This window comes from Streptomyces sp. 3211.6 (genome assembly GCF_003634815.1).
GTDB classification, from domain to species: Bacteria; Actinomycetota; Actinomycetes; order Streptomycetales; family Streptomycetaceae; genus Streptomyces; species Streptomyces katrae_A.
In genome coordinates, this window is the sequence record NZ_RBXC01000001.1 from 835,185 (window position 1) to 892,855 (window position 57,671).

Below are 57,671 nucleotides of genomic sequence, written 5' to 3' on the forward strand. Positions count from 1 at the left end.
GGCCCTGCAGGTCCCGGTGGAGCGGACCCTGGCCGGGGCGGCCGGGGCCGCCCTGCGCACGGTCGGACCGGGGGCCGTACGCGGGGGCGGCGAGCGGGCGGTGCCGCTGACGGTGTGGCGGACGGGCGAGTTCCAGGCCTGGTACGCGGCCCGCCGGGAGGCTGGTGACCGGCTGCTGGACGCGCGTGTCGAGTGGTACGCCCCGGCGCCGGCGCCGGAGGGGGCCGCCGCCTGGCTGCTGACCGTCACGGTGGCGCCGGGCGACGGCCGGGGCCCCGTCGTCAGCCGTCTGCTGGCGGCTCAGGGGCAGGGCATGCTCATGTAGAGCGCGTGCTCGCCTTCGGACTCGGTGCCCTGGTACAGGGCGGTGTCCAGGCCGCAGAAGGAGAAGCCCATCCGCCGGTAGGCGTGGATGGCCGGGGCGTTGACGTTGGTCACCTCCAACCACAGGTGTCCGGCGCCGCGTTCGCGGGCGAAGTCCGCCGCGTGCCGCATCAGCGCACGGCCGATGCCCTTGCCGCGGTGTCCGGGGGCGACCTCGATGTCCTCGATGGTCAGCCGCCGGTTCCACGCCGAGTAGGACACGGCGGCGAAGCCGGCGAGATCGCCGCCGGCGCCGACGGCCACGAACGTACGGCTGTCGGCGTCCTCGCCCTCCGCGCCGTCCTCCCCGTCGCTTCCGCCGTCGTCGGGGAACACCTTCACCAGCGGCGGGTCCACCGGGACCTCACGCAGGGCGAACCCGTCTGCGGTGACGTCCACTTCGAAGACGGTACTGGTGGTGAAGGACCCGTCGAGCCCCTCGATGGCCTCGGCGTCCTCGGGCCGTGCGCTGCGGAATTCGTACGTGCTGCCATGGGTCGTGGTCATGACCCGAGGCTATGACCGACCTGCCCCGGTGAGGTCTGGTTTCAGCCGAATGCACCGCGGGACCCAAGGCCCCAGGAAACAGCAGGTCAACGCACCCTTCCCCGGGGCTTCAGGTGGGTCGGGGGCAGCTCGGGGGATGGAATCGGAGGGCCGTCGTAGCCCTTCACCTCGCCGAAGCGCGTGCCGGTCATCCAGTCCTCGCGGGCCTGGACGATCTCCCCGTGGGACCGGCCGACCCAGTTCCAGAACATCTCGGTGCAACATCGCGTTTCCGCAGGTCAACAGGGTCCCGGATCGCTGACGGTCAGCAAACTGTCAGCATCGGCATCCTAGGAGTCCGCAGCAATGGCGGCCAAGACGCTCGCGCGAGGAATGGGCAGCTACTTCAAGGAGTGCGAGCACTCCCCCTCCCGGTGGGCGAAGTGCCCCCACCCCTACAAGATCCGCTACAGGGACGGCGGCGGGAGGCAAGCCGAGGAGTCGGGGTTCGGCACGCAGGACGAGGCAATCAACCGTTTGACCACTGTCTACAAGGCCAGGAAGGCGACGCCGAGGCAAGACGCGAAGGCCGAGCGCATCGCGAAGTACGGGCCCATGCAGCTCCGGGAGTACACGCGGGAGTGGAAGGACGGCCAGCGACACCTGGCGCCGGCGTCCCTCAGCCACCTGGACTCGCTCCTGCAGCACCACATCTTCCCGGCCCTCGGAAGCCGCAGGATGAGCAGCTTCGACCACAAGGTCGTCGACGGGTTCATCCGCACCATGGAACGGAACGGCGTCGGCCTGGCAGCCCAGTCCAACGCCTACGACAAATTGAAGTCGATCCTCCTCGACGCGCATCGCCTGGGACTCTTTGACGACAACCCGCTCGCCGGAGTCAAGCCTCCCCAGTACGACCCCAAGCGGGCCGTGATCCCCTCCCCTGAGCAGCTCCAGGCCGTGCGCGTCGCAGGCGACGACACCCTCACGCTCGTGGTGGACCTGATGAGCGGCTGCGGCCTCCGCAACGGCGAGGCGGCGGCGGTCAATCTCAGGAACCTCGTGGCCGACGACGTGTACCGCGTGACGGAGCAGGTCAACCAGACCACGAAGGCATACGACCGCCTCAAACACCGGAAGGCCGGCGAGTACCGGGACGTCCCGCTTCCGGCACGGACGAGGCGCACCATCGAGTGGTACGCCGACACGTACGGCAACGTCGACGGCTACCTACTTCGCCACCCCCGTGACCCCACGCGGCCGTTTCAGCCCTACCTGCTGCAGAACCAATGGCAGCGGCTGAAACGACGGGGTGACCTCGACATACCCGACGGCATGGTCATCTACGGCATGCGCCACTTCTTCGCCTCGAACTGCCTGCGGCACAACATCCCGATCACGGACGTGGCCGAGTGGATGGGCCACAACAGCATCGAGATCACGTTCAAGATCTATCGTCACCTCATGCCCGGCTCGATCGGTACCGCGGCCAAGCTCCTGGACCTGGGGCTCACCGCCTGAGCCGAGGTTCGTATCGCCGAAGCCGAGCCGCTGCGGCCGCGCCCGTTCCTGCCCTCCGCTCAAGGCTCGAGATCAGACACGCAGGCTCCGCCCGTCGAGCGCAGGCATCCAGCGCACAGGACGCCCTCCCTATATAGCCGACGATCCCCGGTTTCCGAAACCGGGGATTCTGCGGACTATGGCACCACAAGGACGCCCTGTCCGCGACGAAGGGAGCGCCATGCCAGCGCAGTTCATGACGACCAAGGAACTGGCCGAACACCTGAATATGTCGATCCCGTGGGTATACCGGGAGGCGGCCCGCGCCGGTCTTGCAGCGTACAAATTCGGCACGGGCCGCAATGCCAAGATTCAGTTCCGCGTATCAGAGGTCCAGAGATGGATCGACCAGCAGAAGGTCTCACTCGACTGAGGGACGAATGGAGGTAATGGAGCGCACACAACGGAAGTCAGACAGAAAAGCCGTGACAACAAGATCCTTGGCCCGCGGTATGGGAACGTTCTTTAAAGTTTGCGACCATCCAAAGAATAGATGGTCAAAATGTTCCCATGATTACAAAATTCGATACCGCAACCCATCCGGGCGTCAAACGCAGGAGTCCGGATTCGCCACCCAAGATCTAGCCATAAGGAGGCTCACCGAGGTCTACAAAGCAAAGAAGGGAACACGAAGCCAGTCGAAGGCCGAACGCGCCACAAGATACGGACGGATGACGTTCCATGAATACGCTAACGAATGGCGTGCAGGTCAGCGACATCTAGCCGACTCCTCTGTTAGGCAACTCGACTCTCTCCTCGTCCACCACCTGCTACCATTCTTCGGCAGTCGGCGAATGGAAACGTTCGACCACAAAGTGGTGGATGAATTCGTACGACACATGGAAGCGCACGAGGTAGGAGCCGCAGCACAGTCAAACGCTTTTGACAAGCTAGCCACCATCCTCCTCGATGCCCACCGTCTGGGAATCTACGAAGAGAATCCGATAATAGAGGTCCAGCACCCCCAATATTCTCCCGGGCGCGCCGTGATCCCAACAGCTCCCCAGCTTGCTGCACTCCGCAGCCAGGGTGACGACTCTTTTCGCCTTCTCGTAGACCTCATGAGTGGCTGCGGTCTACGCAACGGCGAAGCTGCCGCGATCAACATCAATAACATCGTGGCCGACGACGTCTATCGAGTCTCCGAGCAGGTGAACCAGACCACAAAGACGTACAGCCCGCTCAAGAACAGAAAGAAGGGAGAATACCGCGACGTCCCACTGCCGGGCCGCATCAGAGAAACGATCGAGCGGTACGCCGAGAGGTACGGCACCACCGGCGGCTACCTACTGCGGCACCCCAAGGACAAAACCCAAGCATTCCTGCCGTATTTCTTTCCGAACCAATGGCAACGGCTCCGTAAGGCACAAGCTCTCGACGTCCCCGAGGGCATGGTCATCTACAGCCTTCGTCACTTCTTCGCGTCGAACTGTCTGAGCCATGGCATCGCGATCACGGATGTCGCGGAGTGGATGGGGCACAAAAGCATCGAGATCACGTTCAAGACCTACCGACACCTCATGCCTGGCACCCTGGGGCAAGCCGCTAAGCTGCTCGACCTTGGCCTGGCGGCTTGATTCCCCACGAGATTCGACCTCCGGAGCAAACTGGCGCGCCGACCACAGTAGGGCGCCGGCGAAACCGCCCGCTGCCGGGGCACGTGCGCTGCGGCGGCAGCCGGACCAGGGCGACCGGAGTGCCTCGACTCTCCATCTCTGGGGGCCTGGTGGAGTGGCCGCCCAGCATGGTGTTGATGGTCGCGATCTGGGTCGGACAGTCGTCCTCCTCGGGCATTTTCGGGTGACATCACCCTCGGGTTGTCTTCGCCACCCGTCTGACTAGGGACGGAAGGTTGCAGTCGTTTGGGCATCGCTGTCGTCTGCCGTGGGCGAATCAGGCACTAGCTGACTCGGCGCCTACAGAAGGGGGACGCGCCGGGGGCATGCCGAGCGCGACTCTCTCGGCTGCCTGCGAGCTAAAGGTCAACACCAGCATGTCTCGCTTGCGTGATCAGCACGGGTGTCGACCGACCCGCGCCTCGGTGGCCACCTCGGCGATGATGCCCAGCATGCCTGCAAGGGTGCCTGTGTACGCGTGCACGTGTTCTCGGACTCGCGCCTCCATGCCTTCGGGGGCGGCGAAGAAGCCGGGGGTCGTACCTTCCGGATGCTGCCGGCTTCGCGCCGCCTCGTACTGCGCCCAGTCGGCCCGGTGCACCCTGCGTGCTTCGAGGAGGTCCTCTTCGCGGACCTGCTCGGCGCGGAGCCGTGCCGTCAGTCGCTGAGCGGCCACCTTGAGCACGATGGAATCGGTCACCGTCAAGGGCATGTCCGGTCGGCCGATGCCGCGTTCCAGCAGGGGCACGCCGGCAGTACGCCATGGCGAGCACAGAGCCGTGAGCGCCGAGTGCAGCTTCTCCCAGTCCGGTTTACGGGTCCGCTCCCCCTCCTCGATGAGCAGCTGGACGGTGCGGCGCTGCTGGTACGTGGCGGAGGGGTGGGCGAACTGCTCCACGATGCGCCGGGCGTTCTCCTGCCGCCGGGCCCTGTTCGTCTTGCCGGTGGTTTGCGCGTACGTGCGAAGCGCCCTGCGCGCCTGCGCGACCGGGACGACGGTGTCAGTGGTGAGCCAGACGAACAGCACCACCGGAATCATGGTGTGGTGGGGGATCCGCTTGAGCGGGGACCGCTCGCGGGCTCGCAGCAGTTCGCCGAACAGCCGGCGCTGGACCGCGGGGAACACGCCGGGGTCTCGACCGTGCTGCGTGGATTTGTGGAACTCGGGTGCGGCGAGAAGGCCGACCTCCACCCAGTCGGTGATCATCCTGGCGGAGACCCGCTCGACTCCAAGGGCTTCCGCATCGCGCACGAGATCGTCCGCTGTGCCCGGCTCCCACTCCTTGACCTGGGTTTCTTCCACGTTCTGGAAGTTACACCGAGATGGGGTGCGGTTTCCGGGCCGGCTCTGCCTTTGCCCCGACAGGGTGATGGGCGTCAGACAGGAGCCCTTGCGCAGCCGGCCGGACGGTACCGAGCGCAACGGCAAGACCCCTTGGAGGAATCCATGACTCGACGCAAGCGGCACCGCGCACACCCCGGTCCGGCTCGGCACGCACGGCGGCAGCAAGGCAACCTGGTAGACAGGGTGCTCGGCGCGTTCGTGACCGGTGTGGTGGCAGTGATCGTCAAGGAAGTAGCCAGCCTTCTTCATCGCGGCTGAGGGAGCCAGCGGGGCTGGACGCCGCGCCGGCCAGCTGGTTGGCTGACGGGCTCACCCTTCTGCTTTGCTGGTCGAGCCGGCCGATGCCGCGCGGAGAAAAACCAGCGCGGCCAACAGGACCATCGCGGTCTGGTGGCGCGGGGGAAGCGACTCCCACAGATCGTGCGCGATGGTGTTCCGGACGTTCGGCCCCGCAGCCGGTTCGACGAGCAGCAGCAGGAAGCTCCTCGCCCATGCGCTTCCGGCCAGATCCGGTCTATCGGCCAGGGAGCGCAGGAGCCCCCCAAGCAGGCCGACGCCCCCGGTGGATTCGCCCTTGGCCAGGCGGATCACGGGAATGTGCTGCTCGAGGTAGCGGCGAAGAATGCCCTCGACCAGGGGGACAGCGACGAACACCGCGATCTCGTCGTACTCCCAGTACATCCGAAAGGCGCGGGCCAGCAGTCTGGCGCGCTCGGCAGGAAGAACGACCGGATCGTTGAGCGCCGTTGTCATCTCCCGGACACTCGGCTCGAAGCGCTCCCACAGGATATCCAGCTGGTAGCTGATCAAGACGCCGGTCAGTTCGAGGCCTATAACCCGCTGCTCCTGCCCTGGGACCTCCTGCTGTCCCACGTCGTGGACGAGCACAGGGCCGGTGGTGTTAATGCGGTTCGTGTCGAGGCGGAGGAATGAGGGCTGCAGCCCCTCTTCGCCGCCCTCGTCCGTCGATTCGGGCTGCGGAGGTACGACGATGCGCCGCAGCGCGTCCTCAAGGTCCTTGGCCTCGCCGATGTAGGCACTGGCGGCGTCGAAGAGTTCCTCCGGCATGCTGACGTCGAAGCGAATCTCCTGGAATTCCAGGTCCTCACGGGTTAGCGCCTGCTGCCTCATGCGGATGTCCGTGTGCAGGTCGCTGAGGCCCTTGTCACGGGCATGCACGGCGGCATCGGTGAGCATCATCAACTTGGCTACACCGGTCAGCCCTTCGGCCGCGTCGGTGTAGGTGGCGGCGATGGCTCTATTGATTCGCTCGACACGCCCGGGGTCGCTCTTGGTCACCGCCGCGAGGTTACGCAGGAAGGAGACCCGGACGTGTGGGTCGCGCCGGTAATGCTCGGCTGCCCGCTCCGCGACAGGCAGGGCGTGGGCATGCCACTTGGACCTCGCCACGAGCGGGTCGAGCAGGATCCCCACTACGCCTGGGCGCTCGTCGCCCTTGTCCATCTCCGCGTTGGCCCGGCAGACCATGGTCGCGACGATGTCTGCGGCGGGCAGGTTCACCGAGAGGGCGAGCTTGAACGCGCGCACGAGCGACTTCGCCGCGTACAGGTCGCCGCCCGACACCTGGGGCGCTGCCTCGAACCAGTCCGCCGACTCGACGTACGAATCCACTGCCGCGCGAAGATGCTTGATCTTGGGACGGCCGGCGCTGACGGCGTGCAGAAGGTCGTGAAGATGGCCACGAACGCCCGGGTGGTCTGCCTCTGCGGCGTACTCAGCCCAGATTTCCACCGCTCGCCCGCTGATCTCCGACAGATCACGGGGCCACGGCTGCGACCTGGCCCCTACATACGCCCCAACGAAGGTGTCGTCGGGGCTCAGGTAGAACAGGAACCCAGCCCGGAGCGTTTCGATGTGCTCCTCGTCGAGTTCGCCGCCGGTGCCCCTCGTCGCGGCACCCAGCCGGTCGGAGATGTCGGAGTAGAAAACGAAACCCTGGGACGCCGCGTTAAGAGCGTCCAGCGTGGCACTGTCGATCACGATCACGACTCCCTCTTCTCCGAGAGGCTCCTCAAACGCCGTTCGGACAGAGGCGGAAGCGGCGGACGCCCGCGTTGCGGTCCAACTGACACCGGGCACAGCGTAGTAGCCGAAGTCTCGGCACCTATTTGCATTTTCGTAGACAGCCCGCTATTTGACAGACTGCCAGAGACGTGCGGCCCTCCTGCTACGGGGAGACCCGCAGGGCGCTACAGCAGGTCACCCAACCTGGGCCGTAAGACCGCGGCCTGGCGCGAACGATGCCCAGCCGGGGAGAGACAATGGCTCAGCCGACAGCAGCGGTGGTCGCGGTATCCGAGATGGCGGTGGTCCGGGCATTGGAACTGGCAGGCAACCGCCTGATGGGCCGGAACGGCCGGGGCGACCGAGGCACCCTACAGCGCATGGCCCCCTGGGACCGGCACTCATTCTTCCGTGTGACCAGGGAGGAGGCGGACAAAGTGCTCGCCGGTGTCTGGGAGGCTCCCGCCGCGCGAGGGGTGCCGGAGGAGCTGCTGCGGGTACTGGACACCTACGTCCGGCTGCTCCTGGCTTCCGGTCACTCCCTGCACCGCTCCGACCTGGTGCAGACGCTGTCGCGGATGCACCAGCAGGTCCTCCTGCCCTGGGAGGCAGACGAGGCTTCCGCATCGCCTGTCACTCCGTGATCGGCCACGAACCGTCCGCTAGTGCGACGGTCCTTCCATCGGCCGTCCCTGCACAGATCCAAGGGGGCTCCAGTGGCACCTCGGGCAAGAGCCCAAGCAGGCGGGCCGCGCTCACGTGCACCATGTCGTCAGGAGGACGCCGTACCCCTGCCTCGCAGGTGGGCAAGGGCAGTTGCGACGGAGAGGTCGTAGCGGTCCTTGTCCTGCTTCCACCGAGCCAGAACGGCGACAGTGGCGTCCGCAATTTCCGTTGGCAGGTCAGCCGCTCGGAGGGTTTCGGCGATGTCCTCCATCTCCGGTGCCCACCGCCAGGCCCGTGCAGCGACGCTGGGCAGGTAGCCCGGATCCGACAGGATGTTCGAGGCCATGGTTTCCGCCTCGGCGGTCAGCTCGGCTCCCACCCCGTGCGTGGCGGCAAGAGCGTGGGCGACGCCGGCGAGGGTGCGAGCGGCCTTCTGGTAGCTGGCGAACGCCATCTTCAGTGCAGAAGCGGAGCCGATGTCCCCGCTCACTCGCCGCGGCTCGAGGTGGGTGTCCTTGAAGAGTCCTTCAACGACACCGACGGCCTGCTCGTCGCCGGCGAGGTAAAGGCGCGCCGTCCGCTGTCCGCCCGGCGGTGGGCCGAAGATCGCGCCGTCGAGGACGACCGAACCCGGGCAGACCACGCCCGCGATGTGCTTCATGCGCTGTGGATTGATCGCGTTGGCGTCCACGTACACCCCGGAGAAGTCGTGGCCGGCGACCTCGATAGCCACGTCCTCGGCCGCCTGGGGCGGGCACACGGAGAGGGCCACGGAGCTGCGGTCAAGCGCTACAGCCAGGCTGTCCACTGCGAGTGCTCCAGCCTTCGAAGCCCGCTCACGTGTCGCGCCGCTTCGCCCGTCGGGCACCCAGAGCACCTCGTGACCTGCTGCCACGGCTTGGGCGGCGACGGCAGCGCCCATGGAGCCTGGGTGCAAGACGGTCACGGTGGTCACGGGCTGCCTCCTGGTGGAAGTTCGGCAATAGGCCGTTCTCTGTGGGCAATGATCGACTCCCGAAGGCCGATCGCAACAGGGGCTCCGGCAGCAGGGTGTTCCGCCAGCTGACGGCTGAAGTGACCGATCCGTCGGTCCACGCTCTCCGTTCGACGGCGGGCGTTGGTCTCAAGGACCGTGTGAACCTGTTGCGCAGCGCCTTCGATGTCTCCCCGTCCGAGACGGGCCATGGCCAGGTCCATCCGGGCCAAGGACATCTCACCGAGCCGCTGTCGCGCGGGCGGGGCCGACTGGAAGATCGCCACGGCCTCGGCAGCACGAGACTCCGCGTCCGCCAGATTCCGGCGGCCGGACAGCCAGAGGTGGGTGCTGCTGGCGTAGAAGAGTTGCTTCTCCACCGGGAACGCCATCATGCCGCCGGGCAGATCCCCGTCGGCCGCGAGTCCTTCGCGAAGACGCTCCGCGCCGGCCAATGCGGCAAGCGCCTCCTCGGCTCGGCCCAACTGGCCGTAAGACCGCGCCTTGATGCTCTCCAGCCGGATCATCGCGGTACCGGAGTCTCGTGCGTACGCAGCCCCCAAGTCCGCCAGTCGGACAGCATCCGCCGGTCGGCCGTCCCAGTAGGAGATCAGGGCCTGGAGCCCCCGAACCCACACTCGAAGGCCGTTGTGGCCAGCCAGCTCGCCGAGGAGGAAGGCGGTGCGTGCCTGGGTGTCGGCGGCGTCGTAGCGGCCGAGGTCGAAGCTGGCGTTCGCGAGCACTCCGCACAGGATGCCGGCGCAGACGTAGAGGTCGCGGGTGTACCGGGGCGGCTGGCGGCCTTCCAGGAGTTCGAACGCTTGGTCGCGCAACGAGCGGACTTCTCGAAACAGGGGCCCAACGGGACGATTGGGGTATGTATCGACTATCCGGCGGATATCGGCTTCCAGCTGTTCCATCGTGTGTGGTCCCACATTGCTGCCCTCTGCGCGGGCCGCGAACCGTGCTGACTCGCTGGCGGCGGCGGTCACGACGTCTTCACAGCCGTTCTCGAACGCGTCCCCTGAAGTGCGCCCCTCCGCCCTGGGAGCGGGTGGCGAGACCAGGTCGGAGGACGCTGCTTCCAGGAGCCGCGATGCCGGGATACCCGGGAACATGAACTCCAGGACCCGGCGGGCGACCGTCTGAGGGGTGCGGACATTGCCCCTCACCCATCCGTGGAACTGTCTCTTCTCGACGGTGGCGGTCGCGATCGAGGGGTCGCCCTCGGCATCGGCAAGCTGCTTTGCCGCCTGCTCGTACCGCTTCTTGAAGACCTGGTACTCCTGCCAGCCCCGCTGATTGATGAGGGTCTGGAAGAGCGTCGGTCCTAACGGGCCCATGACCGCTCCCTCGCTTCGGCGCCTTTTCGACCACCACGCTAGATCTCAACGACCCCGGGCAGTGGATCACTTCGTCAGAAAGAGCAATGCAGAGGCGAACTGACACAGGTTGGGCGCGAAAAGACCGCGTTTGGCTCTGGTTAGGACCTCGCTCAGGCAGCCCCAAGACGGAACACTCCGACTTCGCCCGCCTCCCCGGGCAATAGATCTGCTCACCGCTCTCCGCCTTGCGGTCGGCATCAGCAGCGATGCCCGGAGGCTTCCTGACCGTCGACTCTCCGAGGCTGAGATTGCGCACGCGCCCGAGCGGTAACCGAGGCTGTCCGCCTGATGAGGCGGACGTGTCTCCGCCACCCAGGGGCGAGGTCTTACTCGGGTCGGTTGGCCGCGGGGTCCCAGTAGTTCGCCAGCATCGCCGCCGGCCAGGCCGGAGCGGTGACCAGGCCGCGGGGGCCCATCTGCTCGAAGTAGGGGGCCAGGTCGTAGATCGGAGTCCCGACCACGGCGTCGAGGTCGGTGACGTGAAGGTCCCGACCTTCCACCCTGAGCAGGCGCGGGAAGGACGTCGCCATGCGGTTAGGACGTCGGTGGTTTCGGTGCACGAAGGTGCCGGTGGGCTCCCACGTCGGGTCGTTCCGCGGGCTACGGGCTCCGAGGTGCAGGTCGGCGTCGGAACCCAGGTGGAAGCGCCAGGTCACGATCAGGTGGGAGAACTCGTCGAGGCCCCGCAGGGTGTCCAGTGGGAAGTCCGGGCGCATGCGGATGATCGATTCGACTCCGCCCTGGTAGTCGTCGGCCGGCGTCTGGTGGCCGCCGACGACATGGGCGATGGCCTCGATCGTGATCGGGTCGTGCACTCATTCCTCCCCTGGGACTACCGGACCGCCCGGGCTATTGGCTCGGGTCGGACCGGTGGTGTGACGGCGCGGTCAGCGTACCCGGCCGATCACGGCTCGGGCCCGGTCATCCAGGCGGGCCAGCGCAGTGCCGCCGCGGCCGCGGTACGGGGACAGGGCGCGGCGCATCTGGACGACGGTGTCCAGGGCGCGACCGGACTGGACTCCCTGCATGGCGTCGAGGGCCTGGGCCCAGGTCGCGCAGGCCACGTCGAGCGCGCCCCGCTGTACCTGGACTGCGCCCAGGAGGCCGAGGGTGACGGCGTGGGTGCGAGCGAAGGCCGTGGTCTTGCGGGTGCGGACGCTGCGCAGGAACTCCTTCTCGGCGCCTTGGAGATCGCCGAGGGCTTGCAGGGTGCGGGCTGTTTCGTGGGCGAGGGATGCCTCGGAGAAGAAGAAGACCCTGGCGGGCTCGTCATCTCTGGTCTGGGCGCTGCGCAGGTCGTCTTCGGCTCGCAGGAGGGCTGCGATGGCCTCCTGCTTGTGGCCGGCGGCGGCCAGGGTGCGGGCGTGGGCGACGCCGAGGAGGGAGCGTTCCCGGGGGCTGGCGTTGGTGTAGCGGCGCTGGGAGATGGAGGTCTCGGCCAGTTGGAGAGCCTGGGTGGGGTGGCCGAGGTCGAGGGTTTGGTGGGCCTGGGCACGGAGGATGTGTCCGGCCAGCGGGGCGTCGTCGGCCTCGGCGGACAGCTGCAGGGCCAGGCCGAGCCACTTTTGGGCCAGTACGTGCTCGGAGGCGTCGAACGCGGTCCAGCCTGCCAGGTAAGCCAGTTCGCCGGCGGCCGTGAACATCTCCTGCCGGATGCGCTCGTCAGGGAACCGGCTGTCGAGGTAGGCGGCCACGTCGGTGCGGAGGTAGGCCACGAGCGCGGACCGTCCGTCTCCTCCCCCACGCCGTTGCTCGCGCTGCGAGAGCAGCTGGGTCATCTCCCGTACGGCGGCCACGTCGTCCGGGCCGACCAGCCGGCCAGCTGGAGGCTGTCGGGTACGGGCGGCGGCCAGGGAGTCCTCCCACCACGCGGTGGACGGCAGGCTCATTCCTGCGAGCGAGAAGGCGGCGCGCTTGAGGGCGAGGCGGCGCTCCAGGTCCAAGTCGGTCCCCCCGAGATCCACGAGCTGTGCGATGGTGTCGCCGCCTTGAGGCCGCATCGAACCTGCCTGTTCATCGGGGTCGTTGAGCCCGATGTCGGCAGGTGTGACGATGCGGTTCAGGCCCTTGCCGAGCAGTCCTCGCGACAGCGTCTCGCACAAGATACGGGTCGCCGTCGGCCCCGGATGCGCTCCGCGAATCCACTGGTTGATGTGGGAGCGGGTGATGGACTGCAGCTCCGTGGCTGCGACCTCGGAGGCGACGCGCACCACGTGCGCGGCTGCAGCGGCCTGCGACCAGCCGATTTCCTGGAGTACGCCTTCCAGTCGCGTGTTCCGTTGGCGCGGCACGAAGCGCTCCTGTCCCCGAAACGATCTTTACCCGCGTTACCCGTCCCCGCCCGCGCCTCGGGATACCCACGCGGGGTGAAACGCGGTTCGCTGAGCGTAACGGTAGCCCCAAGGGCCACTCGCACGGCCGTAGTTCGGCCATCGACTGCACCGGCACACGAACTCCCCGGCGGGTCGGCGCGTCCGCGGAATGGAACGAGGTGAGGTGACCATGTCCCATCGGATCACGCGAAGCGACCTGCTTCGGGCGCTGGATTCCCCCGCCGCCGTCTCGGCGTGCGTGGCCCTGCCCAGCCGTCTGGAGTCCGTCAGGCAGGCCCGCCGCTTCGTCTCGGACCAACTGGGCAGGTGGGGCTGCGAGTCCCTGACCGACTCCACGGTGCGGATCTGCAGCGAGCTGGCCGCCAACGCCGTTTCCCATGCCGAGCCGGACGCGGCGGGACGGGGTGAGATCCTGGTTTCCCTGACGTTCGTCGCCGGCGAGGCGCTGATCGCCCAGGTCGCGGACTCCGACCCGAGCCCACCCGTGCCGAAGATCACCCGGCCCCGGGACCTCGCGGAGAGCGGGCGCGGTCTGTCCATCGTGACCACGCTCGCCGACTACTGGAGCGCCTCCCTCAGATCCGATGGTCAGGGCAAGACCGTCAGCGCCTACCTGCGCGACCACCAGCAGGTCCCTGCTCCCGGAGCGCCGTCGGCAGCCGACCGCGCCCTGCCGCCGCCGGCCTGGCCGGACGGTCTGCGTTCGGAGGATGCCGCTGGACTCGTGGCCGCCCCGGAGCCCAGCCGTGCCGAGCTGCCGAGGCTGGACTTCTCGACGCCGGCGGTGGCGCGGGTGTGCGACTACGTCACCGGCGCCACGGACAACTACCCGGCGGACCGGGCTCTGGGACGTCTGCTGCTCGCGGTGGCGCCGTGGCTGGACCGGGCAGCTGCCGTCGCCCGCGCCCATGGACAGCACATCGTCCGGCATCTCGCTTCGCAGGGGATCGTGCAATTCCTTGACCTCGGGTGCGGGCTGCCCCGCCGCCGCGGAGCCAACGTTCACGATGCGGCGCAGGACGTCCAGCGCGAGGCCGGCTTCGTCTACGTGGACCACGACCCGATGGTGCAGGCCCATGTCCGGACCGTATTCGAAGAGACGCCCCGGGAGATGGGCCTGCACGCCGACATCACCCTCACCAAGGACATGCTCGCCCAGCCGGCCATCGCCCGCCTCGACCGGGGCAAGCCGATGGCGGTCCTCCTTCACGAGGTCCTGCCGTGGATCGATGACGACAAGGCCAGGCACCTGCTGGACACGCTCCGGTCCTGGCTCCCCGACGACAGCGTCCTGTCCGTCGTCCACTCGGCAGCCGACAGCCACCCCGAGTCGACCCCCGACCTCGTCGCGCTGTACCAGGAGGCCGGCATCCTCTACCGGCCGCGAACCCTGGAACAGCTGCTCGCCCTCACCCTCGGCTGGGTCGTAGACGGCCCAGGCATCACGGCTCTTCCGCTGGAAGGGCTCCGCGCCGTCGACGGCCGCGAGCCGCTGTACGGCTCGTACGCGTTCACCGCCTGCGCGCCCAGGTCGGCGGGCAGGCGGCCTGGCCCGGGCGCTCCGGCACACACGCAGGACGTCGCAGGCGGCGCGTACCGGGAGGCAGCCCGGTGACCGTCCCCTACAGGGTGCGGGCCCTCGCCCGTACCGACTACCCCCAAGCGGGCAGCCTGCTGTCCCGGCGCTGGGCCCGCGAGGCCGAGTGCGGACGGCCGCTCGACCAGAAGCGCGACTTCGCGTTGATTCAGCCGCTGCGGACCGGCGACCACAACGACGAGCTCCACGGCCTGTTCGAGGACGGGCAACTCGTCGCGATGTGGGAGCTGGACCCCACCGGTCCCGGCCCCGGCTGGAGCACATCCGAGCGCGCCGAGAACAGTGTCGGCCTGCTGCTGCTCTACACCGACCCTGTTCACCGGAACGCAGGGCGCCTGGTATCGCTCTGGCTCGCCGATCAGCTCGCACGCCACCCGCGCCCGCCGGAATGGCTGCGCTACAGCGTGACCGATGACCGGCTCGCAGACCACATCACCCGCGCGTGGGGCTGGAAGAAGGTCCGCTACGACAACCGCCGTCACTTTCTCCAGCTTCCCTGCGAGGTGAAACCGGCGCTCAGGGTGCTGATCACAGGACCCGTCTCTGAGCAGGCGCCCAGCTGTCCATCCCCGGCCCCGCCCGCAAGGAGCGAACACCCGTGACGTACACCACCTTCGACGACGACCCCTACTGGACCGGGCTCGAGGACTACGCGCCGGAACCAGTGCACGACCGCCTGGCCACCCGAACCGTGCGCGGCGCACCGCCCGGAGACGTCCGGGACGCCTCTCCCCGGGAGATCCAGGTCGGCGACTGGCTAGTCATCGACGGCACCGCATACGAGATCACCAACATGTTCTCCCCGGGCTACGACAGCTCCGTGAAGACCGTGATCCTCCGCGGCAACGCCCCCCGGGTGATCAAGGTCCGGCACGAGATCGTTCGCCCCTACGAGGCCTCACAGCGTGCCCCGCGCCGCCCTTGGTAGCCGGCGGGCTCACCCGCCCGGGCGCCAACACCCGACATCCACTTCCCTGTCCAAGGAGCTCTCCGTGGGTCCGTCGCTCCCGATCCCCACACCACAGGCCTGCTTATCCTCTCCGCCTTCATGGCTGGGAGCCGGCATACCCGCCGCTGGCCCTCGTACGGCGCCGGAGGCGGAGCCGGTGGCCTGGCGTCTGCTGCGCGCCCTCGCGATCTCGCGCCACGAGGACATCACCAACGAGGACAGCGGACTCTGGGACGCCCTCAACCGTGTCCTCGACGATGCGGTGGACTCGCGCGAGGTCCGTCCGCTGACCGCCAGCCTGGCTGTGGACCTCGGCTCGCTAACGGACCGGGCCTCCCGCCACATCGAGACCGGGCTCACCGAAGAGACGCGAGCGCGGGCGTGCATCCTCCTGCGTGAGGTCCGCGACCGGCTGCGCCACGACTCCCAGGACATCGGCCTCCTGCGCCGACTGGCCTGGATGACGGAGGAGGTCGCGGGCGAGGTCCTGGACCCGGCCCCGCCCGCCGCAACTTCGGCACCGCCCGCAGCGCATGCGTCCGCGCACTCGCCCGTCCCCACGGGGTGGGACGAGGAGCGGTCCAGAAGGACTGCCCCTGCCACGTACGCGGCGGCCTCGGCATGACCGCCGACGACTCCGCTGCCACGAGGCCCGAGAGCATGCGGATCCTGGACCGGGCCTGCGTCATCGTGCATCAGCACGTCACCACTGCGTACCCGCCGGGTGCCTCTCTGCCGAGCACCAAGCAGCTGGCCTTGGCACTCGGGCTGCCGGAGAAGCACGTGCACCAGGGGCTGCTGCGCCTGGACAGCCTGGGCGAGGTCGCACTGCACACCGGAAGCCTGCCGATCCGCCTGCGCCCGCGGGAACCGCACCCCCGCGACCGGGCCCTGCACGGTGCTGTCCGCGATCGGATCCGCGCCGGCCACTACCGGCCAGGGCAGGCCCTGCCCACCGGTCTCCTGGGCGAGGAGTTCGGGCTGCTCCCGCACCACGTACAGCGAGCGTTGCGTTTCCTAACCGCCGAGGGAACCCTCCGATACGACGAACACGGGGCTTTCGGTCCGGGCCACTACGTCCCGGTGGCCCTCGCGGGGGCGGTCTCGTGAACGGCACAGGTTCAGCGGGTTTCCCGGACCTGGCTCTGCTTTCGGCTGAGGCCGGGGAGTGGCTGAGGCGGCCGAGCGCTGCCCGTGTCTCGACGGTGTGGCAGGACGGTGGCCGCAACGCCTACCCCGCCGACCTGGATCTGGCGGAGCGGCTGCTGGAGGTGTTTCCGCGGCAGGCGGATGCCGCGGCCATCAACCGTGAGCACGCACAGCTGACTGCGCGGGAGCTGGTGGACCGGGGGATCACGCAGTTCCTTGATCTCGGATGCGGATATCCGCTGCTCGGGCACCTGTGCGAGCCCCGGCTGCGGACGGAGCTCGACGAGATCGTGTACGAGGCAAGTCCCCATGCCAGGGTGGTGCACGTTGACGTCGACCGCACAGCGGTCGCGCACAGCCGAGCCATGCGTAGAGCCACCGCTGACTCACACGGCCCGGTTGTGCTGCACGGGGACATCCTCGAGATGGCTCACCTTCTGGACGCCGTCCAAGCGCTCCGGTACCTGTCGTTGAACCGCCCCGTCGGCGTGTTCCTCCACGACGTCCTGCCCTGGGCCGCCGACGACGAGCAGGTCCTGGCAGCCATGGCCTGTCTGCGTCGGTGGCTTCCGCTGGGCAGCGTGCTGTCCATCACGCACGCCAGCCCCGACCTGGCGGGAGGGTGGCTGACCGGGGCCGAGCGTGTCCTACGACAAGCAGGCATCCCCTACCGGCCGCGGTCGCGTTCCTCGATCGCCGGCCTGTTCGGTGACTGGCCTGACTTCGACGGCGGTCCGCTGCGGCTGGTGCCGACCGCTCAGCACCACGACGAGCACCGTCGCCGGAAGGCATCGCCGGCCACCTCCGCGGCGTACGCCGGCGTTGCCGTCAAGCCGCTGTCCCCCGACTCGCGGATCCCGCGGTGAGGGCGGCACAGCACCGCAGGCTGCAGCGCCTCCTACGGCTGGCCGCCATCCCGGTCGCGGGGCCGATCGCCAGCCTGCTGGCCCGTGCCTACGGCAGGCGCCTGGTCCGACAGATGCTCTCGCGGGCACTGCTGCGGGACGACCGCCTGGGTGTCGGGGTCTCACACCGCGGCGCCGCGCAACCCCGACATCGGGATTGACCGATGTCGTTGCTGATCAAGAGAGAGGACCGAGAGGCTGTGACCTCCACGAAGACGGCCAACCCTGGGGAGAGCACGATGCTGGTACCGCAGTGGCGCGTCACGGTGAACTCCCGCTGCCAGCGGGCCTGCGGCTACTGCCGGCCGTCCGGCGAAGCCGTATCCACGCCGAAGGACGTCGCCCTGAATCCCGACGATCTCCTGCGGGTCGCCCACGCGGTGCGGGCCCGCGGACTCACGAGCGTGAAGCTGACCGGCGGCGACCCCGCCCTGTACGAGCCGCTCGTGGAGACGGTCCGCCGCCTCCGGGACGAGGCGGGGTTCACGGAGATCGAGGTGATCTCCCGGCACCCGCGTATCGGCGAGCTCGCCGAGGACCTGGCGAAGTCGGGGGTGACGCTCTTCAACGTCTCCCTGGACACGCTCGACCCCGTCCTGCACCACGAGATCTGCAACGTGGACGACCACGGCCAGGTCGTGGACGCGATCAAGCGGTGCGTGGCCACGGGGATCCCGGTCAAGGTGAACGTGGTGGTCCTGGCCGGGATCAACGACTGCGAGGTCAACGATCTGGTGCAGATGTGCGAGGACATCCGCGTGGACAGCGTCAAGCTCCTCGACGTCATCAAGGACCTCGACCAGGGCGCGGAGTCCTACAGCCGGCGTCTGCTGACCAAGCGCGGCATGACCCTGCCGGAGACCTACGTCCCTCTCGGCGAGATCACCGAAGTCCTTCGCTCCCGGGCGGTGCACGAGGAGACCGTTCAGCAGGGGGGTCTGGGCTACCCCATGACCGTGCTGACGCTCACCTCGGGCATGCGGGTGGTGGTGAAGGACTCCACCGCCGGCGCCTGGTACGGGTCGGTGTGCCGGGGCTGTCCGTTCTTCCCCTGTCACGACGCGCTCATGGCGTTGCGGCTGACCGCGGACATGAGGCTCCAGTTCTGTCTGCTGCGCGAGGACAACACGGTTGACCTGGCCGCTGCGGGAGCTGAGTCCGGTACGGCGCTGGAGCACGCGGTCGAGGCCGCCTTCGAGATGTACGCCGACGCCTACTTCCGCAGCAGCGCCCCGCAGCCGGAGGCTGTCCGATGACCGTCATGCTCGGCATGCCCGCCCTGGCCACCCCCGCATCTGCCATGCCATCCGGCCCGGCCGGCAGCCGCCCGCTGGTCATCCTGGCCTACCCGAAAATCGACCACGAGAAGAACTACGTCTATTGCTGGATGCCCTTCGCCCTCCTGACACTGGCCAAGGTGCTGAGGGATTCCGGCATGGTCGACGTCGCTCTCTTCGACGGCAACCAGCAGGACGCGTCCGCCTGGGAAAAGCTCCTGGATGAGGAGCTGGAACGTACGGTGTGCGTCGGGGTGAGCATCATGACCGGCGGCGGCCAAATCGGCCACGCCCTGGACATGGTGGCCTCCGCGAAGACACGCCCCCACTGCCCGCCTGTGGTCTTCGGCGGGCCCCACGTGACAGTGCTGCCCGAACAGACCGCCGAACACCCTCTGGTAGACGCCGTCCTGCAAGGCCCGGGTCAGAACTCCATCACCGCGTACGTCGCCTCCCTGCTGGGGCGCACCCGCCGCAAGGACGTTCCCGGCCTGGTCGCGCACCGGTGCGGCCAGACGCTGAAGGGGCCGGTCAACCCGCCGCGAACCGGCGCCATGGGTGCCTACCCCTGGGACCTCTTGGACATCCCCCGGTACATCCGTGACGACCCGACGGTCGCCGAGCGGACCCTGAACTACATCAGCAGCCAGGGCTGCGTCTACATCTGCGACTTCTGCTACGAGCTGGTCTACCAGCGCAAGTACTCCGCCATGCTGGCCGGCGACCTGCTGCGGGACATCGCTGACCTCAAGGCGCGGTACGGCATCAACGGGGTGAAGTTCTACGACGCCGACTTCTTCGTGCACCTCCAGCGCGCGATGGGCTTCTGTGAAGGGCTGATCGAGCAGGGCCTGGACCTGAAGTGGGCCGCGTCCATCAACCCCAACGACATCCTCAAGGCCCGAAAGAAGGGCATGCCGCTGCTGGAACGGATCGCGGCCAGCGGCTGCACGCGCCTGCTGATGGGCATGGAGTCCGGCAACGACCGGGTCCTGGACGAGGTCGTGAAAAAGCAGATCACCCGCGAGCGCCTGCTGGACGTCGCCCGGGAGATCGCGGACAACGGCATCCTCGGCTCATACACCTTCATCGTCGGATTCCCCGGCGAGAGCGAAGCGGAGATGGAGGACACCTACTCCCTCATCAACGAGCTCCGCAGCCTGTCCCCCACCCCGGAGACCCGGGTGCACCTGTTCGCCCCCTACCCCGGCACCGGCCTGTACGACACGGCCCTGGCCCACGGTTTCGTCCCTCCGAACTCGCTGGAAGGGTGGTCGAACTTCGACTACTACACCTCGCTCACCCCGTGGACGAGTCAGGCGACCGCGGACCGGGCCCGGGACGAGACGCGAATGCGACTGGCCCCGGCACAGTAACCCCCCTACCGTCACCCTGTGTGCCGGGGAGGCACCTCCCCCGTTACCTCCCCGGCACGAACCCGCCAAAGGAGCACCCCTGTTGAGCACCACACCGCTTCTCCCCGCGCCCGCCGTCAAGGGCGACCGGATCGGCATCGTCACCGTCTCCGCCCCCGAACCCGCCGCGAACCCGGACATCTTCGACCGCGGGGTGGAGGCCCTCGCCGCCCTCGGCTTCGAGCCCATCGTGGCCCCGAGCGCGACCGGGCAGACCGGGTACCGCGCCGGCGACAGCCGGGCCCTCCTGGTGGACTTCCACTCCCTGATCGCGGACGACACGGTCACCGCGGTGGTGTGCGCGGGTGGCGGCAAGAGCGCCAACCGGCTGCTGTCCGGCCTGGACTTCGACCTGATCCAGCGCCGGCCGAAGGCCATCGTCGGGGTCAGCGACCCGAGCCTGCTGCTGAACGCGATCACCGCCGAGACCGGCCTGGTCACCTTCCACGGGCCCTCGGTCATGTGGGACCTCGCCTCCGAGCAGGCCCCGGCCACCACGGCCGCGCACTTCACCGCGATGCTCGCGGGCCGCCCCTCGGCCGGCCGTATCCCCGCGCCCCTGACCTGGAGCCGCACGGGGGCCGCCGAGGGCCACCTGGTCGCCGGGTGCCTGTCCTCGTTGCGCTGCCTGCTCGGCACCCCCTGGGAGCCGCAGTGGGACGGCGCGGTCCTCGCTATCGAGGACGCGTTCAAGAGCGTCGAGGTGCTCGACCAGGCGCTGACGCACTTCCGGGACTGCGGCGTCCTGGAGCGGATCGCCGGCCTGATCGTCGGCGAGGCGGTGTCCTGCGAGCGCAGCGGCGGCGTGACGTTGGCCGACATGATCGAGGACCTGTGTGAGGGGTATGACTGGCCGATCGCCCACGGTCTGCCGTATGGGCACACCCCGCTGAAGTACACCCTCCCGATCGGCGCGACGGTCCGCCTGGACTCCGAAGGCCGGCAGGCCCTGACCTACGTCTCCCCGTGGACCGCCAGCCAGGAAGGGGAGACGGCATGACGGCCGTGACCGACCGCAGCGCCGGACGCCGCTTCTACGGCACCTTCCTCAAGGACAACCCCGCCGAACGCGACGTCGTGCTCCTCAAGGCCGACCTGCTGCGGGCCTTACGCAGCTGGCTCCACGACAGCGGCTACCGGGAATTCCCCACCCCGGTTCTGTGCCGGGTCCGGGAGAGCGCCCCGATCCCGCAGTTCTCCACCAAGCACCCTCTGACCGGTCAGGGCTTCCACCTCAAGCACTCCGCCGAGGAGCACCTGCGGCGGGTGGTGACCAGCGTCGAGCGAGTCTACGACCTGGGGCCGGCGATCCGGGCCGAACGCGAGGACGGCTCCCACGCGATCGAGTTCACCATGCTGCAGACCGCCGCCCGCGACCTCACCCTGGAACAGGGCATGACCGCGGTGACCGACCTCGTGCAGCACACGGTCCGGACCGTCTTCGCCGACCTGGCCACGGCCGGCGCGGACTTCACCAACATCAGGGTCCGACCTGTGACAAAGGCGATCGCCGAGGCCCTCGGCGTGACCACCGCGCCGGAAGGCGCCGAGCTGGTGGCCGCCGCCCGCGACTGGCTGATCGAGCATGGCCTGCCCAGCGATGGCGGTCCGTGGCAGGTGATGGAGAACTTCGTCAAGTACGCGGTCGAAGCCGCCGTCACCACCCCGACCCTGCTGCACTCCTTCCCGTACGAGCTGAGGCACAACAGCCGTATCGACGAGCGGACCGGGCTGGCGCAGCGGTTCTCGCTGATCGCCGACGGCGTCGAGCTCTGCGACGGCGGGCTCAAGCTGCGTACGGCCGCGGAATACCGGCCGATGGTCGAGGCGAACATGCGCCTGCGCGAGGAACTCCACGGAGTCGCCGCCGACGGCGGTCCGGTCGAGTTCTACGCCGACGTCGACCGCGACCCCGCGGACGTGGTCACGTTCGGCCTCGGTGTCGAGCGGCTGCTGGCCGCCTGCACCGGCCGCGACGTAGCCGGCGTTCTGGCCTTCCCCCACCACTGACCCGCCTTCCGAGAGGACCGAACCAGCGTGTCTTCCGCCGCGACGATGCGGGCCGTCATCATCACCGAGAGCCTGATCGACCGGACCCCGCCCACCGGGTTCCAGTACCTGGCCGTGCACCGGTACCCGCACGACCTCGACGGCCAGACCCCCATCGAGATCTGCGAAGTCACCGTCCCCGCCGCCCAGGCCCCCGAGCTGGCGCTGGCCCTGGCGAGGGCCCTGGAGCCACGCCTGTACTACGCGCACCTCATCGACGAGCAGCGCATGCTCATCGCCTTCCCGCACACCGTCGTTACGGTCGACCGCGACAACGAGGCCGCCATCGAGCACGCCCGCGACGTCGGTGCCCTGTTCGAGATCCCGGCCGACCAGATGCGGTTCGCCGAGATGTGGGACACCGACCACCCCGACGCCCCCAGCGCGCAGACGGGGTCGGCGTGAGGGACATCGGCAGGCTCGACGTCCCTCTCACCGTCACGCGGACCGTCCCCGTCGATCCGCTGGCGGCCGAGCGCGAGATCGAGGGGATGCCCCGCCGTCCGATGGCCGTGGTCACCGGTGCCAGCGGCGCCTTGGGGGCGGAGATCACCCGGCAGCTGATCGCGAAGGACTGGTTCGTCCTGGCCACCTACCGCACCCGCCGACCCGAGACAGCACAGCGAGGCAGCCTGTGGGAGCGGTTCGACACCTCCGAGGAGGCGACGTGGGACCGGCTCAGGCTGGTGGCCGAGGACCTGCCGCACCGGCTGGACGCCGTGTTCGCGTGCGCCGGAGCGCCGTCCAGCAAGAAGACGGTGACCGAGACACCGATGGCGGAGTTCGAGGAGGTCTACCGGGCCAACGTCACTTCACTGGCCGCGGCCTGGCAGGCCCTGGCGCCGCTCGCGCGTCGAACCCGGGCCTCACTGCTGGCTGTCGGGTCGGACGCCGGCCGGGCCGCCCGTCCAGGCAACGGCCCCTACAGCGCAGCGAAGGCCGCCCTCGAAGCCCTGGTGATCACGCTTGCCAAGGAGGAGGCCCAGCACGGCGTCCGGGTGAACCTGCTGGCCCCGTCCCTGATCGACTCCCCGCTCGCCGACCACGTGATGGCCCTCAAGGGCGTCACCGACAAGTGGTCCTACTTCGGGGGTCTGCCCTGGGGCCGACCCCTGAGCCTGGAAGAGGTCGCCACCGCCTGCATCGACTTGGCCACCGCTCCCCACTGGTCGTACGCCACCGGCCAGGTCTATCCGCTGCTGTCGGCGGTGTGATGGTCAACGCCACGCACACACGCCACCTGCGGATCATCCAGATGCTCCGCAGCCACGAGCACGTGCCCGCGCGTACGCTGGCCGAGCGCTTCGGCGTCGAAGTCCGTACCATCCAGCGGGACATCGCCCAGCTCGCGGCCCACGGAATCGAGATCGACTCACTGCCCGGAGCCAAGGGCGGCTACCGCCTCGCCGGCGAAGACCCGGTCCACCCTCTGACCCTCGACTCCGACCAGGCCCTACGCCTGTACGTGCTGGGCCTGCTGGAGAACGACGACACCGAGACCGACGAGCGGCTGCAGGCCGCGGGGATCACCCAGAACGTCCGCGAGGTGATGCGCCGGATCAACCAGCGCTTCCATTTCGACACCGCCGACTGGTACTGGACCGGGCAGGGCTCCGGCCACCTCGCCGTCCTTCGCACCGCCGTGCTGACCGACACTGCCCTCGAAATCGTGCAGCGCACCAAGGACGGCCGGCAGGAGACGGCCGTCCTCAAGCCGCTCGGCATGGTCTGGAAGGGCGGCGAGTGGCACATGGTGGCCGCCCCACCCAATGCGGCCCCGGCACGTTACCGGCTCAACCTGATCGACCGGATCCGCCCCACCGACCTCTCCTTCCGCTACCCGGAGGACTTCTCCGTCCGCGCCTGGTGGAACGAGGCCATGGAGGAATTCGGCAAAGGCGACACCCGCGTCGAACTCGCCGTCGCCGCCTCGGCCCGGGACGAACTCCTGCGGCTGAGCCTGAAGAAGAACTCCGAGGTCACCCACCACGACGACGGCAGCGCCACCCTCGTGCTGTACGTCGACCGGTGGGAGTGGCTGATACCCCTGGTCACCTCATACGGGCCCGACGTCACCGTCACCGGCCCGGACGAACTGCGCCGTGCGACCGCCGCCCACCTCGCGGCCGCGCTCGCCGCCTACGACACGCCCCGGGGGCCGGCACCCCACGTACCGGCCCCAGGCTCGGAGGACGACGCGCGCCTCCGCTCCACCCACGGACGACCCCCCAGGGAGCCCTACCAGTGACCACCATCCGCCACCTCGACCACGCCGACACCCTCCACCTGCCCGTCACCGGCGGCCCCTTCAACTTCCGGCACACCGTGTGGAAGCCCTCCCACTACGACACCGGCCTGGAGGCCCACACCACCGACCGCAGCTGGCGCACCTTCCGCATCGGCGACCTCGCCGTCGGCGTCCGCATCACGTACGAGGACCGCACCGTCATCGCCGACATCTACACCGACGGCGACTACAAGCCCGCCCACCGCGAACAGCTCCACACCCGCCTGACCACCTCGTACGGGCTGACCGAAGACCTCACCGCCTTCACAGCCCTGGCGGAGCAGGCCCCGGCCATGCGCGAGCCGCTGGCCGCACTCGGCGGCATGCGGCAGTCCTGCCCGGAGGACCACTTCGAGATCTCCGTGGTCGCCCTGCTCCTGCAGAACACCACAGTCAGCCGCACGACGGCGATGACCCGCAACCTCCTCGCCCACCACGGCCTCCTCGTCCACTTCGCCGGCATCACCCTCAGGGCCTGGTTCACGCCCGCCGAGATCGCCCACGTCACGGCCGAGACCTTCAAGGAGCAGGACCGCCTCGGATACCGGGCCAAGTCCCTGCCACACTTCGCCGACTTCTTCCGCGACCACACCGCCGAGGACCTCCAGGACACGAACCTCGTGGAGAGGTTCCAGGAGATCAAGGGCGTCGGGCCCTACACGGCCGCGGTCATGGCCTCCCACGCCTCCCGCGACCCGTCGGTCTTCGGCATCGACGTCTGGAACCGGAAGATCTTCGCGCGAAGCCTGCTCGGAGCCCCGGACGCCGACGCCGAAGTAATCACCCGCCGCATGAACGAGCTCTTCCCCGGTCACGCCGGCACCGCGGCCCTCTACCTCGTCGAGCACGAATACCTCGCCGAACCCGTCGCCCCGCTCCTCGACCCCGCGGGCATCAGCAGCTGGAACCAGGCCCTGGAAGCCAGCACCGCCTGAGCCTCCTCGCTCCACCAGGGCAGCGGCACACCCCGCCACTGCCCTCCCCGTCATGCCCGCAGGCGCCCGAACCTGGCGACCGCGCCGAGGCCCGCAATTCCCCGGCGGAGTGACAGGAACCTGTTCGAGCGAGTTTCAACGCCACCACGTCAGGCCCGCCAAGCCCACCAGCCCAGACCAGAACATTCGTTCATCATTCGCCCCCGATTCAGCCGTGACGCACCCAATCGGGAGCCGTTCTTAGAGCACCAGTACCAGTCATGCGCCCATCCGGAGGACCCTGTGCATCCCCTGCCGAACCGACTCGACACCGCCGCTGTAATCGAACATGCCCGACCTGCCACGTGTCCGCGACCGGCCCGCGGGCGCCGCATTGACGCCTCGCCCTCGCGTAGCCGCGACTCACGACCGGGTACCAGGAGGGCTGCGTGAGCAAGGACTCGGCGAGTGGATCCGGCGCCGCGGGGGTGTCGGATTCCGAGCGGCTCCTCTTCGGCGGCGAGCTGGCGTACGACATCGGGTGGGACCAGCACGAGGGCGCCTGGCTCAAGCTCGGGCTCTGGACGATGGCGCGCCAGCTCCCCCGGCTGGCGGGGACCGGCCTACGGCTTGCCCACCTCGCCGACGCACGGGCCCTGCGTGTGGTCCTGGCCTCGGAGGCCGGCCGGGGCGTCGCGCAGGCGGTCGGCCTGGTGGCGGTCAACAGCGTGCTCGGCCACGTCCTCGCGGCGGGCAGTACCAACGAGCGGCTGACTCAGGCGTTGCCCGCGCTCACGGTCGTGGCCGTCACGGCGTTCCTGGGGTCGCTCCTGCGATCGGCCTCGACGGCGGCCACCGGGGCTCTGGAGCCGAAGGTGCAGCGGGTGGCCACTGAGCAGTACCTCGGGTTGGTGCACCGCACGGAGCTGTCGGCGATCGAGGATGACGAGTTCCACCGGCTGCTGGACGCGGCCCGGTACGGCGCCGACTCGGCCCGGCGGATGATCCGGTACTGCACCAACACCCTGAACTCCGCGGTGTCGCTGATCGCGGCGGCCGGCGTGCTCACCGTCCTGCACCCGGTGCTGCTACCGCTCCTGGTCCTGATGACGCTGCCGAGCGCGTGGAGTTCGTTGATGATCTCCCGCCAGCGGTACATCTCCTTCCACGCCTTCGTCCAGCACGCCCGTGCCGGGCACCTGCTCGGCCAGCTGCTGACCCAGAAGGAAGCGGCTGCCGAGGTCCGTGTGCACGGCGTCGGGCCGTTCCTGCTGGGCCACTTCCGGACCATGGCCGAGACCAGTGAACGTGAGCAGACCCGGCTGGCCCGCCGGGCCGCCCGGATCGGGCTCGCCGCCGACGGTGCCGGCGGTCTCGCCACCCTCCTTACCTACGGCGCCCTGGGTGCCCTCCTCTGGGGTGGAGCGATGGAACTCGCCGTCGCCGGCACGGCGGTCCTGGCCATCCGCACCGGCGCTGCCAGCCTCGACAGCCTGGTGCTCCAGGTCACCGAACTGCACCAGGAGTCCCTGTTTGTCGCTGATTTCGAGCGGCTGTGCCGGGAGGCGAAGACCCGGGCCATCCCCGTGGGCGGAGACCCGCTGCCCGAGCGGCTGCGGGAAGTCCGGTTCGAGAAGGTCACCTTCACGTACCCCGGCAGCGGCCAGACCCAGCCCGAGCCCACGCTGCGCGAGGTGACCCTGGCGTTCCCGACGGGGAAGATCATCGCGCTGGTGGGCGAGAACGGCTCCGGCAAGTCCACCCTGGTCAAGCTCCTCGCCGGCCTCTACCTCCCGGACGAAGGCAGCGGCACGATCTGGTGGGACGACGTCGATGCCCGTACCGCCGACCGCGACCAGGTCTTCGGCCGCGTCGCGCTGATGTCACAGGACTTCTACCACTGGCCTTTCACGTTCCGAGTCAACGTCGGTATCGGGCAGCCCGGCCAGGCCATCGACGACCGGGCGGTCGAGGAGGCCTCCAGCTTCTCCGGCGCCGACGAGGTCCTCGACGGCCTGCCCCGCGGGCTCGGCACACTGCTGGCTCGCGGCTACCGCGGCGGACACCAGATCTCCGGCGGCCAGTGGCAGCGCATCGGCATCGCGCGGGCCAAGTACCGGCAGGCCGAGATCCTGATCGTGGACGAGCCCACCAGCGCCCTGGACGCGGTCGCGGAACAGCGGGTCTTCGACCAGATCAGGGCGCTGGCCGCGACCACCGGCCAGACGATCGTGCTCATCACCCACCGCCTGCACTCCGTGCGCCACGCGGACCTGATCCACGTCTTGAAGGACGGCCGGGTCGCCGAGTCGGGCACCTTCGAGGAACTGATGGACCCGGCCACGGGCACAGGGGACTTCCGCGACGCCTACCTCGTCCAAGCCTCAGCCTTCGATGCCACGATCCCCACCCAGTCGGCCGGCGACCTCGACACCCTGCGCGCCCAGGACCACGTATGACCGCCGCGGCGGCCCAAGAACAGGCCACCGGGGTGAACGTCCGCCCGGCGACGGGACGGGACGAGGCCCGACCGCAGACCAACTCGCAGGCCAAGTGCCGTCCACCTGTCCCGGTGCCCGGTGCCCTGCTCGCCGACCGGGCCACCCCCGAGCTGCTACCCGCAGGCGGGCTGCTGACAGAGGCCGGCCTGTGGTGACGTTGCCCCGCCCCCGGCCTTCCGTCCGCAAGAGGGCGCCGGAACTGGGGACGGGGTTCCGGTTGTACCTCGGCGGGGAGTCCGCCGGCCTGGTCGGGACGTCCGTGCACCTGGTGGCCCTGCCCACCCTGGCCGTCCTCGAACTGCATGCGACGGCCGGGCAAGCCGCTCTGCTCGCCTCCCTGGCCCACCTGCCCACCTTCCTCCTGGCACTCCCTGCCGGCGGCATCGTCGACCGGTACGCCAAGCGGGCTCTGCTGGTGGGGACGGACCTGGCGGGGGCCGTCGTCGCCACGGTGGTTCCCGTGGCGGCGCTGGCCGGGGTGCTGTCGATGTCCGTGCTGTACGCAGTCGCGCTGGTCCTGGGTGCGGTGACCGTGCTGCACCAGGCGGCGGCCATCGCGATCGTCCCGCAGCTCGTCGAACCCGCCCTGCTGCACCGGGCCAACGCCCGGGTGGGAGCCGCGTTCGGGGCCGCGGACACGGCCGGAACCTACCTCGGCACCGCGGTCGTCGCGGCCCTGGGCGCGGCCAAGGCCTTCTGGCTGGACGCCCTGTCGTACCTGGTGTCCGCCTGCTGCGCGGCCCGAATTCCGGAGCCCGGTCAGCCGGCTGCGGGCGAGGGGCGGCCCAGGCGCCGGTTGGCCGGGGAGATCTGGGAGGGCCTGGCCTACACCGCGCGGACTCCACTGGTCCGGGACCTCGTGTGCGCGCTGACCCTGACCGGGATGGGCGTCGGTGTGACGGGCGCGCTGTTCGCGTACTACCTGCTGACCGAGCTGGAGGCGGGACCTACCGGGCTGGGGATCGTGATGGGCGTCTCCGGCGCGGGCGCGCTCGCCGGCGCCCTGGCAGCGCCGCGGGTCGTAGCCCGGTTCGGCCCCGGCCCCACCCTGCTCGCCGGATTCGCGACCTGCCCAGTGGCGGGCGTGCCCCTGCTGTTCGCCCGGCCGGGGCCCGCCTGGCTCGCCGTCCTAGCCGCGGCGGGCGGGCTCCAGCTCGCCGCCGCGGCGGTGGCGGGTACCACCCAGCGGTCCGTGCGCCAGCAGATCTGCCCACCCGGACTGCAGGCGCGAGCGCAGCAGACCTCGACCTGGCTGGTCTCCGGGAGCAAGCCCTTCGCCGCCCTGGCCGGCGGCGCCGTAGCCACTGCATACGGGGCACGTACCGCTCTGGCCGTCGGGACGCTGGTGCTGCTGGTGCCGGTGATCGTGCTCTGGCGCTCACCGGTCAGCCGCCTGACCGCCATGCCCGTCCCCGCACCTCCCCCCGGCGACTCCGCCCTCGCCCGAGGTGCACGTCCGCCCGCTGATGCCGCAGGAGCGGACCCGCACCCGTGAGCGCCGCCCCCCTCCACTCCGCCCTTTCCCCGACCTGTGAGGCCCCTGTTGCCGCCCACCCGCTCACACATCCGCGATCTCGTCACCGCCTACCTGGAACGGCACCCGGATGAAGTGCCGCTGCTGGCACCTCTATTGCGGCTGCTGGACGAGGACGCCGAGCCCACGAGCCGCTCCACCATGCCGGGACACGTCACGTGCAGCGCGGTCGTCGTCGACCACAACCGCCGAGTGCTGCTCGTCCACCACAACGCCTTCGGGCTACTGCTGGCACCCGGCGGGCACGTCGAGGCCGGGGATCGCACCCTGCTGGAGACGGCGCTGCGCGAAGTCCACGAGGAGGCCGGCATCCCGCCCGGCGCCCTGTGCGCCACCGCCGCCTACGGGTACCTGCCCATCGACATCGACGTCTTCGACATCGACGCCAACCCGGTCAAGGGCGAAGGCGCGCACCAGCACTGGGACTTCCGCTTCGTCTTCCAGCTGGTGGACAAGGACGTCAAGGTCACGGTGCAACCGGAGGAGGTCTCGGCCCCGCAATGGGTCGCCTTCGACAAGGTCACGGCCCCGCAGCTGCGGGCGAAGCTCACCACGTCCGGGCTCGACGGCCGCATCGAGCCGGTCAACGCCTCGGCGCTGATCCACGACGGGCACGGCCGCTACCTGCTGCACCTACGCGATGATCTCCCCGGCATCTGGGAACCCGGGGCCTGGGCGCTGCTCGGCGGCGGCCGCGAGCCGGGCGACACCTCGCTCGAAGACACCGTCCGCCGTGAACTGCGGGAGGAAGCCGGGCTCGAGCCGGGCGTCGTGGAGCCGTTCGCCGTCGAGCTCGCCACCGGCACCGACGGCCTGACCGTGCCGGTGCAGGTGTTCACCGCCCAGTGGAACGGCGACCCCACCCGCCTGCCGCTCACCGAGGGCGTGATGCTGGCCTGGTTCCGCCCCGACGCCATGGAGCGTCTGAGGCTGAGCCCCTCGACCCTGGACCTCGTACGCCGACACGCCCACGACGCCGCCCGCAGCACGACAGCGCCCCAGGACGCCTCCCTCGCGCCGGACAGGCCGAAGGCGGGCAGCACCAGCGTCCCGCACATCGTCGGCGTCCACCTCTACCTAGAACGCGAAGGCCAGGTGCTGCTCGGCCTGCGCCACCCCGGCTCCGCGTACGCCGGCGGCACCCACCACTTCCTCGCCGGGCACTGCGAGCAGGAGTCCGCCGTGGCCTGCCTGGTCCGCGAGGCGCAGGAAGAGGCCGGGCTGCTCATCGACCCGGCCGACGTCGAGCTCGCCCACGTGGTGCACATGGTCGACAAGCCCGGGGACCAGCCCAGAATCGGGTTCGTCTTCCGCGCCCGGCAGTGGACGGGAACACCCGAGGTCCGGGAGCCGGACCGTTGCGTCTCCTGGGGCTGGTGGCCCGCCGACGCCCTCCCCGAGCCGATCGTCCCCTACACCCGAGCGGCGATCGAAGGCATCCGAGCCGGTCGCCCCTACACCGAGCTCGGATGGACCTGACCGCCCCGCGCTTCCCGCCCGCAGTCCCCGTCCCCCTGCCCAAGGAGTCGTACGTGCCCGATCCCCTCGTACCGCCCGCCCGGACCGAAACTTCCCCTGAGGATCGAGCGACGGTCGCGCGGGCGGAGATGGTCGCTGGCCTGGAAGCGGCTGGCCATCTCCGGGCGGGCCCGGTCCGGGACGCCTTCCTCGCGGTGCGGCGGGAGGTGCTGATGCCGCAGGCGTACGTACGGCGCAGCGGGCCGGACGAGACTCCGCCGCGCTGGGACCTGCTCGACTGGGCCGTGCCCGCGGACCGGGAGGAACTGCTCGGGCTGCTGTACGGAGGAGAGAGCGTCCTGATCCAGCACGACGGCGAGCCGATCCTGGGCCGGGTGCCGTCCCCGCGGTCGGGCGGGTCGATGACGGCGATGTCCAGCACGGCCGCGATGACCGTCGCGCTCCTGCAACGTCTCGACCTGCGGCCGGGCCAGCGGGTCCTGGACGTCGGGACCGGTGCGGGAGTGACCGCGGCCGTCGCGTGCCTGATCGCAGGTGATGCCGGGGTGGTCACCGTGGACCGGGACGAGCACGTCACCGCCGCCGCCCGCGAGCGGCTGGCGTTGCTCGGCCACCGGCCGACAGCCGTCACGGGGGACGGGCAGAACGGCTGGCCTGCCGGCGCCTACTACGACCGGATCTTCGTGTCGTACGCGGTCACCCGGGTACCGGAGGCCTGGCCACAGCAGCTGGCCGCCGGCGGGCTGGCGCTGGCGACCTTGTCGACCTCCTCGCCGTCCTGGCCGGGCCTGGCGGTCCTCACCAGGACCGGCAGCGGGCGCGTCCGGGCCCGTCTGGAAGCAGTGCGGCTCGGGCACCGGGCGGGCCACGGCTGGAGCCAGCTCTACCTGAAACCCGGTCTGCGGGGCCGGATCGAGGCCGCGGACGGGGGCAGCACCCGCACCACGCACACGGGCCCGCCGCCGGATGATGCGCGGGGGCTGTGGCTGGCCCTGGACCACCTGCACCCCGGGCTCGTACGGAACTGGGCCGCCGACCACCTGGTCATCGGGGCCCCCGACTGCGGGTCCTGGGTCACTGCCCGGCCGGACGACTCCGGGACGTGGACGGTCACGGTCTGCGGGCCCCGCGACATCTGGGCGGAGATCAGGACACCGCCACCCGATGGCAGGCGGCCGGAGCACCGTCCTCCTACCGACTGCACCTCGAACCGGACGGAACCCAGTGGGTCAGCGCCGGCAGCGGGCCGAACGAGTTGTTGTCCTGGCCACTGCCCGCCGCCCTCCAGCCGTCAGCGAACGTCCCGCCGCAAGCCCCCGAACCCACCCTGGTGCCGAAGGAGTTCACCTCATGACCTCACCCGCCCCCACTTCCACCGCTGCCCGGTCCGGCGGCTGCCTGTGCAGGAAGGTCCAGTTCACGGTCACCGGAGAGCCCGATTACCCCCACGTGTGCTTCCCTGATGATTGAGTGAGTTCAAGGGACTCACAGGGGTGGAAGTTGGACGAGTGGTGGTTGGTGTTCGTGCCGGATCCGGAGCGGTGGGGGCCGCTGCCGGAGGAGGGAGTGCTGGGGGTCCGCGACCTGCCGGCCGCCGTGGATGCGGTGGGGCTTCGGCCGGGTGATCCGGTTTTTGTGCGGCCTGATTTCGCCGTGGACGCGGAATTGTTGGAGTTCGCCCTGTCGCCGGATTTTCGCGACCTGGAACGGGAGTCGCGTCGGAATTACGCGACAGACATCCGTTTGCTGCTGTCGTGGCTTTGGCGGCGGGGTGTTCCCTGGCGGGCTGCGACAGTTGCGGACTTGCGGGCGTACAAGGAATTCCGCGTCGACTCTCCGTTGAATCCTCAGCGGATCGGCGGAACGAAGTGGAACCGGGAGGCGGCTGCGCTGCCCAGCTCTACAGATGGGCGAAGGTCAATCCTCTCCCGGTAGATGTGGGTCGTCGCGCGGACCGATCGGCAAGTGCGCGAAGTTCTCGGGTGTCGTGGCTGACTCCGCGTACCTGGGGCCTGTGGCAAGACCTGGGGCTGCGAGGACTTGGCCGCGATGGGGCGCCGTTGCCCGGCTGGGACGGGCGAACCGAACTGCGGAACACCGCGTTTGTGGGACTGACGCTGAGCTCGGGTTTGCGGCGGCAGGAGGCGGGGGCGATGCTGACGTTCGAAGTACCGACCCGGCGTCTTCGGTCTGGACGCTACTGCCATGGCCTGGTGGCGAGTGCCCTGTCGCGGTCGAAGCGGGACCGCACCTTCTACGCGTCGATCGAGTCGGTGCGCCAGCTCGGTGCCTACAGCGAGTCCGAGCGGGCGTGGGCTATCCAGCGCGCCCAGGGGGAGGGCCGCTACGAGAAGCTGCCCCTGATGCGGCTTGTCACGGACGTGACGCATGGTCCGGTTCCGGTTGTGCACTGGGTGGAGCGGGATGGGACGGCAGGCAGGCGGGAATTGAGCCTGCTGGACTGGCGAGAGAGGCAGTGGCTGTTCGTCGAGGGCCCACACGGCCCGGAACCGGCGTGGTTGTGGTTGACCGAGCAGGGCATGCCGATGCTGCCGGACCGCTGGAATACGTTGTTCCGGCAGGCCAACCAGCGGTGCGAGGAAGCTCTGCTGACGCCAGAGGAGCGAGAGGTCCCGCGCCCGCTGAGGTCGGCTGCGGTACGGGGGAAGGTCCCGTATGCAACGCCGCATGCCGCGCGTCACTCCATGGCGCTCTACATGCTGGTCGTGCTGAACGAGCTCATGGACAAGAAGTACGGGCTGACCGCCTCCGACCAGCGCGACTTCGCTCAGCTCTACGGCGACCCGTGGTGGCTGGTGAAGACCCTGTTGGGGCACCGGGACGTTGAGACGACGAAGGAGCACTACCTCAACCCGGTCATGCACCTGCAACTGGAGTCGATCCTCGCCTTCGACACCGAGGATGAGCACGACGAGACGGACCAGATGAAGGATCTGAACGGCCTGTTCACCCGGCTGGCCCGGGAAACGTCCGGGATCCAAGACATCGAGGTGCTGTTCGATACTCTCCCCGTCGCGGAGGCATCGTGAGCGGGCGGGGCCGCAGGGCCGTCCTTCCGCCGGCAGACTTCCAGGCGACCCAGCGCATCGCAGCCGACGGAGTACGGGTCACCGTGGTGAACAAGGAAGGCTTCGAGCGCGTCTTCGACTTCGCCGCGCTTGCCGTGCCCCAGGCGATGCGCTGCTCCCTTGCGCGAGCGTTCGCCGAGCAGTCCATGGGGTGGAACAGCCACGCGAGCGGTGAGTCGTATTGGCGATCCGTCGAGGTTTTCGCCCGGTTCCTCAAGGACCAGGCGCACCCGGCCGAGGATCTCGGCGATCTCACCTCGGCCGCGCTCCGGCTCTGGCGTAACAACCACAAGGACAGCCCCGGCGGGCGCGAGGCCCTGGCCAAGATACGTACGCTGCTGAAGCGCGAACCGCGGCTGGCGCAGGGACTGGCCGCCGAGGAGCTGGCCCGCCCGGTTCCGAAGAAGGGCAAGCCGTCCAAGCAGTCCTACCGGCCGTCGGAGCGGGACCAGGTGCTGCTGATCGCCGAACGACAGTTCCGGGCCGCGCTGCTGCGGATCCGAGAGAACACCACGCTGCTCGCCCGCTACCGGGCGGGTGCACTGGACCCGGACAGCCGTGACTGGAGGATCGGGGCGGCCCTCGAGCACATCGCCGCCACGGGCGAACTGCCCGGATACCCGGACAAGGACGGGAAGGTCTACACCCGAGCCGAAGGGCTGTTGCGCGGAAAGAACCGCGGGAAGACGACCAGCCGGCTGTTCCTGAGCCGGGCGGAACTGACGGCCCTGGCCGTGATGATGACGGACCGCTTCGGCTGGAATCTGTCGGTCTACGACCGTCTGCACGTGCCCGTCATCACCCCGTCCGCGGGAGAGACGGCCACGGTCACCTACGAGGTCCTGGTGGAGAAGCGCCGCTCGGGCGAGGGGCGCTGGTTCGACACGGAGAACTACACCGACTCCGGCGCGGACTCGCCGGGCCGGCTCATCACCCAGGCCCTGGAGGCCACGCAGCACGGGCGAGCCCTGGCCGCTGCCCTGTCGCCCGGCCACGACCTGATGATGGTCGCCCGCAACCGGCGCCGTACTGACGTGGACTCCAATCTGGACCGGCCCCGGAACGTCGGCCCGCTGTGCTTCGGGGTGTCGAAGGCCGATGCGCGAGTATGGGCGAGAACTCACAAGATCGGCTCGCCCTTCCAACGTGCCCGCAGGACCACCGTCACCACCACGGGCAAGCCGCTGCAGCAGAAACGTGGCACCCACGAGAGCATCTACGTCCTGCCCGACGAGAACGTCCAGCAAGCCGCCGTGGACGTGATCGCGGCCGGCGCCGAGGAAGCCCTCGAGCAGGCCCGCGACTACACCTTCAAGGGGCGGCTTACGGACGCGGCCGACGCGGCCCACCAGGAGACCGCGACCGCGGACTGCGCGGACGAGGAGGCCAGTCCCTGGCCGGACCCGAGCGGCGGCTGCGGCGCCGACTTCCTGCTCTGCCTATCCTGCGAGAACTCCCGGGTCCACACCGGCCACCACCCGCGCCTCGCGCTCCTGCGCCGACAGTTGATATCTCTCCGCTCCAGCTGGCCCGAGAAACTCTGGCACAAGCGATGGGACGAACACCTCCAGCGACTCGATGATCTGCGGACGAAGGTCAACGAGAGCACCTGGGACGCCGCTCTGGCCCGGGTCACCGAGCGCGACCGAACGATCATCGACCATCTGCTCAAGGGAGACCTCGCCGCGTGACGACAGCTTTGACCATCGAGGCAGATCCCTACATCCTTCCCCTGCCGGAGCCGGACAGCCCGGTGGTGCTGGACCGGTGGATCAGCGCCGGCAACACCCACCCCAACTCCCGCTACGGCGACGACATCTGGTCGATGGGACCGCTGACCGACAACCCCGGGGAGAGCATCCACAAGATCAGATGGACGGCGTGCCCCGCCCCCCTGCGGAGCGAGTTCAGGCGCATCGTCTGGGTCCTGATCAACGGCGAGCTGCGACCCACCTACATACGGGAACGGGGCTTTCAGAACCGGACACGCGACGGCGTGCTCAGCATGCGCGACAACATCCTGCAGTGGCTGAAGTTCGCGCGCTGGCTCGACCGGCAAGGCGTGTCCCAGCTCAGTGACTGCACCATGGAGCATTGGAAGGTGTACGCCGCCAAGTGCACCAGCGGCTGCACGCGCGGTCATGCCCAGACGGTTCTGCGCTGGCTCTCGGACCTGTGGGCCTTCGACCAGCTGTCCGTCAGCCCCTGCGGCATCACCTGTCCTCCCTGGGAGGACGAGGGCATCGACGACTACCTGCCGGCTGAAACGGGAGAGGCGGGTGGGGAGAACAAGACCGAGCCGCTGGACCCAGCTGTGATCGGTCCCTTGCTGACCTGGTCGATCCGACTGGTCGAGGACTTCTCCGACGACATCCTGGCCGCCTGGGCCGAGCGCGGCCGGATGCACGCCCGCGTGAAGGCTACCCCGAGCACCCGGGAGGGCCTGGCAGCCGTCAAGGGGTATCTGCTGCCGCTGGTCGACTCCGGGGATCTCCTGCCCGCCACGGTGAGCCGCTTGCACGGCGTCACCCTGGCGCACCACTACGTCGCCGCTGTCACGGGGGCCAGCTGGAACCAAGTCCACCATTTCGCTTCTCGGAACGGGCTCCGGGAGATCACCGCCGGCGGCCCGGCCCCAGCCCGATGCAGGTGCCGGTGACAGGCCGGATCGAGGGGCGCCCCTGGCGCGAGTCCATGGACTACGAGGAGACACCGATCCTGGTGCGCCACCTGGCCACGGCCGCCGCAATCGTGATCTTGTACCTGACCGGCATGCGCCCCCAGGAGGCCCGGTCGCTGCGATCCGGCTGCTGTCCGGACCCGCAACCGAATCCCGACGGCTCCATGCCGCGCCATCTGATCCGTGCCCACCACTACAAGAACGTCCGCGACTCCGACGGCCACCACATATCCGCTGGTGAGGAGCGCGCAGTCCCCTGGGTCGCGATCACCCCGGTCGTCAACGCCATCCGCGTTCTCGAACGGATCGTCCCCAAGGGCGAGCTCTTGTTCAACTCCACCCACCACGATGTCGTCGGCCGGCGCAAGCACCACGGTGCGCTGAAGCGGGGCACTCTGGACCGCCGCGTCGAGGATCTCGTGTCGTGGATCAACCAGGAGGCCGCCGCCCAGGGCCTGCCCGCCCAGATGGTGCCAGCGGACCCGCACGGAAACCTTGGATTGAGTCGTCTGCGCAGAACGCTGGCCTGGCACATCGCCCGCCGCCCCGGCGGCCTGGTCGCCCTCGCTATCCAGTACGGACACATGCGCACTGCCCTGGACGCCCGAACCTCCACCGGCTACGGCAGCCGCGCCCGCCGAGGGTTCCACGGGGGAACTCGACGTCGAGACCGCTCTCGCCGCCGCGCAGACCGCAGCGCGGCTGCGCGACGCCACAGCGGCCGGCGAGAAGATCTCCGGTCCCGCTGCTCGGCGGGCTCTCATCGGAGCAACCTCGATCCCCGGCTTCGAAGGCGCCCTGACCACCCCGAAGGCCGCCGCCAAGTTCCTCGCGCGCGACGGCCTCGTCCTCTTCGACAACCCGGACGCGTTCCTCATCTGCGCCTTCAAACGCGACACGGCCCTGTGCGATCCCGATCCCGGGGCGACGGCACCCAACCAGTTCGCCTGCCAGCTCGGCTGCGGCAACGCGGTCCGCACCGACAGCCACGCGCAGGCGGCACGAGAGCACGCTGATCGGCTCCATGCGAAGGCAGCCCTCATGCCCCAGCCTCTGGGCGACCGGTTTCGCAGGACCGCCAACCGCTTCCGCGTTCTCGCCGACGCCCACGACTCCGCCGCACAGTACGCCGAGGAGGCCATCGCATGAACCAGCAGCACGAGGACGAACGCTCCCGCATCCGCACGGCCATGGACTGCCTTCTGGCCGGCCAGCCCACCTGCTCCAACGGCAGCCTCACCGTGATCGCTCTCGCCGCAGAGGCCGGTGTCCACCGCATGGCGCTGCAAAAGCGTCACGCCGACCTGAAGGAGGAGTTCTACGCGCGGGTGCGTACGGAAACGCACCAGACACCGGAGGTTGAAAAGCGGCTTCGCAAAGAGGTGGTCCGCCTGAAGGAAGCTCTCAAGGACTCCCGGGCTGCCGAGGCCGAGGCCCGGCATCGAGCAGAGCAGATGGCCCTCGCGGCAGCCGTCCTCATCCTCCGGAAACCCGACAGCCAGGACCATCCTGCCCCCGGCAACGTCATCCCGCTCCGCCCGTCCGGCGATTAGAGCGAGCAGGCCGTCACACTGCGACGCCGAGCTCCTTGCGGGTCCGGTGGATGAACTCGCGGACGGCCGGCTCGCGCCGCCAGGGGGCGAGGGCGGCATTGAACTCGCGGACGTAGTCCTTGGCCCGGCTCAACTGGACGCGGGCGAGGATGTCGACGGGATGCTCGCGTGTGCACCCCGCGCGAGGCAGGCCGGCGGTCAGCCCCAGGTGTAGTTGTCGTCTGTGACGGCTTCGAGGGCAGCGTCGGTGACGGCGGCGCGGGGGTCGGGCAGGGCGGCAAGGGCCGGGCCGATGGGCGGGAAGATCGGCAGCTCGGTTTATGGAGGCGTGGTCCGGTCTCTCGCACTTTCCGTCAGCGAATCCCCGCATCGGGGTGAGGACGGTTGTTCTTGCTTTGGTGTCGTGTTGCCAAACGGGGTATGGCGGGGGCTGGGCCTGTGGGTTTGCATGTTGCACTGTGCTGTGTCGGGCCTACCAGGGGCTTGATGTCTGTCTGGCGTTCCACGGCCTGAAGCCGGACACGCTCCCGTGCGGCCCTCCCCGGCGTCGGTCAACCCGATGCCCTGCGCGTACCTCACAGCCTGGTGCTACCGGATCGGACCAACCACCGTCAGGCGAGCGGCCCCGACATCACCTAATCAAGTTCAGCAGCACTTCGGCAAAGCCCGTTGGCGGACTATTCATGCTGATGCATCAGATCCAGAAACTTCTCTCCGTCGACGTGCAGGTTGATTTGCTCCAGAGTGGGAATGGCGGACCGGTTGAGCGGCTCGCCATTTCCGCGCGAACTCATCTTGATGATGGCTTCCATGGAGCGTACTCCGTGCTCATACCCGGGCACTCCAAGAAAAGCACGCAACACTGCGTCATCCACATCGAAGGAGCCATCTCCATCTTGCCCAACGCTGTTTGACTTCAAGAGGGAGTTGAGGATCAGCGCCCGGCGGAGCATCAGGTATCCATCAGGCGGCGACGTGCTCCTTTTTGACCTACGGATTGACGGCCGAGTGGACCTACTGATTGAAGGCCGGTGGCGGGCGCTCGGCTTGCTCCAGCCTGGAATGTCCACAGATGGTATGTCGATGTAACCTTGGAGTCTGCTAACAAAGTCAACGGCCTTAGTCTCGGGAGGTGTGTCATTAACCTTGGAATTGAACTCTGCGAAGGTCGGGAAAGTGCCTCCAGCGAACACGAAAACCGACGGTCCTATCAGATGAACCTGATCTCCCTGTTGAAATTGCCCATCTTGTATTGGTGCAAGGAAGTACCTGAGCCAGCCGAGAGGCATCCCCAGTGAAGTGTCAAACTCATCCCAAAAGGCTAGAGGGATTGACCCCCTCAATCCAGCATCCCGGATGCTATGAAGCGCGCCAACGAGGTCGGAAGGAGTGTTGAACTGAGACAAGTTGAATGGATCAAGCGGTGCTATGTGGCCATCTTTCTGCCACGGCTTCACCAGCTGCTTAATGGCGTAACTCTTCCCAGACCCAGGGCCACCAAAAACAGCAAGGGCTAGTGGCTTGGTGTCAAATCCGGCCTTGTCGCAGTAGTTGGATACCAAGTTTCGGATCGCCCGCAAGCTCTCTATCTCTTCTCTGTCGACCGTCACCAGTTCGCCAAATTTCCCGACAGGCAAATCCTCACTAAGGTCCTTCAAGCCCTTCAAGCCCTTCTTTGCGACTTTAAGGACTTGTGTGCCGGAAGGTTCCGACAATATGCGTGGGCGGCGTCCACTCGTGGCGTTGTCTCCTTCGGGGATATCGGACTCTTTGAGCACCCGTTTGTGCGTAGCTCTCTTTGTGAATATTTCGATCGGTACTGTGAACTCGTTTGTACCCGGATTGCACTCAAACCCTTTCTCGTGCAGTCGCTGCATGCAGGTCAGCCCGTCCCTGATACCCTTAACCAGCTTGGTATGTGCGGAACCAGGATCGTTATTCGCCAGCTCGGCTCCCAGGCAGGTGCACAGGCAACTGCCGTAACCGAACATCATGCCAAGCCGTTTATGCTTTTCTTCCCAGTCCCCTTCCACTGACGTCTCATCGTAGACAAGTTTTGGTGTTTCGTCGCGGCCTATAAGCAGTGCACCCGTAGGGCCGAAGGACACGATCAGAAAGCGGCAGTACTTCAGGCTCTCCAGAGGGGAGCCGTCTTTGATTTCTACCAATACATCGCTGACGGATCGCTCCCATGACAGATCTCTGCTGATATCGGCGTGCCGTTCTCTCAGCCGCGCGGCAGACACTTGCACGATTATGCGCTCTTTAAGCCAGTCGCGCGGATTGCCCTTCAGGCGCTTTGTGATCATTTCCCAGAGATCGCCATTGACGGCATCATCGCTCATCTTCAGAAGCACCCAGGGTTGCGGATCCGGGGCGCCCTTAGGAATAATCGCATTCAAAGCTTTCTGGGTTTTGAACTGATCCCTGTAACCCAAGTTGGCGTCGTCGATTACTATGACTTTAGGTGTGCCCCCGTGAGGCTCCGGCAGGGATTTATGTGCAGGCTCCATACCCCGACGAAACCCAAGGTATCGCTCGACTCTTCTGGCTTTTGCCTTCCGTGCATCGCCTTCCTTTTCTTTCGGTCGGTCATCGCGGGCATACTTGGCGAATACTGCGTAAGAATGGTTGTAGTTCGCGAATTCATTTTCCGTAAATTCGGCGCCGTGTCGACATATTTTGTCGGCTCCGATCTTTGCTTTCATCATTTTTTCCAGCAAGAAGATGCCGCCAAATTGTCTGCGAAGGTTCACTCGCGCATGCAGGCGTTCGTGTGAGTAGCGGAGCTGTTCCCGACCTTCTGGTTCGATTGCCCAATCGATTGTCTGGTCCCCGAACACGCAGATCGAAGGTTCATTGCTAGGCATAGCGGCTTCCAAACGAGGCAAGCTGTCATTGCAGATCAACAGAAGTCCGGCATCCTATTTAGGCTGCACGTCGCCCTTGGGGGTGGCGCCTGCATTAGCGCGTCAGTGCGCAGACTTCCCATGCCATTGGACACCTAGACCACGAGACACGCCATCCGGGCTTGTTGGCTATGGGACAGTGACCGACGGAGACCCGCCATCAGCTTGGTTGCCGATGCCACTGCTCCTCGCCGGCGAACAGGCTCGACTGTAGGAGGGTGTGACGTCCACTCTGCCTCCTTCTGAATGCACCACGACACCTTGGCTTTGGGCCCCGTGGGCGAGACGTTGGGCCCCAGGTAATGCGACGCGACCTGCATGGGACACGGCCTGTGTAGCAACGAGCTGGGACCGGACTGCGGTACCGATTACCTGGGAAGTAGAGAACACGGACGCTCGGAGATCCGACGGATCAAGGTGGCCACGGTCAACGGCCTGCTCTTCCCCGGGGCCCGGCAGGCCGTCCAGATCAAGCGCCGTCGCACCGGCCGCAAGACCGGCAAGACCGGCAAGACCACCATCAAGACCGTCTACGCCGTCACCAGCCTCACCGCGGAGCAAGCCGACCCCGCCCAACTCGCGACCCTGATCCGTGATCACTGGCAGATCGAAGCCCTGCACCACGTCAGAGACACCACCATCGCCGAAGACGCCTCTCAGCTGCGAACAGGCAACGCACCCCGGGCGATGGCCACCTGGCGTAACCTCGCCATCGGCGCTCTGCGGCTGGCCGGCGCGACCAACATCGCCGCCGCTCTGCGACACAACGCCCGCAACACGGACCGCCCGCTCACCCTGCTCGGGCTCAAGTGATCACGAAACGGACGCCCGTCGACTCCGCCGACAGCCCTGGGGAACAGGCCCGCCAGGCCGAAGCCCACCTCGCCTCGGCGACATCAACGCCGCCCTCGACATCGGCCACCAGGTCATCGACGCCATGGGCGGCATCGACTCCGTCCGCACCACAGGCACCCTCACCGACCTCCGCACCCGGCTCACCGGCCACCAGCACATCCGCGCCGTGGCCGACTTCCTCGCTTACGCGGCCTGACCGGCGCCGGGCACTTGGCTTCTCCGGTCCGGCCTACGGGTTCCAGTCGTACGCCTCATCGTCCTCCCACCCGGCGTCCCGGTCGTCGTCGCCGAGCAGGTCGTTCACCTCGTCCTCGGTGAGCTCGTCGTCCGTGAGGCTCAGGATGCCCCGCCTCCGTCCCCGGCTGACGATCACGGAGGCGATGGCACACTGGTGGGCCCAACTTGCCTATAACGTCCGGGAGATAACCTTATGAACGCCCCCCCCGTTGCCGACACCCAGGGAGCCGAAACAACTGGGGCGCGCACCGGCGGCTGTCTCTGCGGCCGTATCCGTTTCACCACCCGAGGTCCCGCCGTCTTCCCTCACACCTGTGTCTGCCGCCACTGTCAAAAGCTCGGCGGCACACCAGTGATGTGGTGGGTGGGCTTCGAGACGGTCACTTGGACCGGTGAGGGCGGTGAGCCGACCTGGTACGAGACCTTCGAAGGCGAGGCGAAACGCGGCTTCTGCCCGACCTGCGGCAGCCGCATCGCGGCGATCGACAGCGACATCCCGCAGATCGGCATCAACGTCACCGCCCTCGACGACACCAGCGGCCCAGACCTCGTACCGATCCACGCGTCCTTCCGCGACAACGCCGTGCACTGGCTGCCCCCAGTGCCGGAGACCAAGCACAGCACGGCCGGTTGACCGCCCGTCCACTGGTCGGCAACTTCACCTGCTCCCTTGGTGGCCCCGGCCAGCACCCCGTCCTCGCCCGCCATCAGGGCGCCAACTCCCGGGCCGAGGTCCGCGGCTGGACCTGCGCGGCCAGGATGACGGAGAACTCTGCGAGAACCGTGCGATAGTCCAAAGACGGTCCAGAGGATGCTCAACCAGGGCGACTTCAGAAACGCGCTGGGCTACTTCCTTGAGTCATTCGGGCCGTTCGACCTGACGAGAAGATAGCGAACGGCTACATCCCAGGACTTTGAGAATTGCGCGCCGCTTCGGAGTATCTGGGTGAGTGGAACATCGGGAAATCAGCGCAGAACTGAGAGCCGCTCTGCATAGGGAACGTGCTCGACGACGAGAACCTACACAGGTTCATCAATTTCATCGAAGCGGCCTACATCGCGCCGGTGAACGAGGCACAGTCGACCTGACAGGAACTGCTCGTTCGAACCGTTGGGTGGCCGCCCCACTCCTTCGACGGCCACCACCGCACGCGACCACACGGAGAAGGCACATGATGTGAACACATGGACTTGACAGGGAAACCTGCAGTTGCCGGTACTGTCAGGGCCTGTCGGGGGCACCGATGATGTCGTGGGTCTCCTTCCCGCTCGACGGTCTGGCCTGGTCCGGCGCCGAGCCGTCGTGGCACTACACGTGGCCGGACTCCAAGCGCGGCTTCTGCCCGTCCTGCGGCAGCCAGATCTGCGCCCTCGACGACGGCGCCACCAGCATCGCAGTCACCCTCTCCGCGCTGGGCAACCCACCCGACCTGTCCCGGTCAACCAGTCCTTCCGCGAGACCGCCGTGCCCTGGCTGCCCCAGGTCCCCGACACCCGCCGTTGAACACCACGCCCACACCACGAGATCGGAGACCCGTGTCCCTGTTCGACTCGGTGGACCGCTACTACGCCCGATACCGCCCCCGGCTGCCCGACCAGGTGATCCAACTCCTGGCCCGGGAACTGGCCGGCGTGGCGGCGCCCAGGCTGCTGGACCTCGGCGCCGGCACCGGACAGGTCGCCCTGTCCATGCTGCCGACCTTGCCTCCCGCATCCCACCTGGACCTCGTGGACCAGGACGAGGGGATGCTCCGCACCGCGCTCGACGAGTTCGGACCCCAGCTGGGCGAGCGCACCGCCACCGTGCACGCCGTCCCGGCCGAGAAGTTCACCCCCGCCCAACCCGGCTACCAGGCGGATCTGGTCACCTGCTGCCGGGCGTTCCACCCCGTTTAGTGAACTAAGCGTCGAATAATGCCAGGTCAGGTGGGTTGCGGCGTGTCTGCGTGTGGAAGGAGGTGGATGTTGCTCAACTGCTGCCTCGTGAACGAACCTTTGGTTGTCCGCGATGTCGGTCGCCTGCGTCTGCCGCAGGTCGGCCGGGTCGCTCCGTACGACGGCGACGTGCCGTTCCTGGTCCTCGACGCACAGGACCAGCCGGTGGTATCTGTCCTCGACTATCTGCGCACGTGCCAGGCATGCGGCTTCGAACCCCTGAGCATCGAGGCGTATGCACGTGCCTTGCTGCGCTGGTTCCGACCTGTTAACTGCACCATGTCTCGATCGTGAACCAGGCGGATTGCCTGGTCTTTCCAGGAGCGTGGTGGGGTGGAGGACGTAAGACGTGTCCTGATGGAAGGGAAGTGCTCGGTTCCCGAAGTCGGCGCCGTAGCCGCAGGGACGACGAGAGACCTTCCGTTCGTCCTGGTGGACGCTGACGGCTGCGAGGTCGGGCCGGTCAGTGCCTACTTGAGGGATCTGGTGCTGGGAGACGTTAGCCCGCTGACCTGCCGGAGCTACGGATTCGGGCTGTTGCGGTGGCACAGGCTGCTCTGGTTTCTGCAGATCCCCTGGGACAGGGCCACAGAGGCCGAAGTTGCGGCGCTGGTTGGCTGGCTGCGCGAAGCACGCAACCCGCAGCGGCTGCGCAAGCGGAACGGCGCATCTCCACCACCAGGGAAGGTCAATCTGAAGACCGGCAAGCCGTCGCTCCGGGAGGGGTACGCGCCGAGCACGATCAACCACAACCTCAGCGTCGTCAGCGGGTTCTATGCATTTCACGCGAGGTTCGGCGCTGGTCCGGTGGTCAATCCGGTGCCGGCCTCGCGGGGGCCTCGCGAGGCTCTTGCACATCGATCTCCGCTGGAGCCGACGCCGGTGTTCCGGCGGGGCCGGCTGAGGCAGAAGGTGCCGGCGCAGGCTCCGCGGTCCATCCCCGATCACTTGTGGGATGAGTTGTTCGCCGGAATGGGCTGCGACCGTGACCGCGCGCTCCTGGAGTTCTACGTCTCCTCCGGGGCCAGGGCGAGTGAGCTGCTGGGAGTCGGTTTGGACGATGTCGACTGGTCGGGCCAGCCGATTTACGTGATCAGCAAGGGCACCCGCATCCGGCAGGCCGTGCCCGCCTCCCCGAACGCCTTCCGCTACCTGGGCAGCTATCTGGCCGCCGACGGGTTGCCGGACCCGGGCCAATCGGTGTGGCGCACCCGCCGCGGGGATTCGCGCCCGTTGACGTATTGGGCGACGCACCGAATTCTCCAGCGGGCCAACGACAAGCTGGGCACGAACTGGACTTTGCACGATGCCCGTCACACTGCGGCGGTCAGGATGGCCGGAGACGAGCGGCTCACCCTCGCTGAGGTGCAGACGATCTTGCGGCACGCCCACCTCGACACCACCGGCCGCTACCTGACGGCCCGTGTGGAGGACATGCACGACAAGCTCCAGGAGCACTACACCAAGCCCCGTCCCCAGCGCACCTTCGCCGCCGGATACGACCCGGAGGACATCAAGGCGGTGTTCGGTGGCTGAACCTGGCACCCGGACCAAGCCGAGCAGGAAGGGACTCAGCCGCTTCGTCAGCGTCAACGCCGCTCCCGCCCCAGCCCCCGCGGTCCCGCCACGCCCCCGAGGCGATCTGACACGCGCCTCCATCGAGGAGATCGCGCAGGCGGTACGCACGACGTGGCCCACGAAGTCGGCCGACAACCGCTGGAACCGAAGCCGCGGCGCCCGCGACCTCCTGCACCACCTGAGCCAGTTCCCGGGCGAGACCTGGCAGGAGCGATGGGAGGCCAGCGGGTTCAATCAGGGCGGGAACCCCGTGTCCGTCCTGAGATCGGCGCCCAGGGACAGGAGCCAGATCGGCACCGGCGCTGCCTGCCTGATGTGCCTGCGGATCATCCAGCCCTCGCTGGAGGCATTCCGGTCGAACACCTTCCTCTACTACGGGCAGCGCTTCCTCGCCGCCCAGAACGACCCGCTGCTGGAGAAGTTCTGGGCCGATGTCCAGGCCACGCCGGTGAACCCGATCCACCACGGGACCGCGCTGTTCGACATCGCGGTCGCCCTCACCACGCAGGGCATCGCCCTGGCCGACCTGACCCCCGCAGCCCTCCTGCACTACGCGTGGGAGTGTCGCCGTCAAGGCCTCGTCCTGGGGGCACGCGGAGCCGGCAGCCGGTTCCCCGGACACCTGGCCTGGCAAGTGCTCCACACGATGGAGCACTTCCCCTCCCATGGGCCGACGACGCTGAAGGCCGCCCTCCTCAACGGGCGATTGACGGTCGAAGAACTGGTCGACCGCTACAAGATCCGCAATACAGGGGTCCGGCACCTGCTCGTCGCCTACCTGGAACGACGCAAACCCGAACTCGACTACTCGACGCTCGACAACCTGTCCCGCCACCTGGCCAGCAACTTCTGGACGATCGTCGAACAACTTGCCCCCAGCCAGCCCGACCTACGCATCGACGGCGAGCTCTACCAGCGGTGGCGCGAGCGTGTCGCGGTCCGCATGGATGGCAAGGGGATGCGCGACGTCGACCCCATCCTTCGGGCAGTCCGTGCCTTCTACGCCGATCTGCAGGCGTGGGCGGCGGCGGAACCTGAGCAGTGGGCGATCTGGGTGGCACCCTGTCCGGTCTCCGACGCTGAGGTCCGCGGTTACGGGATCCGCAAACGACGCGTCAAGGAACGCATGGACGACCGCACGTGGCAACGGCAACCCCTGCTGAACACCCTCGTGGAACACCTGGAAGACCGGTACGGCCACCTCCGTGACCTCCTTGCTCAGGTCGCGGACGCAACCGGCGGACAGACCGTCACGCTGGAGGGCCGCACCTACCAGCGCCTGTGGAGCCGGGTCGACGAGCGCCGCGTCCGGCTCGGAGGGCTGGCGAACGTCCGGGTCCTCGACCTGGAGAGTGGCAAGTACATCAACGTCACGCATGCCGAGGACGCCGCATTCTGGGAGTGGGCAATCGTTGAGGTCCTGCGGCACTCAGGTGTGCGTATAGAGGAGGCGCTGGAACTCACCCATCTCAGCATCCGGCAGTACCAACGACCCAACGGCGAGGTCATCGCCTTGCTCGTCATCGCTCCCTCGAAGAGTGACCGGGAACGCGTCATCCCCATGTCCGCCGAGCTGTTCGCCGTCATCGCGGCCATCGTCCGCCGCCACACCACCGGCAGCCGAACCATCCCGCTGTTGCCCCGCTACGACCCGAAGGAACGACAGAGCAGCCCGCCCATGCCGTTCCTGTTCCAACGCAAGATCGGCACCAAGCACGAGGTCATGTCAGACACCACCGTGGTGAACATGCTGAAGCGCCACTGCGTCGAGCTCGCCGAACAGCACCCCGGCTTCCTTGCCACCAGCTTCACCCCACACGATTTTCGCCGACTCCTGGCCACGGAACTCGTCAACAGCGGGCTCCCCATCCACATCGGAGCAGCCCTGCTCGGGCATTTGAATCTTCAAACGACTCGCGGTTACGTCGCCGTGTTCAATGAGGACGTCGTCCGGCGCTACCAGGGATTCCTCGACCGGCGCCGCCAAGCCCGACCAACAGACGAGTACCGACCAGTCACCGAACCCGAATGGCGCGGCTTCGAGGAGCACTTCGACCAGCGCAAAGTTGAGCTGGGAGGATGCGCCCGCCCCTACTCGACACCTTGCCAACATGAGCACGCCTGCCTGAGATGTCCCATGATCAACATCAACCCGAAGATGCTGCCCCGCCTTGACGAGATCGAAGTCGACCTTCTGGGCCGCCGGGCCCGGGCCGAAGCAGAGGGGTGGCTCGGTGAGATCGAAGGGATCGACCTCACCCTGTCCTTCCTGCGCCAGAAGCGAGACCAGACCCGTCGGCTCGCCAGGGTCGCACCGGTCGACCTAGGTGTATTGCCCTGGGAGGTTGTGGACGGGTGATGCAGGTCTCGGCTGAGGGATCTTGAACGGGTGAGGGCCTTCCGGGTTCGGTGTGGATTGCGACGTCTACACCGACCAGCAGAAGGCCCTCATGCCCCACCGTAATGCACCCCTGACCGAGACCGGACGCCTTCGCCTGGCCCGCTGCGTGGTCGAGGACGGCTGGCCGCTGCGCCGGGCGGCCGAGCGATTCCAGGTCTCGCCCACCACCGCCCAGCGGTGGGCGGCCCGCTACCGGGCCGGGGGTGAGGCCGGAATGACCGACCGGTCCTCGCGCCCGCACACCAGCCCACGCCGGACCCCGACCCGCATCGAGCGGCGGATCATCAAGGTCCGCCTCGCCCGCCGGTGGGGGCCCGCCCGCATCGCCCACCTGCTCAACCTGGTGCCCTCGACGGTGCACCGGATCCTGACCCGGTTCGGCCTGGCCCGTCTCACGCACCTGGACCGCGCCACCGGCGCCGTCATACGCCGCTACGAACGCGAGCGTCCGGGCGAGCTGGTCCACGTGGACGTCAAGAAGCTCGGCAACATCCCCGACGGCGGCGGCCACAAGACCCTCGGCCGCCAGGCCGGCCGCAAGAACCGCTCCAGCGCCGGCTACAGCTACATCCACACCGCCGTCGACGACCACTCCCGCCTCGCCTACAGCGAGATCCACGCCGACGAGAAGAAGGAGACCGCCACCGCCTTCTGGGCCCGGGCCCAGGCCTACTTCGCCGGCGTGGGCATCACCGTCGAACGGGTCCTGACCGACAACGGCGCCTGCTACCGCTCCCGCGACTGGCGCGACGCCCTGACAGCGGCCGGGATCGCCCACAAGCGAACCCGGCCCTACCGGCCCCAGACCAACGGCAAGGTCGAACGCCTCAACCGGACCCTGCTCGAGGAGTGGGCCTACGCCCGCCCCTACCAGTCAGAGCAGGAACGACGCGACGCCTTCCCTGGCTGGCTCCACACCTACAATCACCACCGCGGACACACCGCACTCGCAGGCAAACCACCCGCCAGCCGCGTCCCCAACCTCACAGGGCAGTACACCTAGGCATCCCCGGCATCGCACCGCGATCAGCCGCCAGGCGAGAATGAGGGGATGCATTGCCTGCAGGCGGTCATCTCCACCGAATCTGTGCTCCGCGAGCTGGCCGTCACCGCGACAGACGACTGGCTCTCGCCCACGAACGGGTCAAAGCCTGACGATCACACCACTTTCCTTGGTGCAGAGAAGCCCTACCAAGGACTCACACCAGCAGCCGAATCGACGGAACTTCTGCATCGGCTGCGATCACCGTCTCGCACTCGCCGCAATACACAGAGCCGGGTCGCCGCACGTTCGTCTGGATCGAACCCTTGCCCGACGCTTCCTTGTGTGGGCAGTAGCACCCGTAGTGCAGGCGAACCCAGGAACTCAACGGCGTCGCCGGCCCACCTCGCTTGGCATCCTGGAACGGCGCCCACCAGAAGTCCACCACGGACTTCAATACGAGCCGGTCGTCCTGGCTCGTGACATCGAACGCCACGATCCGTGCTGCCGCGAAGTGGTGCTCGTCTCGGCCGCTCATGCAGACAGCGCGCTCGGCCCCCCACTTCAGCACTGTGGTCCGGCCCACGCGCTCGCAGACAAAGCAATCCAAGCTCAGTTCGATCGTGCGCTCCCAGAACAAGCGATCACGATGAACCTCCTCCAGTCCCGACAGAACCGCACTGATCTCAAGGCTGCGCAACATTGCGCGATCGTCGCACACCTGCGCCATCCGCACACGGAGGAGCCCGACTTGCCAAGTGCAGAGAAGGTTCCTGCGCGCGGTTGAGGTGTCGTGGGATCGAGCGACGCGCGTGGACGCTCGGGATTTCAGCTGCTGGATCCAGCTGACGGTCAAGCCGCGAGCGACCGCGGCCAGGCGACGGCCAGCCCGTACCGTCGGCGCCCCGAATCCGGTGACCGGGAAAACGAGCCCTGGGCTCGGCTATGCCCCGTCGACCGTCGCTCACAGCGAGACGGTATTGCGCAGGTTCTATGACCTGCACCGTGATGCCGGATCTGGGCCGCTGCTCAACCCGTTCCCGCTGGACTTGGCGCGTCGTGCCGGCCGCGCGCACGCACACCACAACCCGATGGACGCCTGGGCGCCGGAGCGGACGGGCCGCTATCGGCCCACGGTTCCGCGCCGGATTCCGCGCTCGATCCCGGATGAGTGGTTCAACACGCTGTTCGCGGCGCTGCCGTCGAACCGGGACCGGGCCATGATCGCGTTTTGGATCTCCAGCGGTGTCCGGGCCTCGGAGCTGATCGGCATCCGGCAGTGCGACGTGGACCCAGGGCAGCAGCTGATCAGCGTTGTGCGGAAGGGCTCCCGGGCACGGCAGCAGGTGCCGGCCTCGGCGGATGCGTTCGTGTGGCTGCGGCTCTACGAGCAGGAGCTGCACGGGCTGGTGCCGCGGGGCCGGACGCTGCCAGTGTGGTGGACGCTGCGGCGTCCGTTTCAGCCGCTGACCTATCACGGCGCCCACCGCATGTTCGAGCGGGTAAACGCCACCTTCGGTGCGGACTGGACCCTTCACGACCTTCGTCACAGCGCTGCCGCCCGCATGGTGCGCGACCCGGCGCTGACGCTGACCGACGTCCAGTGGGTCCTCGGACACGCGCATCTGACCACGACCGAGATCTACCTCGCGCCGCGCCAGGAAGAAGTCGTGGCCGAGGTGCTGGCCCACCACGCCCGGCAGGCAGACCGGCACGCCGAGCCAGTGCCGCCGCCTCCGGCACCCGGCTACGACCCGCAAGCCTTGGACGTGCTGTTCGGGCGGTCATCATGACCATCACTACGAAGCACTCGACGCGCCGACAACTGCAGACCGCAAATGCAACAGCCGAACAGGCCCGGGCACGGAACAACGTACTGCGGGAACGGTTTCCGCCCCGCGCCGCGGAAGCGTGGTGGCCGGTGACAGCGCAGTCGGCGGATATGGTGCTGCATCGGCTGACGGCGCCACCGTTCTTGCCGGCAGCCAACGCCACCCGGGCCGGACGACGGCGCGGGGTCGCCAAACTTCTGCGCTGGCTGTCCGGCCTCCCAGGGGATACCTGGCAGCAGCGATGGAAAGCCAGCCGCGCCGAGGAGATCCCCGGCGCGGACTGGACAGACCTCCCGCTGCGTTTCTTGCGCCAGAGTGGACCGTCGCCGTCGTATGAGCGCGTTGACCTAACCTCCGGGCTACTGATGCTGGTCTGCGGCGACGTCATCCGTCCCGACCTGGCCTGGATGCTCACCCGTACCCACAAGCACCTGGCCCACGTCATGGCCGAGGTCCGCGACCCCGAAGGGTTTGCAAGGCTGGCAAAGCTGGCCGAGACCGGGCCAACCAGCGCCCGAGGCGACGCCACCATCGCGGCGACTCGGATCGCGATGCTCCTGGCCTGCAAGGGCGGGACGATCGCGAGCATCACCGTCGGCGACTGCGTGGAGCTGGTCGACGCCTTGCGTCGGGTCCATGTCCGTGGGGGTCAGCGCAAAGTCGACTTCTACCTTCGGCTGCGGGTCTTGGGAGTCTTCCCTGAGGACGCGCCGGCCACGATCCGGGCGTTTGGGCTTGCCGCCGGCCGGTTGAGCATCGAAGAACTCGTGGATCGCTATCCGATCCGGTGCCGCCCGGTCCGCGACCTGATCGTGGACTACCTGCGCGAACGGCAGCCGTCGTTGGACTACACCAGCCTGGACGCGCTGTCGCGGACGCTGGCCGGGCTGTTCTGGACCCGGATCGAAACGCTCTCGCCAGGCATCGACTCCCTGCGGCTGCCACCGGCACTGGCCCGGGCCTGGAAAACAGACATCGCCACCAAGAAACGCACCACGATCGGTCCAGACGGCACCGCCGTCGAGGCCGCCAGCCCCAGGCTGAACGCCAAGGACGAGCTCATCCGCGTCCGCGCCTTCTATCTGGACATCGCCCATTGGGCTGCGGAAGAGCCGGCCCGCTGGGCACCGTGGGTAGTGCCCTGCCCTATCAGCGACGAAGAGATCAGCAAGGCCAGGGACCGCAAACACCGCAAGGCCCGGATGGACCAGCGCACTCGCGAACGGCTACCCCTCCTGCCGGTGCTGGCCGACGCCGTCGATCGCAGACGACGCGCCGCAGCCGAACTACTTGCCGCCGCCGAGCACACCCCGCCTGGGGACCTGATCCCCGACACCGCCGGAGCCTTGCGCAGAGCCGTCACGTCCAAGGCCGCTGGGCACCTGACCTGGGCCGAGGAGACGTCAACGGGTCGGCGGCGGAACCTCACCCACGAGGAGACCGAAGCCTTCTGGGCCTTCGCCGCGATCGAGGTCCTGCGCCTGACCGGCATCCGCAACGAAGAGCTCCTGGAGCTGACCCACCACAGCATCACCGAATACCGGCTCCCCAGCACCGGCGAAGTCGTGCCCCTGCTGCAGGTCGCCCCGTCCAAGACCGACAGCGAACGGCTCCTGCTGGTCAGCCCGGAACTGGCGGACGTCCTCTCCAGCATCATCCGCCGCCTGCAAGGAAGCAGCCGTGCGATCCCGCTGGTGACCTCCTACGACGTCCACGAGCGGGTCTGGAACCCGCCGATGCCGCTGCTGTTCCAGCGCGATATCGGCACCGAGCACCGCGCTTTCACCCCGACCGCGCTCCGCAAGCTTCTGATCAACGCGCTGGCCGCCACCGGGCTGACCGACGCCGCTGGCGAACCGCTCGTCTTCTCCCCGCACGACTTCCGCAGGATCTTCGTGACCGACGCCATCATGAACGGTCTGCCACCGCACATCGCCCAAGTGCTCTGCGGGCATCGGAGTCTTGATACAACGATGGGCTACAAGGCGATCTACCCGGCCGAGACCATCGAGGCCCACCGCGCCTTCATCGCCCGTCGCCGGGCCAGCCGGCCCAGCGAGAGTATCGGACGCCGACCGAGGAGGAATGGGACGCCTTTCTCGCGCACTTCGAGAAGCGCAAGGTCTCCATCGGCACCTGCGGTCGCGCCTTTTCAAGCCCTTGTGTTCATGAACACGCTTGTATTCGTTGCTCGCTTCTCCGGCCGGACCCGGCTCAGCGCGGCCGGTTGGAGGAGATCCGCGACAACCTCGTCGCTCGCATCGCTGAGGCCGAGCGCGAAGGCTGGCTCGGTGAGGTTGAGGGGCTTCGTGTCAGTTTGGCCGGCGCCATAGACAAGCTCGCCCAGGTCGACGCACTAGCCGAGAGACAGTCGGCTGCGGTCCAGCTCGGCATGCCGGGCTTCAGCCGGTCCGGAGGAATCGCTGGGACGCCGAGACCAACGTCATGATCGAAGCCAGAGACGAGCGAAGACGAGGATCAAAACGGAATCGACAGCCCGGCCTCGCGCAGCTGGGAGAGGGCTGTGGACATGCACTGCTGCACCGTCCTCCCATCAGCACGCATGCCATGCTCCAAGGGACCGCCGCTGGCTGCGAACGTCCACGCCGGCGCGCTGTCAGCCACCCTCTCGGCGTCAATCCTGATCATGGCATTCACGCCCTGCTCACCCAGCCACTCCAGGATGAGGAGTGTCACGTCCTCGATGCCACCATCCTGGTCGATCTTTGGCCAGCGGCCCTGGTTTCCTGTCATTGCCCAGACTCTACCGAGGGGTCCGAAGCAGTCGGCGTCCAGCGGTCAGGCCGGGAGGATCAGGGCCTGGTTTTCATTCTGACGAAGAGGTCAGCGCACTCGCTGGCGAAAGAACAGAGTTGGTCTACGACCTGCTGGTACTCCTGCGGATCCCGCACCACGTTCGACGTGGCATCGGTCCACTGCTGCCACAGGCCACCGGCGGCAAGGTATCGGGATGCTCGCTCGGTCCCAAGGACGGCATCGAGGTGAAGCAGTGTGCTGAGAGCAAAGGTCTGGTCGTAGACGAGGTCAGGTTGAGGCAAGTAGCGATCAAGGTATCTGCAGACCAGATCGGCGTCCGCGCTGGTGCCGAAAGCGGCAAGAGTGATGCAGTAGGACCCGCCGTAGGGGCCTCCGCTGGCCAGCAAGAGTTCGCCGATGCGGCTGCGGAACTCGGTCCTGCCAGCCACGGCAACCAGCCAGGAGGCAGTCTTACGCTCTCGCCAACCGCCTTCGAAAAGGATGCCGAGCTCAGCGGGAGTGATCTCCCCGGCAGCCTCGACCAGCTCCCTCATGAAAAGGTCGCGCTCAGGCCCGCTCAACCGCAGCGAGCTTCCACCCAGCCGCAGGTACCGCCGGCCGGGCGTGACGAATCGTCGGACCAGGTCCATGAGCTCCGGGTCGGTGTTGGCATAGCGCATGGCTGCATCTTTGCCGGGCGAGGACGCAGCTGCCAGCGGTTTACCCAGGGCACCGAGTAGCGATCGCTAGTTCAGAGAAGCCTGCCTGCGGTGCCCGCTCATGCAACCCGACCCGGCCCAGAAGCACCGGCTCGACGAGATCATCGTCAACCTCCGCGACCGCCTGGCAGAGGCCCACGAACGCGGCTGGCTTGGCGAGGTCGAAGGGCTGCAGATCACCATCGCTGCAGCCGAGCACAAGCTCGCCAGCATGACCCGACAGATCAACCTTGGCATGCCCGCCATCCCACCCCGACGCCGGCCAGACGTATCCTGAAGGACCCCATCGTGCGTCACGAGTTCAACGAGCTGTCGCCCCCTCCGCCCCGCCCTATTGCCCTCCTCAGGGAAGGCAATAGGGCGACAGGCCCACCGGATCGTCTGATCCGAGTCACCGTACGTGGTACCGCAGAAGCTCGGGCCAGCCCGAATGAGCGTGCCCCTGCCGTGAGTGCAGCAGCAAGGTGCCGTGCAGTCTTGTCCGGACCTCACCTGGAACCGCGGGATCGTCAAGGAGGCTGCGCACCCACGCAGGCGTGGTCTCCGCCTTGTCCACTGTCTCCACCAGCACTGAAGTGGCCAGGGTCGGCTCGGTCATCAACGTGCGTGCGAGAAACTGCCGTTCGGTCTCCCGCAGCCCCTCGGTGAGCCGGAGGACCGTACCGGTCCAGGTCCGGGCAATCTCCCGCTTCCACTTGGCTCCATCGCGCTGGACCACCTGCAGCGCTTCCGCGGCCGTGATCAGTAGCTCCGCCGCCCAGGAGGCGTTGTGATCCGTCATCCTGTCGATGAGGAAGCCGTAGGGCTCGATGATCCTGCTCAAGAACCCCCGCTGCGCCTCGTCTGCGACGTCGTACCCGGAATCGGTTGCCAGGGAGAGGAGGGCTTCGGCCACGTCGTAGGCGTCCTCCAGGTCCCCGAGGTTCGCGTACGCCTGGGCCATCACTCGCCTGGCCATCGCCTCCTGGGCGATGGCCTTCCCCTTGATTGCTCCCACCGCGCGCCGACCAGCACCCTCGTCGATGATTGGCTGGAGTGCCTGATGCACCAGGGGTACCGATTCCGGGCCCCATGACCGGGCACGGACCGTGTCCTCTGCCAGCCTGAGCAGGGCCTCTCGCAGGTCCTGCGCGGCCGCGGCCTTGAGGGCGTCCGTGATCTCAATGGCTTGAGGATGGGCATCGACCCCAACGTCGAGAAGAGCCTTCCACAACATGTAGCCCTGACGTCGGATGTGCGGCAGGGCATGCTTCACCAAGCGCTTGCGGTAGTCGACGAGACGCGACCACTGAGCCGACGTGAACCACGCCTGAGCTGTCGACCGGTCCGCCTGCTGAACCTTCGTGACGGCCTGCTGCACGAGGTCGGGCTGATTAGTGCTGTCCGCGTAGGGGAGCAAGTCGTCGATGAGGTGCGGGTGCGTGGTGACCTTGCGCTGTAGGTCTCCTCCTACCCGGGTGACGCTGTCCCTTCCGGTGGTCAGCGTGGTGACACGTCGACGGGCGTCCGGGTCGGTGAGGAACGTGTGCAGCATGTGCTCTGCCTGAGGGTGACCGCCGGCCGCCGCATCCACCAGGAACACGCAGCACGCGTCTGACGTCAGCCAATAGCGGTCGGCTGCCTCCTCCGGTACGACCGGAAGCAGATCGCGCAGCACGGTGTCTGGCAGGTCGGCGTCGTGCAGTGCCCTGCGCATGAGCCATGGGGTTCTCTTCGCCCCGTCCGGATCCGTGTGCGGGCAGGGCAGGGCCCCCAGGGCTTCCTTGCAACGGATGACGACTAGAGCGGTGAGGGGAGAGACAGCAACGTTCTCGTCAGCGCCCCACACTGGTGCGGCCAACGGCGTGCGCGTGAAGCGCTCCGGCTGGCCGATCAGAGCCTCGGTGAGAACCGCGTTACAGACCGCGACCTGCTGGTCCGGCTTCCGGGTGGAGAGGCATGTACTCAGGAAGTGTGCCGCGTGCGCCTCGTCGGCCTGCATGACAGCTGCGGTCCATCCCCGCAGTACGGCGCGTCGACTCAGCGGGCTTGCCCGGCGGTTCTGGTCGGCCTCGAGAGCCTCTGCGACGGCCGGTGCGGCGTCGGCGGACTTGGGTCTCGTGGCAAGAAACAGGCAAGCATAAGCACGTTCCAGGTCGAGACTGGTCATCTTCGGGTTCAGCCGCTCCAGTGCGGTCAGCACGCCTTTGGCCGCGCGACGGGCGAGCCGGGGGGTGTGACACCAGCCGATGATGCCCAGTGTCAGGTCCGTCAGCCCCCCGCCGTTGCCGGCCTCGGCGAGCCGCGCCGCGAAGGCGAGCGCTTCGTCCAGGACAGTCTCCGGGTCGGCTGCAGCGACGGCCGAGAGGACGGCCGTGTACGGGTACTCGTTGTATCCCCTGTTGTCGACGGGCCGCTCCCGTAGCCAGTCCAGGCATGCATGGTCCTCAAGGAACCGCCACGCTTCTGCGGCGTTCGTAGCGGCGAGGCGGATCAGTGCCTCAAGAAGCGGTCTGCGCAGGGCAAGCTGCTGGCTGTCTGGGCGGTTCCAGATGACCGAAAGGTCCCCGAAGGGCCGTACCGAATCGGGGTGCACGACCGAGGGCAGCATGGTGAGAAACCGGCGGACGTCGTTAGGCTCGGCACTCTTGAGGGTGGCGCGTCCGAGGGTGACCAGCTCGGCGTCGGGATGCTTGAGCTTCGCATAGACCGGCAGAGCCAGGCTCACCAGCGCTGGACGGTCCGAGGCCAGCCAGGGGCCGAGCAGGCCGGTCAGGGGATCGGTACCCGAGGCGGACCAGCGGTCGGCCATAAGGAGCACCTCGGAGGCCACCTCGCCGAAGAACAGGTCACCGGGGTCCTGCTTCACCCGCTCCAGTAGCTCTTGGACCGCCTCGGCACCGCACGATAGGACGCCTCGCGCGGCCGCATGTTCGAAGAATGTCTGATGGAAGAACCACAGTCGATTGACCTGCCGGCGCAAGGTGAAGACACCTCGGGTCCGCAGGAGGTCGATCGCAGCAGAGGCCCCCACCGGACCGCAGCTCTCCATGTCCCGCAAGCGCGCTTCGAGTTCCGGCCGAGTGATGTCAAGCCGACCGAGGGCGAGCAGAAGCCTCGCAGTCGACTCGGCAAATCCGGACAGATCGACATCCTGGCCTTGCTCCGGACGCCGCCATGCCCGGTGATCAGCGCGGATTCGCTTGTGCCAGTACTCGTCGTACAGCCGCGGCGTGTCAACGTCTTCGTCCGGCTTGTCTGGGGCGTAGACCTCGAACAACAGCCGCAGTGCGAATGGGTTGGCACACACCTCGCGCAGCGCTCGTCCGCGGGAGGCGGCATTGAGGACGCTGCTCG

The 57,671-nt window shown here is 68.0% G+C and carries 52 protein-coding genes and 2 pseudogenes (2 of these 54 cut by a window edge); 40 read left to right on the forward strand and 14 right to left on the reverse strand.

The window, feature by feature from the left end; genetic code table 11:
* Positions 1-325, forward strand: the 3' end of a protein-coding gene (locus tag BX286_RS04110) for a nucleoside 2-deoxyribosyltransferase domain-containing protein (protein WP_261993343.1). 473 nt of this gene lie to the left of the window's left edge; 325 of the gene's 798 nt are visible here — the last part of the coding sequence; its start codon lies beyond the left edge, outside the window; its stop codon occupies positions 323-325.
* Here BX286_RS04110 and sta read toward each other — a convergent pair.
* Positions 301-870, reverse strand: coding sequence for a streptothricin N-acetyltransferase STAT (gene sta, locus BX286_RS04115; protein WP_079430861.1), 570 nt, complete (start codon positions 868-870; stop codon positions 301-303). The two genes, BX286_RS04110 and sta, sit on opposite strands and share 25 nt — an antisense overlap.
* Before the next feature lie 86 nt (positions 871-956).
* Positions 957-1,121: pseudogene (locus BX286_RS04120) on the reverse strand (pirin family protein); the annotation flags it as partial.
* 94 nt (positions 1,122-1,215) lie between these two features.
* Here BX286_RS04120 and BX286_RS04125 point away from each other — a divergent pair.
* The 3 genes from BX286_RS04125 to BX286_RS04135 all read left to right on the forward strand — a co-directional run bounded on the left by BX286_RS04125 (position 1,216) and on the right by BX286_RS04135 (position 3,986).
* Positions 1,216-2,370: a tyrosine-type recombinase/integrase gene (locus tag BX286_RS04125; RefSeq protein WP_261993344.1), complete on the forward strand. Its 1,155-nt coding sequence runs from the start codon at positions 1,216-1,218 to the stop codon at positions 2,368-2,370.
* A gap of 220 nt (positions 2,371-2,590) precedes the next feature.
* The gene (locus BX286_RS04130; RefSeq protein ID WP_187344078.1) at positions 2,591-2,782 is read left to right on the forward strand and encodes a helix-turn-helix domain-containing protein; all 192 of its coding nucleotides are present in this window, start codon (positions 2,591-2,593) and stop codon (positions 2,780-2,782) included.
* Positions 2,783-3,203: 421 nt separating this feature from the next.
* Positions 3,204-3,986, forward strand: coding sequence for a tyrosine-type recombinase/integrase (locus BX286_RS04135; protein WP_261993345.1), 783 nt, complete (start codon positions 3,204-3,206; stop codon positions 3,984-3,986).
* A gap of 433 nt (positions 3,987-4,419) precedes the next feature.
* On the opposite strand, the gene BX286_RS04140 is transcribed toward BX286_RS04135, so the two are convergent.
* Both BX286_RS04140 and BX286_RS04145 read right to left on the reverse strand, forming a co-directional pair.
* A complete protein-coding gene (locus tag BX286_RS04140) occupies positions 4,420-5,619 on the reverse strand; it encodes a hypothetical protein (RefSeq protein ID WP_148710249.1) in 1,200 nt (399 codons plus the stop codon).
* A 60-nt stretch (positions 5,620-5,679) separates the two neighbouring features.
* The gene (locus tag BX286_RS04145) at positions 5,680-7,377 is read right to left on the reverse strand and encodes a hypothetical protein (RefSeq protein ID WP_121014540.1); all 1,698 of its coding nucleotides are present in this window, start codon (positions 7,375-7,377) and stop codon (positions 5,680-5,682) included.
* Between the two features lie 398 nt (positions 7,378-7,775).
* On the opposite strand from BX286_RS04145, the gene BX286_RS04150 reads away from it, so the two are divergent.
* Positions 7,776-8,039 carry a hypothetical protein gene (locus BX286_RS04150; RefSeq protein ID WP_148710250.1) on the forward strand — a complete coding sequence of 88 codons (264 nt, stop codon included), beginning with the start codon at positions 7,776-7,778 and terminating at the stop codon, positions 8,037-8,039.
* A gap of 128 nt (positions 8,040-8,167) precedes the next feature.
* On the opposite strand, the gene BX286_RS04155 is transcribed toward BX286_RS04150, so the two are convergent.
* From BX286_RS04155 to BX286_RS04170, 4 genes are all read right to left on the reverse strand, one after another.
* A complete protein-coding gene (locus BX286_RS04155; protein WP_121014542.1) occupies positions 8,168-9,016 on the reverse strand; it encodes an NAD(P)-dependent oxidoreductase in 849 nt (282 codons plus the stop codon).
* On the reverse strand, positions 9,013-10,377 hold the full coding sequence (locus tag BX286_RS04160) for a hypothetical protein (protein ID WP_121014543.1): 1,365 nt from the start codon (positions 10,375-10,377) through the stop codon (positions 9,013-9,015). Before BX286_RS04160 ends, BX286_RS04155 begins: the two co-directional genes overlap by 4 nt.
* Positions 10,378-10,745: 368 nt before the next feature.
* Entirely contained in the window at positions 10,746-11,234 is a 489-nt protein-coding gene (locus tag BX286_RS04165; protein ID WP_261993346.1) for a TrmO family methyltransferase, read from the reverse strand.
* A 72-nt stretch (positions 11,235-11,306) separates the two neighbouring features.
* Positions 11,307-12,710: a Tat pathway signal protein gene (locus BX286_RS04170; protein WP_121014544.1), complete on the reverse strand. Its 1,404-nt coding sequence runs from the start codon at positions 12,708-12,710 to the stop codon at positions 11,307-11,309.
* Between the two features lie 211 nt (positions 12,711-12,921).
* Between BX286_RS04170 and BX286_RS04175 the strand changes: the two genes are divergently transcribed.
* The 24 genes from BX286_RS04175 to BX286_RS04290 all read left to right on the forward strand — a co-directional run bounded on the left by BX286_RS04175 (position 12,922) and on the right by BX286_RS04290 (position 38,130).
* On the forward strand, positions 12,922-14,367 hold the full coding sequence (locus BX286_RS04175) for an SAM-dependent methyltransferase (RefSeq protein ID WP_187344079.1): 1,446 nt from the start codon (positions 12,922-12,924) through the stop codon (positions 14,365-14,367).
* The gene (locus tag BX286_RS04180) at positions 14,364-14,951 is read left to right on the forward strand and encodes a hypothetical protein (protein ID WP_121014546.1); all 588 of its coding nucleotides are present in this window, start codon (positions 14,364-14,366) and stop codon (positions 14,949-14,951) included. The genes BX286_RS04175 and BX286_RS04180 overlap by 4 nt, the downstream gene beginning before the upstream one ends.
* Entirely contained in the window at positions 14,948-15,277 is a 330-nt protein-coding gene (locus BX286_RS04185) for a hypothetical protein (protein WP_121014547.1), read from the forward strand. Before BX286_RS04180 ends, BX286_RS04185 begins: the two co-directional genes overlap by 4 nt.
* Before the next feature lie 178 nt (positions 15,278-15,455).
* Positions 15,456-15,923: a hypothetical protein gene (locus BX286_RS04190; protein ID WP_121014548.1), complete on the forward strand. Its 468-nt coding sequence runs from the start codon at positions 15,456-15,458 to the stop codon at positions 15,921-15,923.
* The gene (locus BX286_RS04195) at positions 15,920-16,408 is read left to right on the forward strand and encodes a GntR family transcriptional regulator (protein WP_121014549.1); all 489 of its coding nucleotides are present in this window, start codon (positions 15,920-15,922) and stop codon (positions 16,406-16,408) included. Before BX286_RS04190 ends, BX286_RS04195 begins: the two co-directional genes overlap by 4 nt.
* Positions 16,405-17,313: an SAM-dependent methyltransferase gene (locus BX286_RS04200; protein WP_187344080.1), complete on the forward strand. Its 909-nt coding sequence runs from the start codon at positions 16,405-16,407 to the stop codon at positions 17,311-17,313. Before BX286_RS04195 ends, BX286_RS04200 begins: the two co-directional genes overlap by 4 nt.
* 239 nt (positions 17,314-17,552) lie before the next feature.
* On the forward strand, positions 17,553-18,608 hold the full coding sequence (locus BX286_RS04210; protein ID WP_187344081.1) for a radical SAM protein: 1,056 nt from the start codon (positions 17,553-17,555) through the stop codon (positions 18,606-18,608).
* Entirely contained in the window at positions 18,605-20,005 is a 1,401-nt protein-coding gene (locus BX286_RS04215; protein ID WP_121014552.1) for a B12-binding domain-containing radical SAM protein, read from the forward strand. Before BX286_RS04210 ends, BX286_RS04215 begins: the two co-directional genes overlap by 4 nt.
* An 82-nt stretch (positions 20,006-20,087) precedes the next feature.
* The gene (locus BX286_RS04220; protein WP_187344082.1) at positions 20,088-21,044 is read left to right on the forward strand and encodes an LD-carboxypeptidase; all 957 of its coding nucleotides are present in this window, start codon (positions 20,088-20,090) and stop codon (positions 21,042-21,044) included.
* Positions 21,041-22,054 (forward strand): amino acid--tRNA ligase-related protein, encoded by a 1,014-nt coding sequence (locus BX286_RS04225; RefSeq protein ID WP_121014554.1) that lies wholly within the window; start codon positions 21,041-21,043, stop codon positions 22,052-22,054. The genes BX286_RS04220 and BX286_RS04225 overlap by 4 nt, the downstream gene beginning before the upstream one ends.
* Before the next feature lie 27 nt (positions 22,055-22,081).
* Positions 22,082-22,498 carry a hypothetical protein gene (locus tag BX286_RS04230; RefSeq protein ID WP_148710251.1) on the forward strand — a complete coding sequence of 139 codons (417 nt, stop codon included), beginning with the start codon at positions 22,082-22,084 and terminating at the stop codon, positions 22,496-22,498.
* Complete coding sequence (locus BX286_RS04235) at positions 22,495-23,307, forward strand: SDR family NAD(P)-dependent oxidoreductase (protein WP_121014556.1); 813 nt, start codon at positions 22,495-22,497, stop codon at positions 23,305-23,307. Before BX286_RS04230 ends, BX286_RS04235 begins: the two co-directional genes overlap by 4 nt.
* A complete protein-coding gene (locus BX286_RS04240; protein ID WP_121014557.1) occupies positions 23,307-24,341 on the forward strand; it encodes a YafY family protein in 1,035 nt (344 codons plus the stop codon). The genes BX286_RS04235 and BX286_RS04240 overlap by 1 nt, the downstream gene beginning before the upstream one ends.
* Complete coding sequence (locus BX286_RS04245) at positions 24,338-25,315, forward strand: DNA-3-methyladenine glycosylase (protein ID WP_121014558.1); 978 nt, start codon at positions 24,338-24,340, stop codon at positions 25,313-25,315. The genes BX286_RS04240 and BX286_RS04245 overlap by 4 nt, the downstream gene beginning before the upstream one ends.
* 566 nt (positions 25,316-25,881) lie before the next feature.
* Positions 25,882-27,753 (forward strand): ABC transporter ATP-binding protein, encoded by a 1,872-nt coding sequence (locus BX286_RS04250; protein WP_261993613.1) that lies wholly within the window; start codon positions 25,882-25,884, stop codon positions 27,751-27,753.
* On the forward strand, positions 27,750-27,950 hold the full coding sequence (locus BX286_RS37350) for a hypothetical protein (protein WP_261993347.1): 201 nt from the start codon (positions 27,750-27,752) through the stop codon (positions 27,948-27,950). The genes BX286_RS04250 and BX286_RS37350 overlap by 4 nt, the downstream gene beginning before the upstream one ends.
* A gap of 62 nt (positions 27,951-28,012) precedes the next feature.
* The gene (locus BX286_RS04255; RefSeq protein ID WP_261993348.1) at positions 28,013-29,290 is read left to right on the forward strand and encodes an MFS transporter; all 1,278 of its coding nucleotides are present in this window, start codon (positions 28,013-28,015) and stop codon (positions 29,288-29,290) included.
* A 48-nt stretch (positions 29,291-29,338) separates the two neighbouring features.
* Complete coding sequence (locus BX286_RS04260; RefSeq protein ID WP_121014560.1) at positions 29,339-30,808, forward strand: NUDIX domain-containing protein; 1,470 nt, start codon at positions 29,339-29,341, stop codon at positions 30,806-30,808.
* A 128-nt stretch (positions 30,809-30,936) separates the two neighbouring features.
* The gene (locus BX286_RS04265) at positions 30,937-32,271 is read left to right on the forward strand and encodes a protein-L-isoaspartate O-methyltransferase (RefSeq protein WP_261993349.1); all 1,335 of its coding nucleotides are present in this window, start codon (positions 30,937-30,939) and stop codon (positions 32,269-32,271) included.
* Between the two features lie 37 nt (positions 32,272-32,308).
* Entirely contained in the window at positions 32,309-32,743 is a 435-nt protein-coding gene (locus BX286_RS37815; RefSeq protein ID WP_315974692.1) for a hypothetical protein, read from the forward strand.
* Positions 32,744-32,961: 218 nt separating this feature from the next.
* On the forward strand, positions 32,962-33,858 hold the full coding sequence (locus tag BX286_RS37820; protein WP_315974693.1) for a hypothetical protein: 897 nt from the start codon (positions 32,962-32,964) through the stop codon (positions 33,856-33,858).
* Positions 33,855-35,588, forward strand: coding sequence for a hypothetical protein (locus BX286_RS04275; protein ID WP_121014561.1), 1,734 nt, complete (start codon positions 33,855-33,857; stop codon positions 35,586-35,588). Before BX286_RS37820 ends, BX286_RS04275 begins: the two co-directional genes overlap by 4 nt.
* Positions 35,585-36,556, forward strand: coding sequence for a hypothetical protein (locus BX286_RS37825; RefSeq protein WP_148710252.1), 972 nt, complete (start codon positions 35,585-35,587; stop codon positions 36,554-36,556). The genes BX286_RS04275 and BX286_RS37825 overlap by 4 nt, the downstream gene beginning before the upstream one ends.
* A gap of 1,166 nt (positions 36,557-37,722) precedes the next feature.
* On the forward strand, positions 37,723-38,130 hold the full coding sequence (locus tag BX286_RS04290; RefSeq protein WP_121014563.1) for a hypothetical protein: 408 nt from the start codon (positions 37,723-37,725) through the stop codon (positions 38,128-38,130).
* A 677-nt stretch (positions 38,131-38,807) separates the two neighbouring features.
* On the opposite strand, the gene BX286_RS36020 is transcribed toward BX286_RS04290, so the two are convergent.
* Entirely contained in the window at positions 38,808-41,000 is a 2,193-nt protein-coding gene (locus BX286_RS36020) for a hypothetical protein (protein WP_148710253.1), read from the reverse strand.
* Positions 41,001-41,357: 357 nt separating this feature from the next.
* Here BX286_RS36020 and BX286_RS04310 point away from each other — a divergent pair, with 357 nt between their 5' ends.
* Positions 41,358-41,852 carry a transposase gene (locus BX286_RS04310; RefSeq protein ID WP_398898193.1) on the forward strand — a complete coding sequence of 165 codons (495 nt, stop codon included), beginning with the start codon at positions 41,358-41,360 and terminating at the stop codon, positions 41,850-41,852.
* Positions 41,853-42,123: 271 nt separating this feature from the next.
* On the opposite strand, the gene BX286_RS36390 is transcribed toward BX286_RS04310, so the two are convergent.
* On the reverse strand, positions 42,124-42,267 hold the full coding sequence (locus BX286_RS36390; protein ID WP_187344083.1) for a hypothetical protein: 144 nt from the start codon (positions 42,265-42,267) through the stop codon (positions 42,124-42,126).
* 219 nt (positions 42,268-42,486) lie between these two features.
* Between BX286_RS36390 and BX286_RS37355 the strand changes: the two genes are divergently transcribed.
* From BX286_RS37355 to BX286_RS04345, 7 genes and pseudogenes are all read left to right on the forward strand, one after another.
* Positions 42,487-42,765 (forward strand): GFA family protein, encoded by a 279-nt coding sequence (locus tag BX286_RS37355; protein ID WP_261993614.1) that lies wholly within the window; start codon positions 42,487-42,489, stop codon positions 42,763-42,765.
* Between the two features lie 613 nt (positions 42,766-43,378).
* Positions 43,379-43,501, forward strand: a pseudogene (locus tag BX286_RS37360) (aldehyde-activating protein); the annotation flags it as partial.
* 166 nt (positions 43,502-43,667) lie between these two features.
* The gene (locus tag BX286_RS04325; protein WP_121014566.1) at positions 43,668-44,027 is read left to right on the forward strand and encodes a class I SAM-dependent methyltransferase; all 360 of its coding nucleotides are present in this window, start codon (positions 43,668-43,670) and stop codon (positions 44,025-44,027) included.
* 66 nt (positions 44,028-44,093) lie between these two features.
* The gene (locus BX286_RS04330; RefSeq protein ID WP_121014567.1) at positions 44,094-44,360 is read left to right on the forward strand and encodes a hypothetical protein; all 267 of its coding nucleotides are present in this window, start codon (positions 44,094-44,096) and stop codon (positions 44,358-44,360) included.
* Positions 44,361-44,498: 138 nt separating this feature from the next.
* A complete protein-coding gene (locus tag BX286_RS04335) occupies positions 44,499-45,602 on the forward strand; it encodes a tyrosine-type recombinase/integrase (RefSeq protein ID WP_261993350.1) in 1,104 nt (367 codons plus the stop codon).
* Positions 45,595-48,003, forward strand: coding sequence for a site-specific integrase (locus BX286_RS04340; protein ID WP_121014568.1), 2,409 nt, complete (start codon positions 45,595-45,597; stop codon positions 48,001-48,003). The genes BX286_RS04335 and BX286_RS04340 overlap by 8 nt, the downstream gene beginning before the upstream one ends.
* 91 nt (positions 48,004-48,094) lie before the next feature.
* A complete protein-coding gene (locus BX286_RS04345; protein ID WP_121017553.1) occupies positions 48,095-49,048 on the forward strand; it encodes an IS481 family transposase in 954 nt (317 codons plus the stop codon).
* A 196-nt stretch (positions 49,049-49,244) separates the two neighbouring features.
* Here BX286_RS04345 and BX286_RS04350 read toward each other — a convergent pair whose 3' ends face one another.
* Positions 49,245-49,730 (reverse strand): hypothetical protein, encoded by a 486-nt coding sequence (locus BX286_RS04350; RefSeq protein ID WP_261993351.1) that lies wholly within the window; start codon positions 49,728-49,730, stop codon positions 49,245-49,247.
* A gap of 55 nt (positions 49,731-49,785) precedes the next feature.
* On the opposite strand from BX286_RS04350, the gene BX286_RS04355 reads away from it, so the two are divergent.
* Together BX286_RS04355 and BX286_RS04360 are read left to right on the forward strand one after the other, a co-directional pair.
* A complete protein-coding gene (locus BX286_RS04355) occupies positions 49,786-50,820 on the forward strand; it encodes a site-specific integrase (RefSeq protein WP_261993352.1) in 1,035 nt (344 codons plus the stop codon).
* Entirely contained in the window at positions 50,817-53,192 is a 2,376-nt protein-coding gene (locus tag BX286_RS04360; RefSeq protein WP_261993353.1) for a site-specific integrase, read from the forward strand. Before BX286_RS04355 ends, BX286_RS04360 begins: the two co-directional genes overlap by 4 nt.
* 145 nt (positions 53,193-53,337) lie before the next feature.
* Here BX286_RS04360 and BX286_RS04365 read toward each other — a convergent pair whose 3' ends face one another.
* Entirely contained in the window at positions 53,338-53,613 is a 276-nt protein-coding gene (locus BX286_RS04365) for a hypothetical protein (protein WP_121014569.1), read from the reverse strand.
* Positions 53,614-53,672: 59 nt separating this feature from the next.
* On the reverse strand, positions 53,673-54,296 hold the full coding sequence (locus tag BX286_RS04370) for a DUF6000 family protein (RefSeq protein WP_121014570.1): 624 nt from the start codon (positions 54,294-54,296) through the stop codon (positions 53,673-53,675).
* Positions 54,297-54,396: 100 nt separating this feature from the next.
* Here BX286_RS04370 and BX286_RS04375 point away from each other — a divergent pair, with 100 nt between their 5' ends.
* Complete coding sequence (locus tag BX286_RS04375) at positions 54,397-54,612, forward strand: hypothetical protein (RefSeq protein ID WP_121014571.1); 216 nt, start codon at positions 54,397-54,399, stop codon at positions 54,610-54,612.
* A 114-nt stretch (positions 54,613-54,726) separates the two neighbouring features.
* Here BX286_RS04375 and BX286_RS04380 read toward each other — a convergent pair whose 3' ends face one another.
* A protein-coding gene (locus BX286_RS04380; RefSeq protein ID WP_121014572.1) for a serine protease crosses the window boundary here: on the reverse strand, positions 54,727-57,671 show its 3' portion. It continues 1,336 nt past the right edge of the window; 2,945 of the gene's 4,281 nt are visible here — the last part of the coding sequence; its start codon lies off the right edge, out of view — the gene reads right to left on this strand; its stop codon occupies positions 54,727-54,729.

Bases quoted from the DNA above. Each gene is read 5' to 3' on its own strand.
- sta (WP_079430861.1), bottom strand. From the start codon at position 870: ATGACCACGACCCATGGCAGCACGTACGAATTCCGCAGCGCACGGCCC.
- BX286_RS04125 (WP_261993344.1), top strand. From the start codon at position 1,216: ATGGCGGCCAAGACGCTCGCGCGAGGAATGGGCAGCTACTTCAAGGAG.
- BX286_RS04130 (WP_187344078.1), top strand. From the start codon at position 2,591: ATGCCAGCGCAGTTCATGACGACCAAGGAACTGGCCGAACACCTGAAT.
- BX286_RS04135 (WP_261993345.1), top strand. From the start codon at position 3,204: ATGGAAACGTTCGACCACAAAGTGGTGGATGAATTCGTACGACACATG.
- BX286_RS04140 (WP_148710249.1), bottom strand. From the start codon at position 5,619: ATGAAGAAGGCTGGCTACTTCCTTGACGATCACTGCCACCACACCGGT.
- BX286_RS04150 (WP_148710250.1), top strand. From the start codon at position 7,776: ATGGCCCCCTGGGACCGGCACTCATTCTTCCGTGTGACCAGGGAGGAG.
- BX286_RS04160 (WP_121014543.1), bottom strand. From the start codon at position 10,377: ATGGGCCCGTTAGGACCGACGCTCTTCCAGACCCTCATCAATCAGCGG.
- BX286_RS04175 (WP_187344079.1), top strand. From the start codon at position 12,922: ATGTCCCATCGGATCACGCGAAGCGACCTGCTTCGGGCGCTGGATTCC.
- BX286_RS04195 (WP_121014549.1), top strand. From the start codon at position 15,920: ATGACCGCCGACGACTCCGCTGCCACGAGGCCCGAGAGCATGCGGATC.
- BX286_RS04215 (WP_121014552.1), top strand. From the start codon at position 18,605: ATGACCGTCATGCTCGGCATGCCCGCCCTGGCCACCCCCGCATCTGCC.
- BX286_RS04225 (WP_121014554.1), top strand. From the start codon at position 21,041: ATGACGGCCGTGACCGACCGCAGCGCCGGACGCCGCTTCTACGGCACC.
- BX286_RS04240 (WP_121014557.1), top strand. From the start codon at position 23,307: ATGGTCAACGCCACGCACACACGCCACCTGCGGATCATCCAGATGCTC.
- BX286_RS04250 (WP_261993613.1), top strand. From the start codon at position 25,882: ATGGCGCGCCAGCTCCCCCGGCTGGCGGGGACCGGCCTACGGCTTGCC.
- BX286_RS37350 (WP_261993347.1), top strand. From the start codon at position 27,750: ATGACCGCCGCGGCGGCCCAAGAACAGGCCACCGGGGTGAACGTCCGC.
- BX286_RS04265 (WP_261993349.1), top strand. From the start codon at position 30,937: ATGGTCGCTGGCCTGGAAGCGGCTGGCCATCTCCGGGCGGGCCCGGTC.
- BX286_RS37820 (WP_315974693.1), top strand. From the start codon at position 32,962: ATGCTGACGTTCGAAGTACCGACCCGGCGTCTTCGGTCTGGACGCTAC.
- BX286_RS04290 (WP_121014563.1), top strand. From the start codon at position 37,723: ATGAACCAGCAGCACGAGGACGAACGCTCCCGCATCCGCACGGCCATG.
- BX286_RS36020 (WP_148710253.1), bottom strand. From the start codon at position 41,000: ATGCCTAGCAATGAACCTTCGATCTGCGTGTTCGGGGACCAGACAATC.
- BX286_RS04310 (WP_398898193.1), top strand. From the start codon at position 41,358: ATGGGACACGGCCTGTGTAGCAACGAGCTGGGACCGGACTGCGGTACC.
- BX286_RS37355 (WP_261993614.1), top strand. From the start codon at position 42,487: ATGTGGTGGGTGGGCTTCGAGACGGTCACTTGGACCGGTGAGGGCGGT.
- BX286_RS04330 (WP_121014567.1), top strand. From the start codon at position 44,094: ATGTTGCTCAACTGCTGCCTCGTGAACGAACCTTTGGTTGTCCGCGAT.
- BX286_RS04345 (WP_121017553.1), top strand. From the start codon at position 48,095: ATGCCCCACCGTAATGCACCCCTGACCGAGACCGGACGCCTTCGCCTG.
- BX286_RS04350 (WP_261993351.1), bottom strand. From the start codon at position 49,730: ATGTTGCGCAGCCTTGAGATCAGTGCGGTTCTGTCGGGACTGGAGGAG.
- BX286_RS04360 (WP_261993353.1), top strand. From the start codon at position 50,817: ATGACCATCACTACGAAGCACTCGACGCGCCGACAACTGCAGACCGCA.
- BX286_RS04365 (WP_121014569.1), bottom strand. From the start codon at position 53,613: ATGACAGGAAACCAGGGCCGCTGGCCAAAGATCGACCAGGATGGTGGC.
- BX286_RS04370 (WP_121014570.1), bottom strand. From the start codon at position 54,296: ATGCGCTATGCCAACACCGACCCGGAGCTCATGGACCTGGTCCGACGA.
- BX286_RS04375 (WP_121014571.1), top strand. From the start codon at position 54,397: ATGCAACCCGACCCGGCCCAGAAGCACCGGCTCGACGAGATCATCGTC.